52 protein-coding genes and 1 pseudogene (1 of these 53 cut by a window edge) are annotated in these 55,117 nt (G+C 74.1%); 26 read left to right on the top strand and 27 right to left on the bottom strand.

The features are described 5' to 3' along the window. The 3 genes in view from ACWGSR_RS11825 to ACWGSR_RS11815 are tightly spaced (each overlapping or abutting the next) and all read left to right on the top strand, a layout consistent with a single transcriptional unit that may run on beyond the window. On the top strand, positions 1 to 40 hold the final stretch of the coding sequence (locus ACWGSR_RS11825) for a putative cobaltochelatase (protein ID WP_453565699.1). The gene continues 2,060 nt to the left of window position 1, outside the view; 40 of the gene's 2,100 nt are visible here — the last part of the coding sequence; the start codon falls outside the window, past its left edge; it ends in the stop codon at positions 38 to 40. Beyond that, entirely contained in the window at positions 40 to 648 is a 609-nt protein-coding gene (gene cobO / locus ACWGSR_RS11820) for a cob(I)yrinic acid a,c-diamide adenosyltransferase (protein WP_376244515.1), read from the top strand. Before ACWGSR_RS11825 ends, cobO begins: the two co-directional genes overlap by 1 nt. Continuing rightward, positions 642 to 2,144, top strand: a complete 1,503-nt coding sequence (locus ACWGSR_RS11815) for a cobyrinate a,c-diamide synthase (RefSeq protein ID WP_453565695.1) — start codon at positions 642 to 644, stop codon at positions 2,142 to 2,144. Before cobO ends, ACWGSR_RS11815 begins: the two co-directional genes overlap by 7 nt. 2 nt (positions 2,145 to 2,146) lie before the next feature. On the opposite strand, the gene ACWGSR_RS11810 is transcribed toward ACWGSR_RS11815, so the two are convergent. Then, positions 2,147 to 2,875 (bottom strand): ZIP family metal transporter, encoded by a 729-nt coding sequence (locus ACWGSR_RS11810; RefSeq protein WP_376244509.1) that lies wholly within the window; start codon positions 2,873 to 2,875, stop codon positions 2,147 to 2,149. 42 nt (positions 2,876 to 2,917) lie between these two features. Between ACWGSR_RS11810 and cobC the strand changes: the two genes are divergently transcribed. Further along, positions 2,918 to 4,615 carry an Rv2231c family pyridoxal phosphate-dependent protein CobC gene (gene cobC / locus ACWGSR_RS11805; protein ID WP_453565803.1) on the top strand — a complete coding sequence of 566 codons (1,698 nt, stop codon included), beginning with the start codon at positions 2,918 to 2,920 and terminating at the stop codon, positions 4,613 to 4,615. A gap of 137 nt (positions 4,616 to 4,752) precedes the next feature. On the opposite strand, the gene ACWGSR_RS11800 is transcribed toward cobC, so the two are convergent. After that, positions 4,753 to 5,745: an SCO1860 family LAETG-anchored protein gene (locus tag ACWGSR_RS11800; protein WP_453565693.1), complete on the bottom strand. Its 993-nt coding sequence runs from the start codon at positions 5,743 to 5,745 to the stop codon at positions 4,753 to 4,755. A 319-nt stretch (positions 5,746 to 6,064) separates the two neighbouring features. Beyond that, positions 6,065 to 6,784 (bottom strand): siderophore-interacting protein, encoded by a 720-nt coding sequence (locus ACWGSR_RS11795; protein ID WP_453565690.1) that lies wholly within the window; start codon positions 6,782 to 6,784, stop codon positions 6,065 to 6,067. A 60-nt stretch (positions 6,785 to 6,844) separates the two neighbouring features. Here ACWGSR_RS11795 and ACWGSR_RS11790 point away from each other — a divergent pair. Then, positions 6,845 to 7,293: pseudogene (locus ACWGSR_RS11790) on the top strand (penicillin acylase family protein); the annotation flags it as partial. A 17-nt stretch (positions 7,294 to 7,310) separates the two neighbouring features. On the opposite strand, the gene ACWGSR_RS11785 reads toward ACWGSR_RS11790, so the two are convergent. After that, on the bottom strand, positions 7,311 to 8,396 hold the full coding sequence (locus ACWGSR_RS11785) for an amidohydrolase family protein (protein WP_376239579.1): 1,086 nt from the start codon (positions 8,394 to 8,396) through the stop codon (positions 7,311 to 7,313). Positions 8,397 to 8,530: 134 nt separating this feature from the next. Here ACWGSR_RS11785 and ACWGSR_RS11780 point away from each other — a divergent pair, with 134 nt between their 5' ends. Further along, on the top strand, positions 8,531 to 9,631 hold the full coding sequence (locus ACWGSR_RS11780) for a pyridoxal-phosphate-dependent aminotransferase family protein (protein WP_453565800.1): 1,101 nt from the start codon (positions 8,531 to 8,533) through the stop codon (positions 9,629 to 9,631). Positions 9,632 to 9,735: 104 nt separating this feature from the next. On the opposite strand, the gene ACWGSR_RS11775 is transcribed toward ACWGSR_RS11780, so the two are convergent. Continuing rightward, on the bottom strand, positions 9,736 to 10,803 hold the full coding sequence (locus tag ACWGSR_RS11775) for an alkene reductase (RefSeq protein WP_453565687.1): 1,068 nt from the start codon (positions 10,801 to 10,803) through the stop codon (positions 9,736 to 9,738). Positions 10,804 to 10,944: 141 nt separating this feature from the next. Here ACWGSR_RS11775 and ACWGSR_RS11770 point away from each other — a divergent pair, with 141 nt between their 5' ends. Then, a complete protein-coding gene (locus ACWGSR_RS11770; RefSeq protein WP_383329829.1) occupies positions 10,945 to 11,454 on the top strand; it encodes a MarR family winged helix-turn-helix transcriptional regulator in 510 nt (169 codons plus the stop codon). A 47-nt stretch (positions 11,455 to 11,501) separates the two neighbouring features. Here ACWGSR_RS11770 and ACWGSR_RS11765 read toward each other — a convergent pair whose 3' ends face one another. The 3 genes from ACWGSR_RS11765 to ACWGSR_RS11755 form a co-directional block, all read right to left on the bottom strand. Continuing rightward, a complete protein-coding gene (locus tag ACWGSR_RS11765; RefSeq protein ID WP_453565685.1) occupies positions 11,502 to 12,560 on the bottom strand; it encodes an aminotransferase class V-fold PLP-dependent enzyme in 1,059 nt (352 codons plus the stop codon). Between the two features lie 219 nt (positions 12,561 to 12,779). Then, positions 12,780 to 13,484 carry a DsbA family oxidoreductase gene (locus ACWGSR_RS11760; protein ID WP_376239589.1) on the bottom strand — a complete coding sequence of 235 codons (705 nt, stop codon included), beginning with the start codon at positions 13,482 to 13,484 and terminating at the stop codon, positions 12,780 to 12,782. A 74-nt stretch (positions 13,485 to 13,558) separates the two neighbouring features. Further along, positions 13,559 to 14,572 (bottom strand): GlxA family transcriptional regulator, encoded by a 1,014-nt coding sequence (locus ACWGSR_RS11755; protein WP_453565682.1) that lies wholly within the window; start codon positions 14,570 to 14,572, stop codon positions 13,559 to 13,561. Between ACWGSR_RS11755 and ACWGSR_RS11750 the strand changes: the two genes are divergently transcribed. The 5 genes from ACWGSR_RS11750 (at position 14,499) to ACWGSR_RS11730 (ending at position 21,534) form a co-directional block, all read left to right on the top strand. Continuing rightward, the gene (locus ACWGSR_RS11750) at positions 14,499 to 16,124 is read left to right on the top strand and encodes an MFS transporter (RefSeq protein WP_453565679.1); all 1,626 of its coding nucleotides are present in this window, start codon (positions 14,499 to 14,501) and stop codon (positions 16,122 to 16,124) included. The genes ACWGSR_RS11755 and ACWGSR_RS11750 overlap by 74 nt on opposite strands. 153 nt (positions 16,125 to 16,277) lie before the next feature. Next, a complete protein-coding gene (gene helR / locus ACWGSR_RS11745; protein WP_453565677.1) occupies positions 16,278 to 18,464 on the top strand; it encodes an RNA polymerase recycling motor ATPase HelR in 2,187 nt (728 codons plus the stop codon). A 129-nt stretch (positions 18,465 to 18,593) separates the two neighbouring features. After that, the gene (locus tag ACWGSR_RS11740) at positions 18,594 to 19,583 is read left to right on the top strand and encodes a hypothetical protein (protein WP_453565674.1); all 990 of its coding nucleotides are present in this window, start codon (positions 18,594 to 18,596) and stop codon (positions 19,581 to 19,583) included. Continuing rightward, complete coding sequence (locus ACWGSR_RS11735; RefSeq protein ID WP_453565672.1) at positions 19,580 to 20,818, top strand: sensor histidine kinase; 1,239 nt, start codon at positions 19,580 to 19,582, stop codon at positions 20,816 to 20,818. Before ACWGSR_RS11740 ends, ACWGSR_RS11735 begins: the two co-directional genes overlap by 4 nt. Before the next feature lie 68 nt (positions 20,819 to 20,886). Next, positions 20,887 to 21,534, top strand: a complete 648-nt coding sequence (locus tag ACWGSR_RS11730; protein WP_453565798.1) for a response regulator transcription factor — start codon at positions 20,887 to 20,889, stop codon at positions 21,532 to 21,534. Between the two features lie 250 nt (positions 21,535 to 21,784). On the opposite strand, the gene ACWGSR_RS11725 is transcribed toward ACWGSR_RS11730, so the two are convergent. Next, entirely contained in the window at positions 21,785 to 22,105 is a 321-nt protein-coding gene (locus ACWGSR_RS11725) for a hypothetical protein (protein ID WP_376239604.1), read from the bottom strand. Positions 22,106 to 22,312: 207 nt separating this feature from the next. On the opposite strand from ACWGSR_RS11725, the gene ACWGSR_RS11720 reads away from it, so the two are divergent. From ACWGSR_RS11720 to ACWGSR_RS11695, 6 genes are all read left to right on the top strand, one after another. Further along, complete coding sequence (locus ACWGSR_RS11720) at positions 22,313 to 23,761, top strand: peptidoglycan D,D-transpeptidase FtsI family protein (protein ID WP_453565670.1); 1,449 nt, start codon at positions 22,313 to 22,315, stop codon at positions 23,759 to 23,761. Between the two features lie 232 nt (positions 23,762 to 23,993). Continuing rightward, positions 23,994 to 24,380, top strand: a complete 387-nt coding sequence (locus ACWGSR_RS11715; protein ID WP_376239673.1) for a hypothetical protein — start codon at positions 23,994 to 23,996, stop codon at positions 24,378 to 24,380. A 64-nt stretch (positions 24,381 to 24,444) separates the two neighbouring features. Further along, complete coding sequence (locus ACWGSR_RS11710; RefSeq protein WP_376239610.1) at positions 24,445 to 26,511, top strand: SpoIIE family protein phosphatase; 2,067 nt, start codon at positions 24,445 to 24,447, stop codon at positions 26,509 to 26,511. Continuing rightward, the gene (locus ACWGSR_RS11705; RefSeq protein WP_453565668.1) at positions 26,508 to 29,324 is read left to right on the top strand and encodes a SpoIIE family protein phosphatase; all 2,817 of its coding nucleotides are present in this window, start codon (positions 26,508 to 26,510) and stop codon (positions 29,322 to 29,324) included. Before ACWGSR_RS11710 ends, ACWGSR_RS11705 begins: the two co-directional genes overlap by 4 nt. A 33-nt stretch (positions 29,325 to 29,357) precedes the next feature. After that, entirely contained in the window at positions 29,358 to 30,101 is a 744-nt protein-coding gene (locus ACWGSR_RS11700; RefSeq protein ID WP_453565666.1) for a hypothetical protein, read from the top strand. 169 nt (positions 30,102 to 30,270) lie between these two features. Then, positions 30,271 to 31,026, top strand: a complete 756-nt coding sequence (locus tag ACWGSR_RS11695; protein WP_376239617.1) for an SDR family oxidoreductase — start codon at positions 30,271 to 30,273, stop codon at positions 31,024 to 31,026. A 472-nt stretch (positions 31,027 to 31,498) separates the two neighbouring features. Here ACWGSR_RS11695 and ACWGSR_RS11690 read toward each other — a convergent pair whose 3' ends face one another. Then, complete coding sequence (locus tag ACWGSR_RS11690; protein WP_453565663.1) at positions 31,499 to 32,569, bottom strand: AraC family transcriptional regulator; 1,071 nt, start codon at positions 32,567 to 32,569, stop codon at positions 31,499 to 31,501. A gap of 55 nt (positions 32,570 to 32,624) precedes the next feature. Here ACWGSR_RS11690 and ACWGSR_RS11685 point away from each other — a divergent pair, with 55 nt between their 5' ends. Together ACWGSR_RS11685 and ACWGSR_RS11680 are read left to right on the top strand one after the other, a co-directional pair. After that, positions 32,625 to 32,864 carry a hypothetical protein gene (locus ACWGSR_RS11685; protein WP_376239675.1) on the top strand — a complete coding sequence of 80 codons (240 nt, stop codon included), beginning with the start codon at positions 32,625 to 32,627 and terminating at the stop codon, positions 32,862 to 32,864. 45 nt (positions 32,865 to 32,909) lie between these two features. Further along, on the top strand, positions 32,910 to 34,124 hold the full coding sequence (locus ACWGSR_RS11680) for a TerD family protein (RefSeq protein ID WP_376239677.1): 1,215 nt from the start codon (positions 32,910 to 32,912) through the stop codon (positions 34,122 to 34,124). 56 nt (positions 34,125 to 34,180) lie between these two features. On the opposite strand, the gene ACWGSR_RS11675 is transcribed toward ACWGSR_RS11680, so the two are convergent. Beyond that, complete coding sequence (locus ACWGSR_RS11675) at positions 34,181 to 35,635, bottom strand: alkaline phosphatase PhoX (protein WP_453565660.1); 1,455 nt, start codon at positions 35,633 to 35,635, stop codon at positions 34,181 to 34,183. 266 nt (positions 35,636 to 35,901) lie between these two features. Beyond that, complete coding sequence (locus tag ACWGSR_RS11670) at positions 35,902 to 37,365, bottom strand: hypothetical protein (RefSeq protein ID WP_376239624.1); 1,464 nt, start codon at positions 37,363 to 37,365, stop codon at positions 35,902 to 35,904. Between the two features lie 222 nt (positions 37,366 to 37,587). Between ACWGSR_RS11670 and ACWGSR_RS11665 the strand changes: the two genes are divergently transcribed. Then, a complete protein-coding gene (locus ACWGSR_RS11665; RefSeq protein ID WP_376239627.1) occupies positions 37,588 to 39,423 on the top strand; it encodes an endonuclease/exonuclease/phosphatase family protein in 1,836 nt (611 codons plus the stop codon). A gap of 16 nt (positions 39,424 to 39,439) precedes the next feature. Here the strand turns inward: ACWGSR_RS11665 and ACWGSR_RS11660 are convergent, their stop codons facing one another. Beyond that, positions 39,440 to 40,042 (bottom strand): antibiotic biosynthesis monooxygenase, encoded by a 603-nt coding sequence (locus tag ACWGSR_RS11660; RefSeq protein WP_453565656.1) that lies wholly within the window; start codon positions 40,040 to 40,042, stop codon positions 39,440 to 39,442. Positions 40,043 to 40,230: 188 nt separating this feature from the next. On the opposite strand from ACWGSR_RS11660, the gene dapA reads away from it, so the two are divergent. Continuing rightward, on the top strand, positions 40,231 to 41,124 hold the full coding sequence (gene dapA / locus ACWGSR_RS11655; RefSeq protein WP_453565653.1) for a 4-hydroxy-tetrahydrodipicolinate synthase: 894 nt from the start codon (positions 40,231 to 40,233) through the stop codon (positions 41,122 to 41,124). Here dapA and ACWGSR_RS11650 read toward each other — a convergent pair. The 4 genes from ACWGSR_RS11650 to ACWGSR_RS11635 form a co-directional block, all read right to left on the bottom strand. Next, the gene (locus ACWGSR_RS11650; RefSeq protein WP_376239633.1) at positions 41,103 to 41,312 is read right to left on the bottom strand and encodes a hypothetical protein; all 210 of its coding nucleotides are present in this window, start codon (positions 41,310 to 41,312) and stop codon (positions 41,103 to 41,105) included. The genes dapA and ACWGSR_RS11650 overlap by 22 nt on opposite strands. Before the next feature lie 153 nt (positions 41,313 to 41,465). After that, positions 41,466 to 42,449, bottom strand: a complete 984-nt coding sequence (dapD, locus tag ACWGSR_RS11645; protein ID WP_453565651.1) for a 2,3,4,5-tetrahydropyridine-2,6-dicarboxylate N-succinyltransferase — start codon at positions 42,447 to 42,449, stop codon at positions 41,466 to 41,468. A 44-nt stretch (positions 42,450 to 42,493) separates the two neighbouring features. Beyond that, positions 42,494 to 43,111, bottom strand: coding sequence for a TetR/AcrR family transcriptional regulator (locus ACWGSR_RS11640; protein WP_376239637.1), 618 nt, complete (start codon positions 43,109 to 43,111; stop codon positions 42,494 to 42,496). Beyond that, the gene (locus ACWGSR_RS11635; RefSeq protein WP_453565648.1) at positions 43,111 to 43,431 is read right to left on the bottom strand and encodes a DMT family transporter; all 321 of its coding nucleotides are present in this window, start codon (positions 43,429 to 43,431) and stop codon (positions 43,111 to 43,113) included. Before ACWGSR_RS11635 ends, ACWGSR_RS11640 begins: the two co-directional genes overlap by 1 nt. Positions 43,432 to 43,515: 84 nt before the next feature. On the opposite strand from ACWGSR_RS11635, the gene ACWGSR_RS11630 reads away from it, so the two are divergent. Continuing rightward, positions 43,516 to 44,559, top strand: a complete 1,044-nt coding sequence (locus tag ACWGSR_RS11630) for an oxidoreductase (RefSeq protein ID WP_453565645.1) — start codon at positions 43,516 to 43,518, stop codon at positions 44,557 to 44,559. 26 nt (positions 44,560 to 44,585) lie between these two features. On the opposite strand, the gene ACWGSR_RS11625 is transcribed toward ACWGSR_RS11630, so the two are convergent. From ACWGSR_RS11625 to ACWGSR_RS11585, 9 genes are all read right to left on the bottom strand, one after another. Beyond that, entirely contained in the window at positions 44,586 to 44,951 is a 366-nt protein-coding gene (locus ACWGSR_RS11625; RefSeq protein ID WP_376239644.1) for a VOC family protein, read from the bottom strand. 48 nt (positions 44,952 to 44,999) lie between these two features. After that, on the bottom strand, positions 45,000 to 45,338 hold the full coding sequence (locus ACWGSR_RS11620) for a metal-sulfur cluster assembly factor (protein ID WP_055644196.1): 339 nt from the start codon (positions 45,336 to 45,338) through the stop codon (positions 45,000 to 45,002). After that, positions 45,335 to 45,808: a Fe-S cluster assembly sulfur transfer protein SufU gene (sufU, locus tag ACWGSR_RS11615; protein WP_376239648.1), complete on the bottom strand. Its 474-nt coding sequence runs from the start codon at positions 45,806 to 45,808 to the stop codon at positions 45,335 to 45,337. Before sufU ends, ACWGSR_RS11620 begins: the two co-directional genes overlap by 4 nt. A 9-nt stretch (positions 45,809 to 45,817) precedes the next feature. Continuing rightward, complete coding sequence (locus ACWGSR_RS11610; RefSeq protein WP_053642066.1) at positions 45,818 to 47,086, bottom strand: cysteine desulfurase; 1,269 nt, start codon at positions 47,084 to 47,086, stop codon at positions 45,818 to 45,820. Continuing rightward, positions 47,083 to 47,847 (bottom strand): Fe-S cluster assembly ATPase SufC, encoded by a 765-nt coding sequence (sufC, locus tag ACWGSR_RS11605; protein ID WP_030692513.1) that lies wholly within the window; start codon positions 47,845 to 47,847, stop codon positions 47,083 to 47,085. The genes ACWGSR_RS11610 and sufC overlap by 4 nt, the downstream gene beginning before the upstream one ends. A gap of 7 nt (positions 47,848 to 47,854) precedes the next feature. Continuing rightward, a complete protein-coding gene (locus ACWGSR_RS11600; protein ID WP_030205123.1) occupies positions 47,855 to 48,172 on the bottom strand; it encodes a bifunctional 3-phenylpropionate/cinnamic acid dioxygenase ferredoxin subunit in 318 nt (105 codons plus the stop codon). Beyond that, positions 48,172 to 49,353: a Fe-S cluster assembly protein SufD gene (sufD, locus tag ACWGSR_RS11595; RefSeq protein WP_376239652.1), complete on the bottom strand. Its 1,182-nt coding sequence runs from the start codon at positions 49,351 to 49,353 to the stop codon at positions 48,172 to 48,174. Before sufD ends, ACWGSR_RS11600 begins: the two co-directional genes overlap by 1 nt. A gap of 62 nt (positions 49,354 to 49,415) precedes the next feature. Continuing rightward, entirely contained in the window at positions 49,416 to 50,831 is a 1,416-nt protein-coding gene (gene sufB, locus ACWGSR_RS11590; RefSeq protein ID WP_053642064.1) for a Fe-S cluster assembly protein SufB, read from the bottom strand. Then, positions 50,828 to 51,553 carry a helix-turn-helix transcriptional regulator gene (locus ACWGSR_RS11585; RefSeq protein WP_376239656.1) on the bottom strand — a complete coding sequence of 242 codons (726 nt, stop codon included), beginning with the start codon at positions 51,551 to 51,553 and terminating at the stop codon, positions 50,828 to 50,830. Before ACWGSR_RS11585 ends, sufB begins: the two co-directional genes overlap by 4 nt. A 180-nt stretch (positions 51,554 to 51,733) precedes the next feature. On the opposite strand from ACWGSR_RS11585, the gene ACWGSR_RS11580 reads away from it, so the two are divergent. From ACWGSR_RS11580 to ACWGSR_RS11570, 3 genes are all read left to right on the top strand, one after another. Continuing rightward, positions 51,734 to 52,672: an ABC transporter ATP-binding protein gene (locus tag ACWGSR_RS11580; protein WP_453565638.1), complete on the top strand. Its 939-nt coding sequence runs from the start codon at positions 51,734 to 51,736 to the stop codon at positions 52,670 to 52,672. An 88-nt stretch (positions 52,673 to 52,760) separates the two neighbouring features. Continuing rightward, entirely contained in the window at positions 52,761 to 53,555 is a 795-nt protein-coding gene (locus tag ACWGSR_RS11575) for an ABC transporter permease (protein ID WP_453565635.1), read from the top strand. A gap of 73 nt (positions 53,556 to 53,628) precedes the next feature. Further along, positions 53,629 to 54,588 (top strand): COX15/CtaA family protein, encoded by a 960-nt coding sequence (locus ACWGSR_RS11570; RefSeq protein ID WP_376239664.1) that lies wholly within the window; start codon positions 53,629 to 53,631, stop codon positions 54,586 to 54,588. A 107-nt stretch (positions 54,589 to 54,695) separates the two neighbouring features. Here the strand turns inward: ACWGSR_RS11570 and ACWGSR_RS11565 are convergent, their stop codons facing one another. Next, on the bottom strand, positions 54,696 to 55,028 hold the full coding sequence (locus ACWGSR_RS11565) for a hypothetical protein (protein WP_376239666.1): 333 nt from the start codon (positions 55,026 to 55,028) through the stop codon (positions 54,696 to 54,698). Positions 55,029 to 55,117 lie beyond the last annotated feature (89 nt).

Genomic DNA, 55,117 nt, shown 5'->3' with positions numbered 1-55,117 from the left:
GACCGGACACGCAGCACGGACAGCCAGGAGGGCCGCTTAATGCCGCAGGGACAGCCGACCGTCGTTCCCGACGACGGTCTGACCACCCGTCAGCGACGCAACCGCGCGCTGGTGATGGTGCACACGGGCGTCGGCAAGGGGAAGTCGACCGCCGCCTTCGGCATGGCGCTGCGCGCCTGGAACCAGGGCTGGCCGATCGGGGTGTTCCAGTTCGTGAAGTCCGCCAAGTGGAAGGTCGGCGAGGAGAACGCCCTCAAGGCGCTCGGCGAGACCGGCAAGGGCGGCACGGTCACCTGGAACAAGATGGGCGAGGGCTGGTCCTGGATCCAGCGCGAGGTCGCCGAGGGCGAGCAGTCGCACGAGGACAAGGCGCGCGAGGGCTGGGAGCAGGTCAAGCGGGACCTCGCGGAGGAGAGGTACAAGTTCTACGTCCTCGACGAGTTCGCCTACCTCCTCCACTGGGGCTGGATCGACGTGAACGAGGTCGTCGAGGTGCTGCGCGACCGGCCCGGGCAGCAGCACGTCGTCATCACCGGCCGCAACGCGCCCCAGGAACTGGTGGACTTCGCGGACCTCGTCACCGACATGTCCAAGGTCAAGCACCCGATGGACGCCGGTCAGAAGGGCCAGCGGGGCATCGAGTGGTAGCACGTCTCGTCATCGCCGCGCCCTCCTCGGGCGCGGGCAAGACCACGGTCGCGACCGGCCTGATGGCCGCGTTCGCGGGCCGTGGCCTGGCCGTCTCCCCGCACAAGGTCGGCCCGGACTACATCGACCCCGGCTACCACGCGCTCGCGACGGGCCGCCCGGGGCGCAACCTCGACGCGTACATGTGCGGCACGGGCCTGGTGGCGCCGCTCTTCCTGCACGGGTCGCGCGGCTGCGACCTGGCCGTGGTCGAGGGGGTCATGGGCCTGTACGACGGCGCCGCCGACCAGGGCGAGCTGGCGTCCACCGCGCAGGTGGCGAAGCTCCTGAAGGCGCCCGTGGTCCTGGTCGTGGACGCGTCGTCGCAGTCGCGTTCGGTGGCGGCGCTCGTGCACGGGTTCGCGTCCTGGGACCCGGAGGTGCGGATCGGGGGCGTGATCCTCAACAAGGTCGCGACCGACCGGCACGAGCACCTGCTGCGGGAGGCGCTCGGGGAGTCCGGGGTGCCGGTCCTCGGCGTGCTGCGGCGGGCGCCCGCCGTGGCGACGCCGTCGCGGCACCTGGGGCTCGTGCCGGTGGCCGAGCGGCAGGCCGCCGCCGTGGAGGCGGTGGCGGCGCAGGCCGAACAGGTCCTGGCCGGGTGCGACATGGAGGCGCTGCTCGCGCTCGCGCGGTCGGCTCCGGAGCTGTCCGCGGAGGCCTGGTCGCCGGCGGTCGTGGGGCGCGCGGTCGCGGGCCGGCCCCGGATCGCGGTGGCCGGCGGGGCCGCGTTCACCTTCTCGTACGCCGAGCACACCGAACTCCTGACCGCCGCCGGGGCCGAGGTCGTCGCCTTCGACCCGCTGCGGGACGAGGCCCTGCCCGAGGGGACCTCCGGGCTCGTGATCGGCGGCGGCTTCCCCGAGATGTACGGGGGCGAGCTGTCCGCCAACGAGCCGCTGCGGAAGGCCGTGGCGGACCTCGCCGCCTCGGGCGCGCCGGTCGCGGCCGAGTGCGCCGGGCTGCTCTACCTGGCGCGGTCGCTCGACGGCACGCCCATGTGCGGGGTGCTCGACGCCGACGCGCGCATGTCGGAGCGGCTGACGCTGGGGTACCGGGACGCGGTGGCCGTCAGCGACAGCGTCCTCGCGCCGGCCGGGGCGCGGATGCGGGGGCACGAGTTCCACCGCACCGTGATCGAGCCGGGCGCCGGGGAGCGGGCCGCGTGGGGGCTGCGGCAGCCGGAGCGGCGCCTGGAGGGCTTCGTGCGGGGAGGGGTGCACGCCAGTTACGTGCACACGCACTGGGCGGGCGCGCCCGAGGCGGCGGCGCGGTTCGCGGCGGCCGCCGCGGGCTGGAGGGCGGGCGGTTCGGTGGTGGGCGATTCGGTGACGGACGGTTCGGTGGTGGGCGGTTCCGTCGTGGGAGGTTCTGTCGCGGAAGGCCCGGTTTCGGGCGGTGCCGTTTCGGACGGTGCCGTTTCGGGCGGTGCCGTTTCGGGCGGTCCGGTTTCGTGAGATCAGCCGCCGGAGGCCCCCACCACGAGCCAGATGAAGCCGACGCCCGCCGCCGTGCACAGCAGGGTGGAGCGGGCGGGGTGGTCGTGGTGGGCCTCGGGCAGGATCTCGGCGGCGGCGAGGTAGAGCAGGGCGCCCCCGAAGAAGCCGAGATAGCCGCCGAGAAGTTCCTCCGGAAGGGTGAACAGCAGAGTGGAGGCGGCGCCGAGGACCGGGGCGACGGCGTCCGCGACGAGCATCGCGAGGGCCTTGCGGCGCGCGTTCCCGTAGAGGCTCGTGATCGTGTACGTGTTGAAGCCGTCGGCGAAGTCGTGGGTGATGACGGCGAGGGCGACGGTGGCGCCCATGCCGCCGCCGACCTGGAAGGCGGCGCCGAGCGCGATGCCGTCCATGAGGCTGTGGCCGACCATCGCGGCGGCGGCCGTCATGCCGACCTGGGGGACCCTCTCGTCGGCCGCGACGCCGTGCGCGGCCCGGCGCACGGCGAGCAGGCGCTCGACGGCGTGGGCGAAGAGGAAGCCGCCGACGAAGAGCAGCAGGGCCTCCGGGACGCCGAAGACCTCGTGCCCGGCGGCCTCCAGGGCCTCGGGCAGGAGGTCGAGTCCGACGACGCCGAGCATGAGCCCGCCGGCGAGTCCGAGGACGAGGTGACGCCGGTCGGTGACGCGCCCGGCGACCCATCCTCCGAAGAGCGTCATGAGGAACGCGCCGAGCGCGACGACCACAGCCATGGGGCTTTGCTATCGGATGGGGAGGCGTCCGCGCACCTCGGTGTGGGCGCCCGGTCGGGCGTCCCGGTGGACGAGGTGCTGGCCCTCGTGGACGCGGTCCTGCGGGAGGCGGGGCTGCCGCGTGCGGCCGTCCGGTCCCTCGCCACGCTCGACGCGCGGGCGGCGGAGCCGGGGATCGCGGGGGCCGCGGCGCTCCTCGGCGTGCCGGTACGGGGGTTCGCCGCCGAGGAGTTGGCGGCCGTGTCCGTACCGCACCCGTCGGCCCTGCCCCTGGCCGCGACGGGCACGGCCTCGGTGGCGGAGGCGGGGGCCTTGCTGGCGGCGGGCGGGGGCACGGGGGCGAAGGCCGGTACGGGAGCGGACGGAGGCACGGGGGCGAAGGCCGGTACAGGAGCGGAAGGGGGTACGGGGGCGAGGGCCGGTACGGCGGCGGACGTGACCGTGACCGTGACGGTGGCCGTCGGCACGGGCGGGGCGGCGGCGCCCGTGGCGCGGGCGCGGGCCGTGCTGCTCGTGCCGAAGCGCAGAACCCGGCGCGTAACGTGCGCTCTCGCCGCTTCCGTCCCGGTTCGGTCGCACGAAGACGCCCCGGCCGTACGGTTGTTGCCCCCGTCACACGGGTACATCGCTGGCGAGCCTGGCTCACCCCCCACCATCCCCACCCCCCACACGACGGCGGCCATGGACATGCACACGCATACCGACGCCCACGACCTTCGCCACCACGGTGACGCCGAGGTCAGGGACGAGAAACTCATCGATCTCGCGGTCAACGTCCGGACGGACACGCCTCCGGACTGGCTGCGCAGACGCATCGCCGACTCCCTGACCGGTCTCGCCGCCTACCCCGACGGCCGGGTCGCGCGGGCCGCGGTCGCCGAGCGGCACGATCTGCCCGCGAACCGGGTGCTGCTCACGGCCGGCGCGGCGGAGGCCTTCGTGCTGCTCGCGCGGGCGCTGCCGGCGCGGCGGCCGGTGGTGGTGCACCCGCAGTTCACCGAGCCGGAGGCGGCGCTGCGCGACGCCGGGCACGAGGTGGACCGGGTGCTGCTGCGCGAGGAGGACGGCTTCCGGCTGGATCCGGCGGCGGTTCCGGAGGACGCGGACCTGGTGGTGATCGGGAACCCCACCAATCCGACCTCCGTGCTGCACCCGGCCGCCTCGATCGCCGCGCTCGCCCGGCCCGGGCGGACCCTGGTGGTGGACGAGGCCTTCATGGACGCGGTGCCGGGCGAGCGGGAGTCGCTGGCCGGGCGGACGGACGTGCCGGGGCTCGTGGTGCTGCGGAGCCTCACCAAGACCTGGGGCCTGGCGGGGCTGCGGATCGGGTACGTGCTCGCCGCGCCCGGCACGATCGCGGAGCTCGAACGGGCGCAGCCGCTGTGGCCGGTGTCGACGCCCGCCCTGGTGGCGGCGGAGGCCTGCATGTCGCGGGCGGCGCTCGCGGAGGCCGAGCACGCGGCGCACCGGATCGGGATGGAGCGGGCCCATCTGCTGGCCGGTCTCGCGGAGTTCGACGAGGTGCGGACGGTGGCGGGGGCCGAGGGCCCCTTCGTGCTCGTCCGGATCGACGGGGCGGACGCGGTGCGGGAGCGGCTGCGGTCGCTGGGCTTCGCGGCCCGCCGGGGCGACACGTTCCCGGGGCTCGACCGGAACTGGCTGCGGCTCGCGGTCCGGGACCGGGCGACGACGAACCGCTTCCTCCAGGCGCTCGACCAGGCGCTGTTGATGGGCGGCTGAGCGGCGGCCGAGGGGGCCTCCGCCGCCCGTTCCCGAGAACGGGCCGGGGCCCGAGGAGGGCGATGTCGTCACCGCCGCCCTCCCCGGGCCCCGCCGTCCTGCTTCCCCCCGCGCCCCCGGCGCTCCCCCTCGGGCCGTCAGCCGCGCGAGCGGGCGCGCGAACGGATCAGCGCGAGCGCGCCGCCGCCCGCCACGACGAGGGCGAGCGCCCCGGCCGCGATGTACGGGGTGGTGGAGCTGCCGCCGGTCTCGGCGAGGTTCTGGGTGGGGGTGCTGCCGCCGTTGTTGGTGCTGATGCCGCCGTCGTCGCTCGGCTCGGCGGAGGGCCGGGGCTGCTCGGAGGGCCGCTCCGTCGGCTTCCCGGTCGGCTTCTCCGTGGGCTTCGCGGTCGGCTTCTCCGTGGGCTTCGTGCCCTTGGGCGTCTCGCAGGTCGCCTCGGCGAGGGTCACCGTGCCGTCGACCTCGGCGACGCCCAGGTCCAGCGGGTTGACCTTCACCTTGAGTTCGAGGGCGGTCGCCGCGGCGGTGCGGGAGGTCGTGGTGGTGCGGGAGAGGTCCAGGGTGACCTCGCCGACCTTCGGCACGCTGACCCGGGTCCGGCCGCCCGCGGAGAGGGTGGTCTTCTTGCCGAGGACGGTCACGTGGCCGAGGACGTTGGACTCGGCGACCGGCCGCTCGCCGACCTCGCACAGCGCCTTGGAGGTGACCTTCTCGACCTCGACGAGGGAGAGCAGCGGGAGGCCGGGGACGTGCACGCGCGCCTTGACGAGGTTCACGTACCCCTCGGCCCTCTCCTCGTCGACGGTGGCCTCGGAGGTGGCGACGTCGGCCTTGAGGATGTCGACCGGCTCGCCGTTCTCGGCCCCCCGCACCTTCACGGAGAGCGCGGTCTCGTTCTCGCTCTCCGGCGCCTTGACCTCGTTGAGGGAGGCCCGGACCGGCACGTTCACCGTCTTGCCCAGGAGGGAGACGTCGAGGCCGGTCCGCAGGACGGCGGCGGTGGCGCGTCCTTCGCCGCCCGTGGCGTGCGCCGCGGGGGCCGCGAGGAGCACGGGGCCGACGGCCAGGGCGGCGACGGCCGCGGCGGCCGCGGAACGGCGTACGGGCATGCGGAAGGTGTTGCTGTTCAAGGTGGTGGAACCCCCACAGGAGACATGGCGTCGCCGGCCGCTCACCACGGGGACGGTGGCTCGGCGCGGACCCGGCGACTTGGGACACCGGAATCTTTACGCACGGAGAGTGAACCGGCGGTCACCTGACGCCAGTTCACCCCAAAGGGGGGTTTCCGTGTTCATTTTCGATTCTTTTCGCTACAACCGTTCCCGCTCGTCCCGCGTGTTTCGTACGCGAGGACGACCGCGGGCGCGGGCGGGAACGGCGAGCGGGGGACGAGCAGGGATGTGAACGACCGGCTCCGCCTCCGGGTAACGGATCGTCAACCCGGTGCGCTCAGCTGTCGCGCCAGTACCCGAGGGCGTGGACGCGCTCCTTGGGCAGCGCGAGCTCCTTGCGCGCGTACCCGCCGAGGGTGCGGGTGGTGGAGGTGTCGCAGGCGATCCAGACGTACGAGGAGGGGTCGGCGAGCGCGGGCAGCTCGGCCTTCACGCGGGCGACGAGTTCGGCGCCGCCCTTCTCGCGCGGCACCCGGCGCAGGTCGTGCCGCTCGGGGTCGACGCGGAACGGCAGGTCGTCGTCGGAGGCGTGCCGGGTCTCGAACCAGACGGTGGCCGGGAGCTCCGGGAAGGCGTCGAGCAGCGAGTTGATCGCGGGCAGGGAGGCCGTGTCGCCGACCACGAGGAGCCGTCCGGGCAGCGGGTCGGGGGCCTCGAAGCCGGTGCCCTGGAGGGTGGCCTCCACGGTGTCGCCCGGGGCGCAGTCCCGGGCCCAGCGGCTCGCGACGCCCTCGTGGAGGGCGAACTCCAGGCCGAAGGTGCCGGCCTCCGCGTCCGGGTCGACGAGGGTGTAGGCGCGCTGGTGCGGCTTGCCGCCGTCGTCGAACCAGAGGCGGACCCACATCGTCGGGTGGATCCCGGCGGCGGCGAGGAGGCCGCCGTCCGTGAAGCGCACCCGCCGGTAGTCCTCGGTGACCTGCTCGGCACCCGTCACGGTGAACGTGAAGTCCTTGCCGCGCATCAGCTTGAGGACGGCGCCCTGCCAGCCGTGACCCACCGTGATCCCCTCCCCTTTGATTACTGCAGATTAATTTAGGTCAGCCTAACCTAAGTTTTCATGGAAAGGCAGGGACGGGAGACTTTCCCCGTGAGCATCGCGGTCCGCCGGGACGCCCGGGGCGTCCCGCCTCTGCGGACCGGGGACCCGGACGAACTCGCCTTCGCCCAGGGGCGGGTCACCGCCCGTGACCGCGCCTGGCAGCCGGAGGTGGAGCGGCACCGGGCGCAGGGCACCACGGCCGCGTTCCTCGGCGCCGCCGAACTCGGCCGGGACGTCTTCGCCCGACGGGTCCGGCTCTCGCCCCCCTCCTCTTCGCGGGCTTCCCCACCGAGCTGTGGTGCGAGGAGGTCGCGCGGCGGCTCGGCGAGGAGTGGACGGAGCCGTTCGCGACGGACGGGCCCGGCACCGCGGGCTCCGACGGCTGGGTGGTCGCGGGCGGGCGGACCGCGAGCGGGACGGCCCTGGTGGCCGGCGACCCGCACCGGTTCGTCGAGGCGCCGGGCGTCCCCGGGCCGCCGCCCGGTCAGCCCACGATCCGCCCCTCGACGACGATCCGCCGCGGCGCCGCCAGGACGCGGACGTCCGCGCGCGGGTCCTCGCCGTAGACGACGAGGTCGGCGGGGGCGCCCTCCTCCAGGGCGGGGCGGCCCAGCCAGGCCCTGGCTCCCCAGGCGGTGGCCGAGAGGGCCTCGACCGGCGGGATGCCGGCCCGGGTCAGCTCCTCGACCTCCTCCGCGACCAGGCCGTGGGCGAGGGAGCCGCCCGCGTCGGTGCCGACGAAGACCGGGACGCCCGCGTCGTAGGCGGCGCGGACCGTGTCGTACCGCCGCTCGTGCAGCCGTCGCATGTGGGCCGACCAGCGGGGGAACTTCTCCTGGCCGCCGTCCGCGAGGTGCGGGAAGGTCGCGATGTTGACCAGGGTCGGGACGATGGCGACGCCCCGCTCGGCGAAGAGCGGGATGGTGTCCTCGGTGAGCCCGGTGGCGTGCTCGACGCAGTCGATCCCGGCCTCGACGAGGTCGCGGAGCGAGTCCTCGGCGAAGCAGTGGGCGGTGACCCGGGCGCCGAGCCGGTGGGCCTCCGCGATGGCCGCCTCCACCTCGGCGCGCGGCCAGCAGGCGGTGAGGTCGCCGACCTCGCGGTCGATCCAGTCGCCGACGAGCTTGACCCAGCCGTCGCCGCGACGGGCCTCCCGGCCGACGTACGCGACGAGGTCGGCGGGCTCGATCTCGTGGGCGTAGTTGCGGATGTAGCGGCGGGTGCGGGCGATGTGCCGCCCCGCGCGGATGATCTTCGGCAGGTCCTCGCGGTCGTCGATCCAGCGCGTGTCGGAGGGCGAGCCGGCGTCCCGGATCAGCAGGGTCCCGGCGTCCCGGTCGGTGAGGGCCTGCTTCTCGGCGGTCTCCGCGTCGACGGGCCCGTGCCGGTCGAGGCCGACGTGGCAGTGGGCGTCGACGAGTCCGGGCAGGACCCAGCCCTCGACGGTCACCGCCTCGGCGGCGGGCCGGTCGAAGGTGATCCGCCCGCCGACGCACCACAGTTCGTCCCGGACGTCCTCGGGGCCGACGAGCACCCGCCCCTTCACGTGCAGCACCGCGTGATCGCTCATGACCGCACTGTACGAGGACGGGCCCGGCCGCCGTCGGCCCGGGGCGGCCGGGGCCGCTGGGTACCCTGATCCGGAGCTCCCTCCGTACCGCCGGAACCCGGCCGGACCGAACCGAAGAAGGCACCACCGTGACCGTGACGCACCCGCTCCTGGACCTAACCCCGCTGACCGCCGCGCACTTCGCGTCGATCGAGCGGCGGGTGGCCGCGCTGCTCTCCACGGAGCAGGACGTGGTGATCACCCAGGGCGAGGCGCTGCTGCCGCTCGAAGGGTGCATCCGGAGCGGGGCGCGGGCCGGTTCGACCGCGCTGAACGTCGTCACCGGCCCGTACGGGCAGACCTTCGGGAACTGGCTGCGGGACTGCGGCGCGACCGTGGTCGACCTGGAGGTGCCCTTCCACGCGGCGGTGACGGCGGAGCAGGTGGAACGGGCGCTCGCCGAGCACCCGGAGATCGACTTCGTGTCCCTGGTGCACGCGGAGGCGGCGACGGGCAACACCAACCCGGTCGCGGAGATCGGCGAGGTCGTGCGGGCCCACGGCGCGCTGTTCTACCTGGACGCGGTGGCGTCGATCGGCGCGGAGCCGGTGCTGCCGGACGCCTGGGGCGTGGACATGTGCATCATCGGCGCGCAGAAGGCGATGGGCGGCCCCGCGGGCGTGTCCGCGGTGTCGGTGAGCGCGCGGGCCTGGGAGCGGTTCGCCGCCAACCCGGCCGCGCCGCGCCGCTCGTACCTCTCGCTCCTGGACTGGAAGGAGCGCTGGATCGACGGGGGCCGGAAGGCGCTGCTCCACGCGCCGGCGCAGCTGGAGATGCTGGCCCTGGAGGCCTGTGTGGAGCGGATCGAGGCGGAGGGCCTGGACGCGCTGATGGCACGGCACGCCTCGGCGGCGGCCGCGACCCGCGCGGGCGCGCTCGCGCTCGGCGGCGGTCTGGAGCCGTACGTGTACGAGGCGAGGGACGCGGCCCCGGTGGCGACGACGCTGCGCGCGCCGGAGGGCGTGAACGCCGCCGAGCTGGTGGCGAAGGCGCTCGCGGCCGATCCGTCGCTGCCGCTGATCGCGGGCGGCGGGGCGCTGTCCGGGGAGATGATCCGGGTCAACCACTACGGGGTGGACGCGACTCCGGGCGCCGTGCAGTCCTCGCTCGCCGCGCTCGGCGCGGCGCTCGGCGAGACGGGCCGCGCGGTGGACCTGGAGGGCGCGCGCCGGGCGGTGACGGAGGCCTGGAAGTAGGTCGTACGGCCTGTCGTACGGCCTGTCGTACGGCCTGTCGTACGGCGGGAGGGGGCGGGGTCCCGGTGCCGGGATCCCGCCCCCTTCGCCGTACGCCCGGACGGTTACAGCGCCGGGTAGTCCGTGTAGCCGCGGTGGTCGCCGCCGAAGAAGGTGGCGGGGTCCGGGGTGTTGTAGGGGCCGCCGGCCTTCAGGCGGGCGGGCAGGTCGGGGTTGGCGATGAAGAGGGCGCCGTAGGCGACGAGGTCGGCGGTGCCGTCCTCGATCAGGGCGAGGGCGTCGGGGCCGGTCGGGCCCTCGGTGGCCGGGTTGAGGACGAAGGTGCCGGAGAACGCCTTGCGCAGGGCGAGGGTCAGCTCGCGGACCTCGGGCGCGGGCTCCGTGACGTGCAGGTAGGCGATGCCGATCGGGTCGATCGCGGCGACGAGGGCCGGGTAGATCGCGTCGGTGTCGGTCTCGGCTATGTCGTTGTAGGTGTTGGCCGGGGAGATCCGCAGGCCGGTGCGCTCGGGGCCGATCTCGGCGGCGACGGCCCGGACGACCTCGACGGCGAAGCGGACGCGGTTCTCGACCGGGCCGCCCCACTCGTCGGTGCGGTGGTTGGAGCCGGTGGCGAGGAACTGCTGGACCAGGTAGCCGTTGGCGCCGTGGATCTCGACGCCGTCGAAACCGGCCTCGACGGCGTTGCGGGCGGCGGCGGCGAAGCCCGCGATCGTCTCCCGCACCTCGTCGGCGGTCAGCTCGCGCGGAGCGACGAACTCGATGAGGCCGCTGCCGGCGTAGAGCTTTCCGGCCGGGGCGACGGCGGAGGGGCCGACGGGGTGGAGGTCGCCGTCGAGGACCTCGGGGTGGCTGATCCGGCCGGCGTGCATGAGCTGGGCGAAGATCCGGCCGCCCTTCTCGTGGACGGCGTCGGTGACCTCGCGCCAGGCGGCGATCTGCTCGGCGGTGTACAGGCCGGGGGTGTCGGGGTAGCCCTGGCCGATGGCGGTGGGCTGGATGCCTTCGGTGATGATGAGGCCGGTGGAGGCGCGCTGGGCGTAGTACTCCGCGACGAGCGGGGTGGGGGTGCGGCTCAGGCCCTCGGCCCGGCTGCGGGTCATGGGGGCCATGGCGATGCGGTTGGCGAGCCGGGTGCCGGCGAGGTCGATCGGATCGAAGGCGGTGGTCATGGCGATCCCTTCGCGCAAGGTATGTGGTCGACCAATTATCTGGCTTGTGTGGTCGGCCAAATATCTGGTTCGAACGCCACTGTAACCCATTCATTGGCCGACCAAGGTAATCTTTGTGTGACGACGTCCCGAGGAGCCCCCGTGTCAGGAACCGACCCCGTCTGTACCGAGCCGCCGCTCGCCGCCACGCGCTGCGGGCCCGTCGGCCACTCCCTGGCGCGGGTCGCGCGGATGCACCGGATCGCCATGGGACGACGGCTGCGCGAGCTCGGGCTCTACCCGGGCCAGGAGCTGATGATGATGCGCCTGTGGGACTGCGGACCGGTCCGGCAGTCGGAGCTGATCCAGTCCCTGGGCCTGGACCCGTCGACGGTGACGAAGATGCTCCAGCGGCTGGAGCAGTCCGGCCACGTCCGCCGGGGCCCGGACCCGGCGGACCGGCGCGCGGTCCTGGTCGAGGCGACGGGGAAGGGCCAGGCCCTGCGCACCGGCGTCGAGGACGTCTGGCGGGACCTGGAGTCGCTCTCGCTCGGCGGCCTCTCCCCGGCGGACGGGGCGGAGCTGGCCCGGCTGCTCGACCTCGTCGCGGAGAACCTGCGCGAGGAGACGGAGGAGGCGGGCGACTGCCCGCCGGGGGCGACGGTCTGCTGAGGGGTGACGGTCTGCTGAGGGGTGACCCCCTCCCCCCTCCCCCGGTCTCAGCCCGCCAGGACGTCCAGGGCCCGGTCCACGTCCGCCGTCGTGTTGTACAGGTGGAAGGAGGCCCGCAGGTTGCCCGCGCGGGCCGAGAGCAGGACGCCGGCCCTCTCCAGGGCGTCCGCGCGGTCCCCGAGGCCCGGGACGGCGACGACCGTCGAGTCGTCCGCGACCGGCTCGTGCCCGAGGGAGCGGAGCCCGGCCCGGAAGCGGACCGCGAGCCCCTTGTCGTGGGCCTCGATCCGCTCGATGCCGACCTCTTCGAGGAGGGCGAGCGAGCGGGCCGCCCCGTGGTACGAGAGGAAGGCCATCGGCTCGTCGAACCGGCGCGCGGAGCGGGCGAGTTCGCGGACCGGGCCGTAGCTGTTGGCCCAGCGCTCCTCGCCGGTGACCCAGTTGGCGTGGATGGCGACGAGCGAGTCCTGCGCCTCCTCGGTGACGGTGAGGAAGGACGCCCCGCGCGGACAGAGCAGGTACTTGTAGCCGCCCGCGACCGTGTAGTCCCACTCCCCCGCGCGCAGCGGCAGCCAGCCCGCCGCCTGGGTGGCGTCCAGGAGGGTGCGGGCGCCGTGGGCGGCCGCGGCCTCCCGTACCGCCGCGAGGTCGGCCGTCCGGCCGTCCGACGACTGCACGGCGGAGAGGGCGACGAGGTCGGTCTCCGGGCGCACGGACGCGGCGAGCCGGTCGAGGGGCGCGAAGCGGACCTTGAGGTCGCCGCGGACCGTGAAGGGGGTGATGACGGAGGAGAAGTCGCCCTCGGGGAAGAGGACTTCGGATCCGGCGGGCAGCGACTGGGCGATCATCCCGCAGTGCACGGCGACCGAGCTGCCGACGGCGACGCGCTCGGGGGCGACCCCGGCGAGCCGGGCGAAGGTCGCCCGGGCCTCGTCGACGATCTCGAAGCTCCCGGACCCGCCGGGGCGCCCGTCGGCGGTCTCCCGCGCGAGGAGCGTGACGGCCTCGACGGTCCGGCGGGGCATCAGCCCGCAGGTGGAGGTGTTGAGGTAGGTCTTCTTGGGCGCGAACTCGGCGCCGCCGAGGGGCTGGTCGAGGGAATCCATGGCCCCACCCTGGATCCCCGGTGATCGCCCGTCAATCGCGCTCCCACCCGGGGGAACGTCCAAGCGCGGCTTATCGCCGCAGGTCGGAGTGGGCGAGAGGGCCCGGCCCGGAGACGGCGGGAGCGAAAGTCCGGGCCGGGGCGGGACAGGCTCAGGCCCCCGATCAGGGCCGGGGCGGGACCGGCTCAGGCCCCCGATCAGGGCCGGGGCGGGACCGGCTCAGGCTCCCGGGACCTCGCAGCCGTCCGGGCCGCAGGCCTCCGCGTCGGCGCCGAGCGGCTGGAGGGCGCGGCCCTGCCAGGCCTGTTCGAGGGCCTGGGTGAAGACCTCGGCGGGCTGGCCGCCGGAGACGCCGTAGCGGCGGTCGAGGACGAAGAACGGCACGCCGTTCGCGCCGAGTTCGGCGGCCTCGCGCTCGTCCTGCCGTACGTCGTCGGCGTAGGCGGTCCCGTCGGCGAGGACGGCGCGGACCTCGGCCTCGTCGAGACCGGCCTCCACGCCGAGCGCCACCAGGGTCCCGGCGTCGAAGACGGAGCGCTCCTCGGCGAAGTTGGCCCGGTAGGCCAGGTCCAGGAGCTCGCTCTGCCGGCCGCGCGCCTTGGCGAGGTGGAGCAGCCGGTGGATGTCGAAGGTGTTGCCGTGGTCGCGGCCCTCGGTGCGGTAGCCGAGGCCCTCGGAGTGCGCGTTGGAGGCGACGTGCGCCTCCATGGCCCGGGCCTCGTCGAGGGTGCGGCCGTACTTCTTCGCCAGCATCTCCAGGACGGGGGCCGTGTCACCCTTGGGGCGGCCGGGGTCGAGCTCGAAGGAGCGGTGCACCACCTCGACGTCGTCGCGGTGCGCGAAGGCGGCGAGCCCCTTCTCGAAGCGCGCCTTTCCTATGTAGCACCAGGGGCAGGCGATGTCGCTCCAGATCTCGACGCGCATGGGGTTCTCTCCGGGGGGTGACGAGGGGGTCGATGTGGGGTGTTCGGTGCGGGGAACGCTCCCACCGGCCCGTTTCATTCCGCGTGCGGGGGCGGTGTGAGCCGGAGCACCCGGTGGTCGCCGCTCCCCGGCAGGCGGCTGAACGCGGCGCGGTAGGCGCTCGGGGTGAGCCCGGTGCGGCGCAGGAGGTGGCCGCGCAGGGAGTCCGCCGTGCCGAGGCCGCAGGCGCAGGCCAGCGGGTCCATGGGGAGGGTGGTGGTCTCCAGGAGCTCCTTCGCCCGCTCGACGCGCTGGTGGAGCAGCCACTGGAGGGGGCTGACGCCGGTCTCGGCGTGGAAGCGGCGCGAGAGGGTGCGGACGGAGACCCCGGCGCGCCGGGCGAGGTCGGCGAGGCCGAGCGGCTCGTCGAGGTGCTCCATCGCCCACGCGCGCGTGTCGGCGAAGGAGACCCCGCGCTCGGGCGGCAGCGGGGTCTGGGTGAACTGGGCCTGGCCGCCGGGCCGTACGGGTGCGACGAGGGCGAGCCGGGCGACGGTGTTGGCGACGGCGGCGCCGTGGTCGGTGCGGATGACGTGCAGGCAGAGGTCGATGCCCGCCGCGTACCCGGAGGAGGTGAGGACGGGGCCGTCCTGCACGTACAGGACGTCGTCCTGGAGGTCCACGGCCGGGTGGCGGGCGGCGAGCAGCGGCCGGTACGTCCAGTACGTCGTGGCCGCGCGGCCGTCGAGCAGCCCGGCCTCGGCGAGCGCGAAGGCGCCGGTGCAGATGGACGCGATCCGCTTGCCCGCCCCGGCGGCGGCGCGCAGCGCGTCGAGGATGCGCGGGTCGGGGTCGGTGTAGGAGCCGCTGCCCGCGAGGACCACCGTGTCCGCCCCGGCCACGGCGTCGAGCCCGCGCGGGACCGTCAGGTCGAGGCCGCCGGTGGTGGCGACGGGCCCGGGGTCCGGGGTGCAGATGACCGTCTCGTACCCGGGTCCGCCGTCGATCTCGACCTTGCCGAACAGCATCTCCGGGATGGCGAGGTTGAACATCGAGACGGGCGGGGCGGCGATCACGGCGACGCGCCGGACGCGGGACGCGGTCGGCATGGCCAGAACCTCCGGTCGTATGGCATTCGGGCCACTACTGTACGGGTCCGCAGGTCACGAAGCTGGGGTCATGTCCTCAACGGTCCGTGGCGAAGCCCCTGTTGTTCCCGAAACCCCTGTCGTGCCCGAAACCCCTGTCGTGCCCGAAACCTCTGCCGTGCCCGAAATCCCTGGAGTTCCCGAAGCCTCTGGCGTTCCCGGGACCCCGGGGGTCTCCGGAGCCCCCGTCGTCCCCGGGCCCCCGCCCTCCCCCGGTCCGGCCCTCGCCGCCGCGATGCTCGGATTCGCCCTCGTCACCCTCGACACCTCGGTCGTCAACGTCGCCCTGCCCGCCGTCGGCGCCGACCTGCGGACCGGCATGACCGGCCTCCAGTGGGTGGTCGACTCGTACGCGCTGGTCCTCGCCGCGCTGCTGCTGTCCAGCGGGGCGCTCGCGGACCGGATCGGGGCGAGCCGGGCGTACGGCGCCGGGGTCGTCGTCTTCACGCTCGCCTCGGCCGCCTGCGGCCTCGCCCCCGGCCTCCCCGCGCTGCTCGCGGCCCGGGCGGTGCAGGGCGCGGCGGCGGCCGTGATGCTGCCGGCCTCCCTCGCGCTCGTACGGGAGGCGTACGGCGATCCGGGGCGGCGGGCCCGCGCGGTGTCGCTGTGGGCGGCGGGCGGGACGGTCGCGGTGGCGCTCGGCCCGGTCGCGGGCGGGGCGCTGACGACGGCCTGGAGCTGGCGCGGCGTCTTCTTCGTCAACCTGCCGCTCGGCCTCGCCGCGCTGGTCCTGCTCGCCCGGGTGGCGCGTTCGGCCCGCCGGCCCGCGCCGCTGGACCTGCCGGGGCAGCTGACGGCGGCGGCGCTCGGCGCGCTGACCTTCGCCGCCATCGAGGGCAGCACGCGGGGGTGGTGGGCGCTGGGGGCCGCGGTGGTCTCCTTCGCCGCGTTCCTGGTGGTCGAGGCCCGGCGGCGCGACCCGGTGGTGCCGCTCGGGCTCTTCCGGGACACGACGGTGGCGGTGACGGTGGCGGCGGGCGCGGCCAACAGCGTGGCCTTCTACGGCATGGTCTTCGTGTTCGGCCTCTTCTTCCAGCAGGTCCTCGGGCTCTCGGCGCTCGGCGCGGGGCTGATGTTCCTGCCGATGACGGGGCTGCTCGCCGGGGTGAACGTCCTGTCGGCGAAGGCGGCGGCGCGGTACGGGGCGCGGCTGCCGATCGTCGTGGGCCAGGCGGTCGCGGTGGCCGGGCTCCTCGGGCTGCTCGCCGTGGACGCGGGGACCCCGCTGCCGGTGCAGGCCCTGCTCCTGGTGCCGCTGGCCCTCGGGGCGGGGTTCTCGCTGCCGCCGCTGATCGCCGCGATGCTGGAGGCCGTTCCGGCGGAGCGGGCGGGGACGGCGGCGGGGCTCCTGAACGCGGTCCGGCAGACGGCGGGGGCGCTGGCGATAGCGGTCTTCGGTTCGCTGGCGGGCCGGTCCGTGACGTCGGCGCTGGGCACGAGCCTGCTGATCAGCGCCGGGTTCCTGACCCTGACGGGACTGGCCTCGCTGCGGCTTCCGCGCCGCCGGGCCTGAGGAGATGGCGCGTACGGGAGCGGGCCCTCCCCTCGCCACTCTCAACGTATAGCGCACAGGGGGGCTTGCGGCAAGGCCCCCTCCGTGCCGCAGAATCGCCGACCTGCCCGGAAAAGACCCAGGTCAGACACTGCGAAACGGGAGACCCACCACGTGCCCACCTCTTCCTCCGTCCCTCTCCGCCCCGCCGCCGCGACCAGCGCGTTCGACCTTCCCGACCGGCTCTCCGCCAAGGCCGACCCGGCGCTGATCGCCGCCGACGAGCGGCACTTCGCCGCCGTCGCGGAGAGCCTGGAGCGGTCCGTCGCCGAACTGTCCGGGCGGCTCGACGTCCTGCGGAGGGCGCCCGGCGGCATCGGGCGCGAGGCGATGGAGCGGGACGCCGAGATCCACCGGCTGACCGCGCGCCTGCGGACCCTGCGCCGCTTCGGCCTCGACCTGTGCCTCGGCCGGGTCGTCGGCGCGGACGGTTCCGAGCCGGTGTACGTCGGGCGGCTCGGGCTCACCGACGACACCGGCCGCCGCCTGCTGATCGACTGGCGCTCCCCGGCCGCCGAGCCGTTCTTCGGGGCGACCCACGGCAACCCGATGGGGCTCGCCAGCCGCCGCCGGTACCGCTGGACCGGCGGCCGGATCAACGACTACTGGGACGAGGTGTTCACCGCCGAGGGCCTGGAGGGGCACGCGGCGCTCGACGACCAGTCGGCGTTCGTCGCGAGCCTGGGCGGCACCCGGTCGGCCCGGATGCGGGACGTGCTCGGCACCATCCAGGCCGACCAGGACGCCGTCGTCCGGGCCGGCTCCAGGGGCGCGCTCGTCGTGGACGGCGGCCCGGGCACCGGCAAGACCGTCGTCGCCCTGCACCGCGCCGCCTACCTCCTGTACGCGGATCCGCGCCTCGGGCGCCGCGGGGGCGGCGTGCTGTTCGTCGGGCCGCACCAGCCGTATCTGGACTACGTCTCCGACGTCCTGCCCGGTCTCGGCGAGGAGGGGGTGCGGACCTGCACGCCGCGGGACCTCGTCGCGGAGGGGGCGGGGGCGGTGGCCGAGGACGATCCGGAGGCGGCCGCCCTGAAGTCCTCGGCGGACATGGTGGGGGCGATCGAGACGGCCGTCCGGTTCTACGAGACGCCTCCGGCGGAGGCGACGACGGTCACGACCCCGTGGGGCGAGGTCCGGCTGACCGCCCGCGACTGGGCGCGGGCGTTCGAGGCGCCGGAGGCGGGGACCCCGCACAACGAGGCGCGCGAGCAGATCTGGGAGGAGCTGGCCGAGATCCTGCGGGACGGGCTCGGCGCCGAGGTCCCCGAGGACGAGTTCCGGGCGTCGCTGCGCGGGGACCGGGAGCTGACGGCCGCGCTCCACGGCGCGTGGCCGCTGATCGAGGCGGCCGACCTGGTCGGGGACCTGTGGACGGTCCCCGCCTATCTGCGCCTGTGCGCGCCCTGGCTCGGCCCGGACGAGGTGCGGCGGCTGCGGCGCGCGGACGCGGACGCGCACGCGTGGACGGTGTCCGACCTGCCGCTCCTGGACGCGGCCCGCCGGCGGCTCGGCGACCCGGAGGCGACGCGGCTCGGGCGCCGGCGGGAGGCCGCCGTCGCCGCCGAGCGCGCCCGCCGGGCCGAGGTCACCGCGAGCCTGCTGGAGAACGTGGTGATCGACGAGAGCGAGGGCGCGATGGGGATGCTGCGCGGGCGCGACCTCCAGGAGAGCCTGATCGACGAGGGCGCGCTGCCCGCCGCCGCGCCGGACCCGCTGGCCGGTCCCTTCGCGCACATCGTGGTGGACGAGGCGCAGGAGCTGACCGACGCGGAGTGGCGGATGCTGCTCGCGCGCTGCCCGTCGCGGAGCCTCACGATCGTCGGGGACCGCGCCCAGGCCCGGCACGGGTTCACCGAGTCGTGGCGGGAGCGTCTGGAGCGGGTCGGGATCGACCGGATCGAGGTGGCCTCCCTGTCCGTCAACTACCGGACGCCGGAGGAGATCATGGCGGAGGCGGAGCCGGTCGTCAGGGCCGCGCTCCCGGACGCCAACGTGCCGGTGTCCGTCCGCCGCGGCGGCGTCCCCGTCGCGTACGGGCCGGCCGGGGACCGGGACGCGGTCCTGGACGCCTGGCTCGCGGAGCACGCGGAGGGGACCGCCTGCGTCATCGGCGACCCCTCGTTCCGCGAGCGGCCCCGCGTCCGCTCCCTGACCCCGTCCCTCGCGAAGGGCCTGGAGTTCGACCTGGTCGTCCTCGTCGACCCGGAGGCGTTCGGCGGTGGCGTCGCGGGGGCGGTGGACCGGTACGTCGCGATGACCCGGGCGACGCGGAGCCTGGTGGTCCTGAGGAGCGCCTGACGCGGGCGGGGCTCCTCACGTACGAGGGTGCGGTCCCCGTACCGGAGGAGGCCGTCTCCCCCGTGCGGCGGAGGCGGTCCGCCGGGCGGGAGGAGGTGGCGTACGGGGTCCGCGCGGGAGCGTGGGGGCATGACACCGACCGTACGCCTCCCCGCTCCGGCGCCCGCCGCCGCCGACGCCCGTCCGAGCGCCGCCCGCCGGTGGCTGCGCGGCCTCGCGATCGCCGCCTGCCTCCCGTACGTCTCGCTCAAGTGCGTCTGGGTGGCGGGCGGTGAACTCGGCATCCCGGCCGGCAGCGCGCTCCTGGAGCACCCCGGGACGATGGTGGTCGCCAACGCGGTCTCGGTGGTCGCGGACCTGTGCGTCGTCGTCCTCGCCCTGCTGCTCACCCAGGGCTGGGGGCGCCGGGTGCCCGCACGGCTCCTCGTGCCGCCGCTGTGGGCGGCGACCGGGCTGCTCGCCCCGATCATGACCGGCTACCCGGCACAGCTCCTGACCGCCCTCGTCACCGGCGACGAGAAGGCCGCCGCGCCCGCCGAACCCTTCCTGGAACCCTGGGTGTTCGCCGTGGTGTACGGCGGCTTCATCCTCCAGGGCCTGGCCCTCGGCGCCCTGTCCTTCCTGTACGCCCGGGACCGCTGGGGCCGGCTGTGGCGGGGCCGCCTCGGTGAGCTGCCCGCCGGCCCGCGGGTGCGGGCCGCCGCCGTGGCCGGCGCGGTGCTCGCCCTCGTGCCCGCCTCCCTCCACCTGATGTGGGCGGCGGGCGCCACGACGGGCCTGACCGCCCGCCAGGCCGCCGAGCGGGACGCCGACTTCCACGTCCTGGAGGTCCAGCGGTTCGGCTTCACCGCCGTCGCCGCGGTCGCCGTCCTCCTGCTCGTCCTGGGCCGGCCCGCCCGGCTCCGGGTCCGTCCCGTGCTCGCCGCCGCCTGGGTCGCGCCGGCCGCCGCCGGCTGCTGGGGCGCCTACATGGCGCTCGTCTCGCTGCTCCCTGTGGCGGATCCCGCCGAGCGGGTCACCGCCCTCACCCGGCTGTCCTACGCTGGCGACATGATCACCGGTGTCCTCCTGGCCGCGTGCGCGGCCGTCCTCCTGCGGCGGCGGAGCGCCGGGACGTGAGGCGGTGGGCGGGGGCCCTCCTCGGACAGCGGGCCAGGCTGCGCTGGCTGCACCTGATCCTGGGCGGCGCGCTGTTCATGCCGTACTGGATGGTCGGCACCGTGGTCATGGCCCTGTTCCTGGGCGGGGGCGGGATGTTCACCGGCGACCTCCCGGTGACGTTCGGGGCGTACGCGGTGGGGCTGCCGCTCGCGGCCGCGACCGCGCTCTTCCCGCCGGCCCGGCCGATGTCGGTGGCGGCGGCCCGGACGCTGTGCGGGGTGCCGGCCGGTCTGTTCGCGGACGGCCCGGCGCGCGGCTGGGAGGCCAGGGTGCGGACGGCGGGCTGGTTCACCCTGCACCTGGGCACCGGAGCCCTGGTCAGCGGCGCGAGCCTGGCCCTGCCGCCGTTCGCGGCGACGGTGGCGGCGCTGCCGTTCTCGCCGTCGCTCCGGGCGTCCGAACCGGTCCGGTACTGGGGGCTCGACGGGTTCCCGTGGACCTGGGCGGCGGTTCCGGCGGCCCTGCTCATGCTGCTCGCCCTGGCGGGCACCGCCGCCACGACCGGGGCCCTGCTCGCCCGGCGGGCGCCCCGGCTGCTCGGGCCGGGCCCGGCGGACCGGCTCGCGGCGGCCGAGCGGCGCGCGGCGGAGGCGGAGTCCCGCAACCGGCTGGCCCGGGAGCTGCACGACTCGGTCGGCCACGCGCTGAGCGCGGTCACCCTCCAGGCGGGCGCGGCCCGCCGGGTGCTGAACGGCGAGGGGCCCGACCTGGAGTTCGTGCGGGAGGCGCTGACCGCGATCGAGGAGACCACCCGGCGCACGGTCGGCGAGCTGGACCGGGCCCTCGGCCTGCTGCGGCGCGGCGAGGAGGCCGTGGAGGGCGTGGGCCCGGGGCTCGACGCCCTGGAGGCGCTGGTGCGCGGGGCGGGGCCGCGGGTGGCGCTGACCGTGGCCGGGCCCCTGGAACCCGTACCGGAGTCGGTGTCGCGGGAGGCGTACCGGATCGTCCAGGAGGGCCTGACGAACGCGGCCCGGCACGCGGGCGGCGCGCCCGTCACCGTACGGCTCGACGCCCGTGCCGAGGAGTTGGAGATCGTCGTGGAGAACCCCCTGCCCGAGCGGCCCCCGGCCGCACGCCCGCACGGCGGACGCGGGCTGCCCGGCATGGCGGAGCGGGCCCGGCGCCTCGGCGGCACCGCCGACGCGGGCCCGGCGGACGGCGTGTGGCGCCTCGCGGTGAGGATCCCCCGGTGAGCGCGGGGGAGGCGGGGCGGGAGGGCGTGGACGACACGGAGGCCGGACGGGCGGCGGCCCGGCAGACCGTGCGGATCGTTCTCGCCGACGACGAGCGGATGGTGCGGACGGCCCTGCGGGTCATCCTGGAGGCGGAGCCCGGTCTTGAGGTCGTCGGGGAGGCCGCCACCGGCGCCGAGGCCGTGTCCGTGGTGCGGGCGGCGCGCCCCGACGTGGTCCTCATGGACGTGCGGATGCCGGAGGTCGACGGCATCCGGGCCACCGAGCGGATCCTCGCGGGGATGGCGGAGCCGCCCCGGATCGTGGTGGTGACCACCTTCGAGAACGACTCCTACGTGTACGACGCGCTGCGCGTGGGCGCGGCCGGCTTCCTCCTGAAGCGGGCGGGGGCGGAGGAGCTGGTGAGCGCGGTCCGGCTGGTCGCGCGGAGCGACTCGCTGCTCTATCCGGCGGCGGTGCGCGGTCTGGCCGCCGAGCACGCCCGCCGCAGGCCCCCGGCGGCCCCGCCCTGGGCGGCGCGGCTCACCGAGCGGGAGGCGGAGGTGCTGCGCCTGGTGGCGACGGGCCTGACGAACGCGGAGATCGCCGCCCGGATGGGCGTCGGCCCGGCCACGGTCAAGACGCACGTGGCGGCGGTCCTGGCGAAGCTGGGCGCCCGGGACCGCACCCAGGCGGTGATCCTGGCGTACGAGTCGGGGTTCGTGGGGGCGGGGTGAGCCCGGCCCCCGGGGGGATCCGCCAGGGGGTGGCTCGTCGATCGGGCCGGATCGGGGAGCGGTGTCCGGTGCATGGGGTCTCCCCAGGCCCGCAAGGGCCTGGGGGAAGCATCGCAAGGCGGAGGAGGGAGGCGACGCGGTGGGGGTGCCTCCCGTGCCCGAAGGGCTACGGGGGAGTCGGCGACCGACGACAACGCGGCGAGGTGCGGCACCGGACACCGCGAGCCCGGCATGATCGACGAGCCACCCCCTAGGACCGGGTGGCCGTCGCGCAGCCGTCCCCGCTCCCGGCGCCGCCCTCGCCTCCGCCCAGCGGTGCCGTGCGGTCGTAGGGGTCGACCTTCCGGCCGTCCGGGTCGGTGTCCACCGCTCCCCCGCCGAACTCCGGCCGGAAGTGGCCGGTGGGCTCGCCGCAGCCGCCGTTGGTCATGTCGAGCTTGTACGACAGGAGGGTGAGGGTCCCCTCCTTCGTGACCACCTTCGCCGGGTCGTCCCAGCTCACCACGGTCTCGCGCCGCACGATCACGCGCACGACCTCGTCGCCGCCGCCGGCCGGGGCGACCGGGTACACGTACGTGACGTCGGCGGCGACCCGTCCCGTTCCTCGCCCACGTCCGGCCCCTCCCGTTCCCCGTGGTTCTCCACGCGCTCGTGGCCCCTCCCCCGGGGCCTCCGCATGATCGCACAGCAGACCGAACGGATCCGGACATGAAGGTTCACTGAGAAACGGGACGCACCCGGAACGCCCGCCGCCGTTCCGTTCGTCCCGACAAGTGCGATGAACAAGACGATCAGGCACACCTCGGTCTTCGTGCTGCTCCTGGTGCTCGCCCTCCTGGGCCGGGCCACGTGGGTGCAGGCGTACGAGGCCCAGGCGCTCGCGGACGACCAGAAGAACCGGCGGAAGACGATCGCGCAGTACGCGCAGCCGCTCGGGAACATCGTCGTGGCCGGCTCCCCGGTCACCGGCTCGGAGAGGACGGAGGGGACGGACCTGGAGTACCGGCGGACCTACACGGACGGCGAGCTGTACGCGGCCGTCACCGGCTACAGCTCGCAGGCCTACGGCGCCACCCAGCTGGAGGGCATCTACGCCGACGTCCTCGACGGCACCGACGACCGGCTGAAGAACCCGCTGGACGCGGTGACCCGGGAGCAGCAGGAGCCGGGCACGGTCCTCACCACGATCGACCCCGCCGTGCAGAAGGCCGCCTACCGTGCGCTCGGGAACAAGAAGGGCGCGGCCGTCGCCGTCGACCCGGTGAGCGGCCGGATCCTCGCCCTGGCCTCCACGCCGTCCTACGACCCGTCGAGGATCTCCGGGACGGACGACGGCGCGGCCTGGCAGGAGCTGACCGGCGACGCGGACAAGCCGCTGGTCAACCGGGCGCTGCGGCAGCCGCTGCCGCCGGGCTCCACCTTCAAGCTGGTCGTCGCGGCGGCGGCCCTGGAGGACGGCCTCTACCGCTCGGTGGACACGGCGACGGAGAGCCCCGACCCGTACACGCTGCCGCACACCCGGACCGTGCTGAGGAACGAGAACGCCTCGGCGCCCTGCGAGAACGCGACGATCCGCACCGCGCTGCGGTACTCCTGCAACAACGTCTTCGGCAAGATGGCCGCCGACCTGGGGCAGGACAAGGTGCGGGCCATGGCGGAGAGGTTCGGCTTCAACGACGCCGGCCTCGACGTGCCGGTCCGGGCGTACACGAGCGTGTACCCGTCGAAGACGGACCCGGCGCAGACGGCGCTCAGCGGCATCGGCCAGTTCGACGTGACGGCCACCCCGCTCCAGATGGCCATGGTGTCGGCGGCGATCGCCAACGACGGCCTCCTCGCGGCCCCGCACATGGTGTCGGAGGTCGTCGACTCCGACGGCGACGCGCTGACCTCGTTCGAGGACGGCGACACCCGGCGGATCGTCTCCTCCGCGACGGCGGAGCAGCTGCGGAGCGCGATGGTGACCGTGGTGGAGCGGGGCACCGGCACGAACGCGGCGGTCGCCGGGGCGGAGGTCGGCGGCAAGACGGGCACCGCGCAGCACGGCGAGAACAACAGCAAGACGCCGTACGCCTGGTTCACCTCGTACGCTAAGGACCCCTCGACCGGGAAGCAGGTCGCCGTCGCGGTGATGATCGAGGACTCGGGCGCGGCCCGCTCCGAGGTCAGCGGCAACGGCCTGGCGGCGCCGGTGGCGCAGAGGATGATGGCGGCGGCGCTGAAGTGACGGGGGGCGGGGCCGGTGACGTGACGGCGGCGTCGGCGTGACGGCGGGGACGGCGGCGGCGTGACGGTGGCGGCGCCGAAGTGACGCAGGGCGGGGCCCGATTGGCCGTCGGGCCCCGTCACGCGATATGCAGGGGCGCGCTCACATCCGAGCACACATTCGATCCGTACCCCTTGCTCCCCTCTCGCGGAGGACCGCCGTGCGTCTGCCCCGTTCCCTGTCCGGCTGGACCATGGCGGTCTTCGGCGTGCTCGCCGCCGCGCTCGGCGTGGTGGGCCTGGTCGCCCCGGACGCCCTGCTCACGGTCATGGGCTTCGAGCCGGTGCCCGACGGCGGGCGCGCGGACGGCGACCACACCCTGGTCTTCCTGACGGCCTCCTCGATGGCCGCGCTCAACATGGGCGTCTACTACGTCCTGGCCGCGCTCGCCGACTGGAAGGCGTTCTTCCGCTGGACGGTCCCCTTCCGCCTCCTCACCTGCGCGGTCTTCACCCTCGCCGTCGCCACCGGCCGCGCCCCGGCCGGCTTCCTGGGCGTGGGCCTGTGGGAAGGGGTCGGCGCGCTCGTGACCGGGGCGGCGCTGCGGTACGAGAAGCGGAAGGCCGTGGACGTCTCCTAGGTGCGGCGCGGCCTCCGGGCGGGGAGCATGGAGGAAAAGCGCGGGCGCGGCGGGAGGAGGCAGGGTGACGGCCGGTTCCTTCCCTGGGACGGCGGGGCGGGTCGGGGTGCCCCTGGACGGCAAGGGGCTGCTCGACGTGCTCGGGGTCGCGGCCATCGTGGTGGACGCGCGCGGCCGCATCGTGCTGTGGAGCCCGCAGGCGGAGAGCCTCTTCGGCTTCCGCGCCGAGGAGGCCCTCGGCCGGTACGTGGCCCGGCTGATCGTCGGCGAGGACCACCGGGAGGAGGCGATGCGCCTCTTCGGCGAGGTGCTCGCCGCCGGCACGACCTGGTCGGGCACCTTCCCCGTACGGCACAAGGACGGCTCCACCCGGCAGGTGGAGTTCCGCAACATGCGGCTCACCGACGACCTGGGCGGGCTCTACGCCCTGGGCATCGCCGCCGACCGCTCCGTCGTCGAGCGGGTCGAGGCCGAGCTGGCCCTCTCCGACCGGCTGGTCTCCCAGTCCCCGATCGGCCTCGCCGTCTTCGACACCGCGCTGCGCTTCGTCCTGGTGAACCCGGCCCTGGAGCGGATCAACGGCATCCCGGCCGCGCTGCACACCGGGCGGCGGATCTCCGACATGCTGCCGGGGATCGACGCGCCGGGGGTGGAGGAGGTGCTGCGGACGGTCCTGGCGTCGGGCGAGCCGCTGCTCGACCACTCCACGGTGGGCCGGACCCCCGCCGACCCGGACCGCGACCACGTCTGGTCGGTGTCCTTCTACCGCCTGGAGGGGGGCGAGGGGCGGGTCCTGGGCGTGGCGGCGTCGGTGATCGACGTGACCGAGCGGCACCGGGCGGACGCGGAGGCGGACCGGTCCCGGCGGCGGCTCGCGCTCATCGCGGACGCCTCGGCCCGGGTCGGCACCACCCTGGAGGTGGAGCGGACCGCCGACGAGCTGGCCTCGGTCGTGGTGCCGGCGCTCGCGGACATCGCCGCCGTCGACGTCCTGGACTCCGTCCTGGCGCTGCGCAGGCCGGGCGCGCCGGACGAGGGGCCCGCGCTGTTCCGCGCGCTCGCGGTGAAGGCGGCGGGACCCACGGAGGCACTGCCGGCCGCCGACCCGCCGGGTTCGGTCGCGATGTACGGGGCGGACCGGCTGGTCACCCGGTGCGTGCACACGGGTCTGCCGGTCCTGGTGGAGAAGGTCGGCCCCGGCGACCTGTCCCGGATCGCGCGGAGCCCGGAGGCGGCGGAGATGCTGGCCAGGGCCGGGGTCCACTCGTACCTGGCGGTGCCGCTGATCGCGCGCGGCGAGGTGCTCGGCGCGCTCGACATGAAGCGGGACCGCAACGCGCTGCCGTTCGACGGGGACGACGTGCTGCTCGCGACGGAGCTGGCGGCCCGGGCGGCGGTGAGCATCGACAACGCGCGCTGGTACCAGAGCGTGCGGAACTCGGCGGTGACGCTCCAGCGCAGTCTGCTGCCGGGGGCGCCGCCGGCGCGGGCGGGCCTGGAGGTCGCGGCCCGCTACCAGCCGGCGCAGGCGTCGAGCGAGGTCGGCGGGGACTGGTACGACGTGATCCCGCTGCCCGACGACAAGACGGCGCTGGTCGTCGGGGACGTGATGGGCAGCGGGATCGACGCGGCGGCGACGATGGGCCGGCTGCGGACGGCGACCTGCGCGTTCGCGGACCTCGACCTGTCCCCGACGCAGGTCCTGCGGCACCTGGACCGGATCACGGAGGGCCTGGAGCACTACATCGCGACCTGTCTCTTCGCCGTGCACGACCCGGTCAGGCAGCGGTGCCGGATCGCGAACGCGGGCCACCTGCCGCCCGTGCGGGTCCCGGTGGACGGTCCGGCCGAGCTGGTGCGGCTCTCGACCGGGGTGCCGCTGGGGGTGGGCGGCGGCACCTTCCGGACGACCCGGGTGCCGTTCCGGCCCGGTGACCGCCTGGTGCTCTACACGGACGGTCTGATCGAGACCCGCGACGAGGCGATCGACGAGCGGCTCGCGCTGCTCGTGGGCCTGCTGGACGAGGCGCGCGGGCCCCTGGAGGAGACCTGCGACCTGCTGCTGCGGGCGCTGCGCCGGCCGGGCGCGCCGGACGACGTGGCGCTCCTGATCGCCCGGAGCACGGGATGACCGCGCGGAGGCGGCGGGACGGCCCGGGGCCCGCCACCGGCCGGGGGCGGAAGCGGGTCCGGCGGGAGCGGGGGAGGCGGCGCGAGACCGGTCTGCGGAGCGTCGCCGGGCAGGTCTTCGCCCTGGAGGCGCTGATCGCGATCCTGGTGATCGTGGCGGCGGCGTTCGTCACGTTCTACCAGGAACGGCGGGACACCGAGCGGGACGCCCGGGCCCGCTCGCTCGCGGTCGCGGAGGCGCTCGCGAACGCCCCGGGCATCGACGAGGCGCTGGCCTCGCCCGATCCGACGGCGCGGCTCCAGGACGAGGCGGAGGCGATCCGGCGGGCCACGCGGCTCGACTTCATCGCGATCCTGGGCCCCGACGGGATGCGGTACACCGACTCGCAGCCGGACCTGATCGGCCGCCGGGCGGTCGGCGACCTCACGCGGGCGACGGTGGACGGCGAGTCGTACACGGAGATCTTCGAGGGCGCGCCGAACGACGCGGTGCGGGCCGTGGTCCCCGTGGTGAACGACCGGGGCAAGATCGTCGGCCTGGTGACCAGCGGCATCGAGGTGGAGAACATCGCGCACTCCGTCCAGGACCGGCTGCCGCTGCTCGCCGGGGCGGCGGGCGGCGCGCTCCTGGTGGCGGTGGGCGGGGCGGCCCTGGTGAGCCGGCGGCTGCGGCGGCAGACGCACGGCCTGGGGCCGGCCGAGATGACCCGGATGAAGGAGCACCACGAGGCGGTGCTGCACGCCGTCCGGGAGGGCGTCCTGATCATCGACTCCGACCACCGGCTGCTGCTGGCCAACGACGAGGCGCGCCGGCTGCTCGGCCTCGGGCCGGAGGCCGAGCGGCGGCACGTCTCGGAGCTGGGCCTCGACCCGCGCACGGTCGAGCTCCTGGAGTCGGGGGAGGCGGCGACCGACGAGGTGCACCGGGCGGGCGACCGGCTGCTCGCGGTGAGCGTGCGGCCCACGCTGCCGCACGGCTCCGAGTCCGGCTGCGTGATGACGATGCGGGACACCACCGAGCTGGCGGCGCTGTCCGGCCGGGCGGCGCTGGCCCGGGGCCGGCTCCAGCTGCTGTACGAGGCGGGGGTCAGGATCGGGACGACCCTGGAGGTCGTACGGACGGCGGAGGAGCTGGCGGAGGTGGCGGTGCCGCGGTTCGCGGACTTCGCCACGGTGGAGCTCCTGGAGCCGGTGCTGCGCGGGGAGGAGCCGTCCGAGATCGTGGAGACGGCGGCGGCGCCGGCGGAGATGCAGCGGACGGCGCTGAGCGGGCTGCGGACGGACCGGCCGCTCCAGCCGGTCGGGGACACCGTCCGCTTCGACGTGCCCAGCACCCCGATGGCCATGGCGCTGGCCTCGGGGCACGCGGTGGTGCAGCCGGAGCTGGCGGCGGCGGAGGGCTGGCGGGCGCAGGATCCGGAGGGGGCGGCGCAGGCCCTCGCGTACGGGATGCACTCGCTGCTCACGGTGCCGCTGCTGGCCCGCGGGGTGGTCCTCGGGATGGCGAACTTCTGGCGGGCGGACACCCAGGAGCCGTTCGGGGAGGAGGACCTGTCGTTCGCGGAGGAGCTGGCGGCGCGGGCGGCGGTCGCGATCGACAACGCGCGCCGGTTCACCCGGGAGCACGCGATGGCGGTGTCGCTCCAGCGGAGCCTGCTGCCCCGGGTGCTGCCGGAGCAGAGCGCGGTGGAGGTCGCGTACCGCTACCTCCCGGCGAAGGCCGGGGTGGGCGGCGACTGGTTCGACGTGATCCCGCTGCCGGGGGCGCGGGTGGCGCTCGTGGTGGGGGACGTGGTGGGGCACGGGCTGCACGCGGCGGCGGCCATGGGGCGGCTGCGGACGGCGGTGCACAACTTCTCGACCCTGGACGTGCCGCCGGACGAGCTCCTCGGCCACCTCGACGAGCTGACGGGCCGGATCGACTCCCGGGAGTCGGAGGGGGTGGACGGGGAGGGGCGGCGGCGCGACGAGGGGATCACCGGCGCGACCTGTCTGTACGCGATCTACGATCCGGCGTCCGGGCTGTGCACGGTGGCGAGCGCGGGCCACCCGGGGCCCGCCCTGGTGGCCCCCGACGGGCGGGTGGAGTTCCCCGAGCTGTCACCGGGGCTGCCGCTCGGGCTCGGTCTGGGCGAGGCGCCGTTCGCGTCGACGGAGCTGCGGCTGCCGGAGGGGAGCAAGCTGGTGCTCTTCACCGACGGCCTCCTGGAGGACCACGGGCGGGACTTCGACACGGGGCTCGGGCTGCTGCGGTCCACGCTCACCCGCCCGGACCGGACTCCGGAGCAGACCTGCGCGGACGTCCTGACGGCGCTCCTCCCGCCCTCCCCGCGCGACGACATCGCGCTGCTCGTGGCGCGGACCCGGCTGCTCGACCGGGAGCGGATCGCCGAGTGGGAGGTGGCGCGGGACCCGTCGGCGGTGTCGCCGGTGCGGAACGCGGCGGCGGCGAAGCTGTCGGAGTGGGGGCTCGACGGGCTCGCGTTCTCGGCGGAGCTGATCCTCAGCGAGCTGATCACGAACGCGGTGCGGTACGGCGCGGATCCGGTGCGCGTGCGGCTGCTCCACGACCGGACGCTGATCTGCGAGGTCTCGGACGGCAGCAGCACCTCGCCGCACCTGCGGCACGCGGCGGCGACGGACGAGGGCGGGCGCGGGCTCTATCTGGTCGCGCAGTACGCGGAGCGCTGGGGCACGCGGTACGGGCGGCGCGGCAAGACGATCTGGGCCGAGCTGCGGGCGGGCGCGGGCGGCTCCGAGCCGGCGGAGGCGGCGGTGCCGGACCTGGACGCGCTGGAGGACCTGGCCTGGTGAGGCCCGGCGTCCGGAGTTCGCTAGGGTGCGCGGATGCCAGACACGCGTGCGTACGGCGCTTATCGGACGGGCGGCCTGTGGGTCGCGGTGGGGATCTCGCTCGGCGCGGTGCTGGTGGGCTCGGCGCTCGCCCTGTTCGCCATGCTGGAGTACGACGAGCGGTGCGCCCACGGGATGATCCAGGGTCCCGGCCGGCTGCTGCGGACCCGGGACCAGGCGTTCCCCCCGGCCACCGTCTGCGAGTTCGAGCGGGGTGAGGTGTCCTCCCTCGGGGGTTCGTGGGTCCCGGAGGCGCTCCTCTGGGCCGCCCTGACGATCCTGGTCGTCTGCCTGTTCGCGGCGCTGGTGGCGGACTGGTTCGAGCCGCGCCCCGGCGGCCCGCTGGTGGAGCCGAGGACCCGGGCCGAGCGGGTGAGCCGCACGGGGGCCGCCTTCCTCGTGACCGGCTCCCTCTTCCTCCTGCTGTACGCGCTGGCCGGCTGGGAGCTGCTCGCCGGTCCGTCGTCGGCCTGCTCGGCGGGCGGGGGCTGGGGGAGCCCGCCGCCCAGGACGCTGGAGTACTCCTTCTTCCCGCCGCAGGCGACCTGCCAGTACAGGAGCGGCAAGACGGCGTTCCTCACCCCCGGCTGGCTGTCCTCCCTGACGGCGCTCGCCGCCCTCCCCGCCCTCGCCGCCGGCACCGGCTTCGTCCTGGCGTGGCGCCGCCGCCGGGAGGAGCGACGGGAGGCCGGCCGGTCCGCCGCTCCGGCGGAGGAGCGCTCCCACAAACTCCCTTGACGCCCCGTCAGGCGGCTCCCTAGCGTGTCCACGGTCTCGCGGGGCGGCGTGCGCGAACGGACTCCACCGGCGTGCGACGGCGTGCCCCACCGGCGTGCGCGAGCGGCCCTCCCGGCGCGGGAACCGCTCCGCGCCCGCCGCCCGGCACCGACCGAAGGAGAGCCGCCGCATGACCCGTCCCCTCGCCCTCGTGACCGGGGTCGGCCGCACCGTCGGCATCGGCGCGGCCGTCGCCCGGCGCCTCGCGGACTCGGGCTGGGACCTCGTCCTCACCCACTGGACCCCCTACGACCTGCGCATGGAGTGGGGCGTCGAGCGGGGCGCGACCGCGGCGATCCTCCGCGACCTCGCCGACCGGGGCGCGACCGCCGAGGCCGTCGAGGCCGACCTCGCCGATCCCGGGGCCCCCGCGCTCGTCTTCGACGCGGCCGAGCGGCGCCTCGGCCGCCCGGTCACGGCCCTCGTCCTGTGCCACTGCGAGTCGGTCGACTCCGGCCTCCTCGACACCACGGTCGAGAGTTTCGACCGCCACTTCGCGGTCAACGCGCGCGCGTCCTGGCTGCTGGTCCGGGAGTACGGCCGGCGCTTCACCGGGCCCCACGGCACCGGCCGCGTCGTCGCCCTGACCAGCGACCACACCGTGGGGAACCTCCCGTACGGGGCGAGCAAGGGCGCCCTGGACCGCATCACCCTGGCGGCCGCCCACGAGCTCGCGCACCTCGGGGTCACGGCGAACGCCGTCGACCCCGGCCCCGTGGACACCGGCTGGATGTCGGAGGAGCTGCGGGAGGAGGTCCTCCGGAAGACCCCGCTCGGCCGCCTCGGGACCCCGCGGGACGCGGCGCACCTGGTGGACTTCCTCTGCTCGCCCGAGGGCCAGTGGGTCAACGGGCAGCTGCTGAGGGCCGACGGCGGCCTGGTCTGACCCGGAGGCACGGCGGGCGGGGGTACGGAGCCACGGAGCCACGGGGCCACGGGGCCACGGCGGACGGAAGCACCGCACGGGTGCACGCAGGACCCGGCCGGACTGATACGGGGGAGCCGGCCGGGTCCGGGTGACCGTCCGCGTGGGCGGACCGGACCCGCTCACCGTAGGCCCGGCCGAAGATCGTCGCGAGCCGCGGAACGCGGAGCCTGTCCGGAATGCGCGACGGATCGGAGCGGCGGGAGCACGGCCCGGCCGGAGCGCGCGCCCCCGGCGGCCCGCCCCCGTCCGGTGCCTGCGGACGGCGGTCCCGACCGCCGGATCCGGACGACGGCTTTGGCTCGATACCGCCGCCGGGACCGGCGGCTCTCCCCGGCGCGGGCGCCCCGCACCGCTCTCCCCCACCGCGGGCCCCCCGCACCGCTCCCGTCGGCGCTCTCCCCCCACCGCGGGCACCCCCGCACCGCTCCCGTCAGCGCCCCGACCGCAGCGTCCGGGACGGGGACTCGCCGTACTTCTCGCGGTAGCGCGCCGCGAAGCGGCCCTGGTGCCCGAAGCCCCAGCGCCAGGCCACCTCGCTCACGCTCACCTCGTCCGGCGCGGCCGCCCGCAGCTCCTCGCGGACCCGGTCGAGCCGGACCTCCCGCACGTACGCCATCGGGGACATCCCCACGTACTCCCGGAAGGACTCCTGGAGGCGGCGCACGCTCACCCGGGCCAGGGCGGCGAGCTCGGTCGTGGTGAACGGGTGCTCGGGGCGCTCGCGCACCGCGTCCATCGCCCGTTTGACCGGCGCCGGGCGCCGGGCCTCCCCCGGGTGGTCGAGCGCCTCGCGCCAGGGGTGCTCGGCGGCCAGGAGCAGCCCGTTGAGCAGCGCCTCCTGGAGGGGTCCGGCCACCAGTTCGTGCCGGGCGAGGCCCTCCCCGGCCAGCGCCCCGTACGCGACCTGGCGGGCGAAGCGCACCCAGCTCAGGCCGGGGCCGCGCGTGATGTCCAGGTGCGGCGCGAAGACGAGCGGGCCGCGCGGGGGCCGGCCCGTCAGCTTTTCGAGGCGCTCGCGCAGCGCGGCCGCCCCGATCTTCACGGCCAGGGTCCGGCAGTCGCCGCTCCAGCGGTCCAGGAAGGTGTCCCCCGCCGGGTCGAGCAGCAGCGCCTCGGCGGCCGTCGCGACGAGCGGCGGGCCGCCGCCCTGGCGCAGCTCCATCGTGCCGGTCAGCGGGGCGTTCAGGTGGTAGGCGCCCAGCTCCCCGAAGCTCATCCGGACGTCGGCCCCGCAGCTCAGGTCGCCGATGACCAGCGGTCCGAGGACGACGGTGTCGAAGCGCGCGGCGAAGGGCCGCGACCGGCGTTCGACGAGTTCCATGCGGTTCGTGTAGTACCGCGCGTCGAGCTCCTCGCGCGCCTCGTCCACGTCCCCCGTACGGAACGAGCCCCCGCCCGCCGGCCTCTCCCGCCCCGCACCCTCGTCCCGCCCCGCTTCCTCGCCCCGCCCCGCCGACCCGACCGCGTCCACCGTCGTTCCCCCGGCCCCCACAGCACCCATGGGTCGAAAGAATATTCATATGACGGATCTGACCGGGAACGGCAGGATGCCCGTCATGCCACGACCTCATGGATTCACGTACGAGCGGCGGCGCGACGGCTCCGTCGTCCTCACCCACCAGGGGCGCGCCGCGGGCGTGCTGCGCGGCGGGCGCGCCGAGAAGTTCCTGGCGGAGGTGGAGTCGGGCGACGCCCAGCTCGTCATGGCCCGCTGGACGGGCTCGTACCGCTTCGGCAACGAGCGGCAGGCCGCGAACCACCCGCGTAACCAGGGTGGCCGAACCGGGCGAAGGTAAGGGAACGGCAAAGGGGCCCGGATCGTTAGCCCTGGCATGACCGCTATGACCCCCGGCTCGAACATCCCTCTCACCGCCACGCGCGTGGCGGTGGACGTCGCCGCCCCGGTGCGGCTCGACGTCTCGGGCCTGCTGCTCGGCGCCAACGGCAAGGTGCGCTCGGACGACGACTTCATCTTCTACAACCAGCCGGCCGGACCCGGTGTCACCTACCGCTCCGGCGGCGGGACCGCGCCCGACGCGATCCTGGTCGACACCGGCGCCCTGCCGGCCGGCGTCGAGAGGATCGTCGTCACGGCGAGCCCGGACGCCGCGGGCCAGACCTTCCAGGGCATCGAGCCCACGGCGACGATCCGCGACGCGGACGGCGGCGGCGTGCTCGCCACCTTCACGCCGCCGCGGCTCGCCACGGAGACGGCGCTCGTGGTCGTCGAGATCTACCTGCGCAACGGCGCGTGGAAGGCCCGCGCCGTCGGCCAGGGCTACGCGAACGGGCTCGCCGGCATCGCGACGGACTTCGGCGTCTCGGTGGACGAGGAGCCCGCCGCGCCCGCGGCCCCCGCCGCGCAGGCCGCTCCCCCGGCTCCCCCGGCGCCGCCCGTCGCCCCGGTGGACCCCCGGGTCGCAGCCCCGGCCCCGCCCGCTCCTCCGGCCGCCCCCGCCGCCCCCGCTCCCGGTGCCGGCAAGATCAACCTCGACAAGGGCCGGGTCAGCCTCCAGAAGAACCAGACGGTGTCCCTGGTCAAGGGCGGCCGTCCGCTGCTCTCCCAGGTCAAGATGGGCCTCGGCTGGGAGCCCGCCTACCGGGGCAAGGACATCGACCTGGACGCGTCCGTCATCGCGTACGGACCCCAGCGCAACCACCTGGACAGCTGCTACTTCGGCAAGCTGGCCATCCTCAACGGCTCGGTCAAGCACTCCGGCGACAACCTCACCGGCGAGGGCGCGGGCGACGACGAGGTGATCACCGTCGACCTGGGCCGGCTGCCCGCCGAGGTCTCCGGTCTCGTCTTCACGGTCAACTCCTTCTCCGGCCAGAAGTTCACCGAGGTCGCCAAGGCCTACTGCCGGCTGCTCGACGCGGCGACGGGCGAGGAGCTGGTCCGCTTCGACCTGACCACCGCCGAGCCGCAGACCGGCGTGATGATGGCCAAGCTGATCAAGCAGTTCTCCGGCGAGTGGGAGATGACGGCGATGGGCGAGTTCGTGAAGTCGCGGACCGTCCGGGGCATGGTGAAGCCGGCCGCCCAGGCGCTCTGAACGACCGGAGGGGGCTCCCGGGATTCCTCCCGGGAGCCCCCTTCCGCTGTCGGCGCTCAGCGGCGGGGCTGGCGGCGCCAGGGGCCGGTGATCGCGACCATGATCCCGGGGTCCTGGATGTTGGCGAACAGCGTGTCGCCGTCGGGCGAGAAGACGACGCCGGTGAACTCGCTGTCGTTGAGGTCGTTGCGGGCGATCGGGTACGTGCGGCCGGAGTCGGTGGCGCCGAAGAGGTGCTGGACCCCTTCGCCGTCCTCGGCGATGACGAGCCCGCCGTACGGGGAGACGGTGATGTTGTCGGGGCCGTCGTAGGCGCCGTCCTCGTCCGGGTTCGCGTTCACGCCGAGCAGCACCTTGAGGGTGAGGGTGCGGCGCTTCGGGTCGTAGAACCAGACCTGGCCGTCGTGCGCGGCGCCCGGGCTCTCGTCGCGCGCGTAGGAGGAGACGACGTAGGCGCCGCCGTCCGCCCACCACATGCCCTCCAGCTTGCGGGCGCGGGTGACCTGCCCGGCCGCGAACTGCTTGCGGACGGGGGTGGTGCGGGCGTCGCGGTCGGGGACGTCGACCCAGTCCACGCCGTAGACGGTGCCGATCCGGGTGGCGCGGGAGAGGTCGTCGACGAAACGGCCGCCGGAGTCGACGCACTTGAAGGCCTGGAGGACACCGGCGTCGTCGGCGAGGGTGCGGAGCCTGCCGCGCCCGTGCTCGAAGCCCTTCGGCGGCACCCAGCGGAAGAGCAGCCCGTTGGGGCCGGACGCGTCCTCGGTGAGGTAGGCGTGGCCGCGCCTGGGGTCGATGACGACGGCCTCGTGGTCGTACCGGCCGAAGGCCTTGACCGGCTTCGGGTTCCGGTTGGCCCGGCGGTCGCGCGGGTCGACCTCGAAGACGTACCCGTGGTCCCTGGTCATGCCGTTGACCCCGGCGAGGTCGGAGTTCTCCTCGCCGGTGAGCCAGGTGCCCCAGGCGGTGCGGCCGCCCGCGCAGTTGGTGGAGGTGCCCGCGATGCCGACCCACTCGGCCACCGTGCCGTCGCGGTGCACCTCGACGACGGTGCAGCCGCCGGCCGCGGCCGGGTCGTAGACGAGGCCCTCGGCGAGCGGGACGGGGTGGGTCCACTTGGAGCGGGGGCCCTTGAGCTCGTGGTTGTTGACCAGGTACGTGGTGCCGCGCGGGCCCGCGAAGGCGGCGGTGCCGTCGTGGTTGGAGGGCGTGAACTCGCCGGACTCCAGGCGGGTCACGCCGCTGTGGGTGACGACGCGGTAGGAGAACCCGGCGGGCAGGGCGAGCATCCCCTCCGGGTCGGCGACCAGCGGCCCGTACCCGAGCGCGTGGCCGTGGCCGTGCCCGTGGCCGTGGTCATGACCGTGTCCGTGCCCGGTTCCGTACGCCTGCGGCTCGTCGGACGCGAGCGCCTCGGGAGCGGTGGCGAGAGCTCCGACGACACCGGTGAGGGCGAGCCCCGCACCGGCGACGGCGGACTGCTGGGTGAACTCTCTGCGGTTGAGCGGCATGGTGGCGGGGTCTCCCTGTGGTGGCCGGATCTCGCGGGCCACCTTCCCGCGCCTCCGCGAACACCGCCTGAACACCACCGGAACACCGCCGGGCGCCCGGGATCACCGGACGCCCGGCGGCGCCTCCTCCCGCCGTACCGCCAGAAGCCGTACGCGCGGGAGCCGTAGACGTCAGGAGCCGTACGCGTCAGCAGCCGTACGCGTCAGCAGCCGTACGCGCGGGAGCCGTACGCGTCAGCAGCCGTACGCGTCAGCAGCCGCACCCGTCAGGAACCGGCCCGCGACCGCGCCTTGAAGGCGGCCTTGCGGGCCTCCTTCGCCGCCCCCTTGTCCCGGTGCAGCCGGCCCATCGCCTCCAGGACCTCCGCCGTCGCCGGGTGCTCCACCCGCCAGGCCGCCTCGAAGAAGCCGCCGTGGCGCCCGGTGAGGCCCTCGATCAGCTCCTGGAGCTCCTCCAGGTCCCCGTCCGCGTCGAGCTGGGCCGCGATCGTGTCGATCGCCAGCCAGAAGATCATCGACTCCGGCGGCGCGGGCACGTCCGCCGCGCCGCGCTCCGCGAGCCAGACCCGGGCCAGGCCGCCGAGCTCCGCGTCGTCCAGGACCTCCCGCACGGCGGGCTCCGCGTCCGGGCCCACCAGGGAGAGCGTCTGCTGGCAGTGGAGGCGGCGGAGCGGGGAGCCCGCGTCGGAGCCCCGGGCGGCGTGCAGCAGTTCGCGGGCCGCGCCGAGGGCGTCGCGGCCGGCCAGCCAGACGGCGGTCTCCTCGCGGGCCGCGGCCTCCGGGTAGCCGGCGATCCCGTCGAGGAGGGCGTCGGCGCCCTTGTCGGCCAGGTCGCCGACGGCGGGCGCGTCGACGCCGGCCTCCAGCATCCGGGCCCGGACGCCGTAGAGGCCGAGCGGGGTGAGCCGGACCATGCCGTAGCGGGTGACGTCCTCGTCGTCGACGGAGACGGCGGGCTCCTCGCCCTCCTCGACCATCAGGGCCTCGTCGAGGGGCTGGTACTCGACGAGCCCGATCGGCTCGAACAGCCGGAACTGCTCGTCGAGCCGCATCATCGCGTCGGAGACGCGCTCCAGGACGTCGTCGGTGGGCTCGCCCATGTCGTCGGGGACGACCATCGACGCGGCGAGCGCGGGCAGCGGCACCGGGCCCTCGCCGGCCCCGCCCTCGCTGACGGTCAGCAGGTAGAGGTTGCCGAGCACGCCCTCCAGGAACTCGGCCTCGGCCTCGGGGTCCCAGTCGAGGGCGTCGACGTCGATCTCGCCGTCCTCCCCGAGGAGTTCGTCGAGGTCGTCGAGGACGGGGGCGACGGCGTCCGCGAAGACGGTGTCGAAGGCGTCCAGCCAGAGCGCGAGGACGTCCCGGGGCGAACCGCCGGTGAGGAGCGCCAGGTTCTCGCCGGGCGCGGCCCGCCCGGGGACGTCCTCCTCCCCGGCCGCTCCGGCCGCCTCGCCGTCCTCGACCTCCACGAGGCCGGTGTCGACCGCGAGCCGCCAGGCGTCGCCCGCCCGGAACTCGCCCTCCTCGCCGGCGGGGAGGTCCAGGACCCCGGCCGCCGCCGGGAGCTGCTCGTCGACGAGTTCGCCGCCCGCGTCGACCCGGGTGTCGGGCCCGGCCCAGCGGGCGAGCCGTGCCGCGTCGGCGAGGAGGGGGGCGGCCAGGGCGTCCCGCGCCAGCTCCGCGTCCGCACGCAGCCGAACGGGGGGAAGGGTGGGGTGGTCCGCTGACATCTGGGGGGCTCCTCGGCGCGTGCGGGGTGAGCGGGTGGAAGGGGCTCGGAGAGTGGTCTCGGAGAACCGTCCCAGCGTAGACGCATCCGGGAGGGTGTCCGCCGGTTCACGTATCCGTCAGTCTTCGTACACCCGTCGACCCTTGACAAGTGGGGTGCCCTGCCAAGAGATTGACGCGCGTAGATCCATCTGCCGTTCCTCCAAGCACCCTCGGAGTCCCTGATGTCTTCCTCCATACCGAGAAGCGCGGCCGTCGCCGCCGTCGTGTCCGCCGCCCTGGCCGCCGGTCTGCTCGCCGGTTCGGCGAGCGCGTCCGCCGAGGACGGCGCCGGCGTCCGCATCCACGACATCCAGGGCACGACCCGCGTCTCGCCCCTGGTCGGGCAGCAGGTCACCGGTGTCACGGGCATCGTGACCGGCGTCCGCACCTACGGCTCGCGCGGCTTCTGGATCCAGGACCCCACCCCCGACGCGAACCCCGCCACCAGCGAGGGCCTCTTCGTCTTCACCAGCTCCGTCCCGACCGTCGCGGTCGGCGACGCGGTGAGCGTGAACGGCACGGTCACCGAGTACGTCCCCGGCGGCCTGGCCTCCGGCAACCAGTCGCTGACGCAGCTCTCCAAGCCCGTCGTCACCGTCGTCTCGCAGGGCAACCCGGTGCCGGCCCCGGTGACGATCTCGTCCTGGTCCGTCCCCAACGCGTACGCCCCGGAGGGCGACCCGGCCGCGGGCGGCTCGATCAACGGCCTGACCCTGAAGCCCCGGAAGTACGCCCTGGACCACTACGAGTCCCTGGAGGGCACCAACGTCCGGATCGGCACCTCGCGGGTGGTCGGCGCCACCGACCCGTACTCCGAGCTGTGGGTCACGGTGAAGCCGTGGGAGAACGCCAACCGGCGCGGCGGCACGGTCTACGGCTCGTACGAGGACCAGAACACCGGCCGTCTCCAGGTCCAGTCGCTGGTGCCGACCGCCCAGCAGCCGTTCCCGAAGGCGAACGTGGGCGACGTGCTCGCCGGCGCCACCGAGGGCCCGCTCGACTTCAACCAGTACGGCGGCTACACCCTGACCGCCCGTACCCTCGGCACGGTCGTGGACCGGGGCCTGGAGCGCGAGACCACGGACCGGCAGCGCGGGAACGAGCTGGCCGTGGCGACGTACAACGTCGAGAACCTCGACCCGACCGACCCGCAGGAGAAGTTCGACGCGCTCGCCAAGGCGGTCGTGGAGAACCTCGCCTCGCCCGACGTCATCGCCCTGGAGGAGATCCAGGACGACAACGGCGCGAAGAACGACGGCACGGTGAGCGCCGCCCAGACGGTGAAGAAGTTCACCGATGCGATCGTGGCCGCCGGCGGCCCGGCGTACGACTGGCGCTCGGTCGACCCGGAGAACAACAAGGACGGCGGCGAGCCCGGCGGCAACATCCGTCAGGTCTTCCTCTTCAACCCGGCGCGGGTCTCCTTCACCGACCGCCCGGGCGGCGACGCCACCGCCGCGACCGGCGTCACCGGCCGCAAGGGGCACGCGGAGCTGACCGTCTCCCCCGGCCGGATCGACCCGGCGAACGCGGCCTGGGCGGACAGCCGCAAGCCGCTCGCGGGCGAGTTCGTCTTCCGGGGCCGTACGGTCTTCGTCATCGCCAACCACTTCGGCTCGAAGGGCGGGGACGAGTCGATCGTCTCCCACCACCAGCCGCCGAACCGTTCCTCCGAGGCCAAGCGCCTGCTCCAGGCCCAGGCCGTCAACGGCTTCGTGAAGCAGCTCCTCGCGGTCGAGAAGCAGGCCGACGTGCTGGTGGTCGGCGACATCAACGACTTCGAGTTCTCCGGCACCACGAAGGCGCTGACGGACGGCGGCGCGCTGTACCCGGCGGTGAAGTCGCTGCCGCGCGGCGAGCGCTACTCGTACGTGTACCAGGGCAACAGCCAGGTCCTCGACCAGATCCTGACCAGCCCGGGGATCCGCCACTTCGCGTACGACAGCGTCCACATCAACGCGGAGTTCGCCGACCAGGACAGCGACCACGACCCGCAGGTCCTGCGCTTCCGCCCGTAAGCGCCCCCGCAGGTCCCTACACGCCCGCGTCGAGACTCAGCGCGGGCGTGTACCACCGGGCGCCGGCGGGCCCGGCGGGCGGGACGTCCTCCCACTCGGTGAGCACGAGCACGCGGGCGCCGTCGGCGGACCGGTGCACATGGGTGCCGATCCCGCCGACGGCGACCGCGCCCCCGCCCCCGGCCCCCGACTCGGACTCGCCCCCGGACTCTCCCTCGGACTCGACGACCGAGACGGCTCCGGGCAGCGCGTCCGGGCCGGTCGCGCCGGCCGGGCGGGGCGGGGCATAGCGGTGCAGGACGACCCGCTCGATGCCGGGCACGGCCGCGTCGATCTCGGCGTTCCGGCCGTCGCGGTGGGTGCGGACGAAGTCCTCGTAGACCTCCTCCCCCGTCCACTGCGAGTAGTGCAGCAGCGTGTCCCCGTCGGTACCGGCGTAGATGCTGTACGAGAGCAGCCCCGGGTCGGGCCACTCCCGGCCCTCCCAGGCCTTGCGTACGGCCTCGACGGCGGCCCGCTGCCGCTCGGGCGTGCCGACCCGCCAGGTGCTGACGAGGACGGCGCCGACTCCGGGGCGGTAGAGGTCGGGGCGGGCGTGGGGGTGCGCGACGGCGTGCATGGGGCGGTCTCCCGTTCGTAGGGCTTTCCCGGATCTCCGTGTCGTCCGGACGGCTCCACCGTCCTCCCTCAACCATGGTTGAGGTCAAGGGCGTCCGGGCGCGCGTGCGCACCCTTCAGCAGTCCTTACCTTTCCGGCCAAGAAGATCTAAGTGGACCTTCAGCGTCCGCCCCGCCCAGACTTCCGGCATGACCACCGCACCGCCCTTCGGCCGCGCGCTCTGCGCGATGATCACCCCGTTCGCCCCCGACGGCGCGCTCGACCTCGACGCGGCGGGCGCCCTCGCCGTCCGGCTCGTGGCGGAGGGCTGCGACGGCCTCGTCCTCAACGGGACCACCGGCGAGTCCCCGACCACCACCGACGCCGAGAAGACCGCGCTGGTCCGCGCCGTCCGGGAGGCCGTCGGCCCCGGCCCCTCGGTCCTCGCGGGCGTCGGCAGCGCCGACACCTCGCACACCGCCGGACTGGCCCGCGCGGCCGAGGAGGCGGGGGCGGACGGGCTGCTCGTCGTCACCCCGTACTACAGCCGCCCTCCGCAGGCGGCCGTCGAGGCGCACTTCCTGAAGGTGGCGGACGCGACCGGCCTGCCGGTGATGGTCTACGACATCCCCGGCCGCACCGGCACCCGCGTCGAGCCCGCCACGATGCGGCGGCTCGCCCAGCACCCGGGGATCGTGGCGGTGAAGGACTGCGCGTACGACCTGCTCGGCTCGGCCCGGCTGATCGCGGAGACCGGGCTCGCGTACTACTCGGGCTGCGAGGAGCTGAACCTGCCGCTGTACGCGGTGGGCGGCGCCGGCTACGTCAGCACGGTGGCGAACGTGGCGCCCCGTCAGCTGCGCGCGGTCCTCGACGCCTTCGACGCGGGCGACACCGCCGGAGCGGCCCGGCTCAACGCCCGGCTGCTGCCGCTCGCCGAGCGGATGATGGCCTCGGGCCTGCCGGGCACGGTGACCGCGAAGGCCCTCCTCGGCGGCCCGCTGCGGGAGCCCCTGCTGCCCGCCGACCGGGAGACGGCCGACGGGCTGCGCGCGCTCCACGCGGCGCTGCTGGAGGCGGATCAGGCGGAGTCGGCGCTGTAGGTGCCGCCGAGGATCGCGGCGTGCTCCAGGACGTCCTCCAGGGGGTCGTCGATCTGCCCGGTGGAGATCAGGGAGACGTGCGGGCCGTTGTGCGAGTGGAGGTGCGTCTCGTCCGCCGCCGCCGTTCCGGCGGACAGCAGGACCGCCACCGCCGCGAACGCCCCGGTGGCCGTGTGCCTCGTCCTCATGTCGACTCCTCGCCTCGTCTGCGTACGGGGCGCTCCGCCCCGCCCTGATAACGCAGCGTCACCGGATCGGTTGCCGTGCGCGCCGCGGAAACGGCCGACCGCCCTGCCGGCCGTCCGACGACGGGGCGAGGGCGGCCGGTCGCTCACGGGGCCTCAGTTGTGGCTGTGCAGGATCTCGTTGAGGCCGCCCCAGACCGCGTTGTTCGGGCGGGCCTCGACGGCGCCGGTGACCGAGTTGCGGCGGAAGAGGATGTTCGAGGCGCCGGAGAGGTCGCGGGCCTTCACGATCTCGCCGTCGGGCATCGTCACCCGGGTGCCGGCCGTGACGTACAGGCCGGCCTCGACGACGCACTCGTCGCCGAGCGCGATGCCGACGCCCGCCTCGGCGCCGATCAGGCAGCGCTCGCCGATGGAGATGACGACGTTGCCGCCGCCGGAGAGGGTGCCCATGGTGGAGGCGCCGCCGCCGATGTCGGAGCCGTCGCCGACGACGACGCCGGCGGAGATGCGGCCCTCGACCATCGAGGTGCCGAGGGTGCCGGCGTTGAAGTTGACGAAGCCCTCGTGCATGACGGTGGTGCCGGCGGCGAGGTGGGCGCCGAGGCGGACGCGGTCGGCGTCGGCGATCCGGACGCCGGCGGGCGCGACGTAGTCGGTCATGCGGGGGAACTTGTCGATCGAGGTCACCTGGAGGTGCAGGCCCTCGGCGCGCGCGTTGAGCCGGACCTTCTCGACGTCGTCGACGGCGACCGGGCCGAGCGAGGTCCAGGCGACGTTGGCGAGGAGGCCGAAGACGCCGTCCAGGCTCTGGCCGTGCGGCTTGACCAGGCGGTGGCTGAGCAGGTGCAGGCGCAGGTACGCGTCGTGGGCGTCGAGCGGCTTCTCGTCGAGCGAGGCGATGACGGTGCGGACGGCGACCACCTCGACGCCCCGGCGGGCGTCCACGCCGAGGGCCTTGGCGGCGCCCTCGCCGAGGGCGTTGACGGCCGCGTCGGGGTCGAGCCGCTCGGTGCCGGCGGGGCCGGGCGCGTCGGTCAGCTCGGGGGCGGGGAACCAGGTGTCGAGGACGGTGCCGTCGCCGGCGATGGTGGCGAGGCCGGCGGCGACGGCGCCGGTGGAGCGAGGAGCAGTGGTCATGACGGAAAACCTAACCGGCGGGTGCCCGCCCGGGCCAACCGGTCTCAGGTGTCGGTCCGGCGCGCCGTCGGTTCGGACGAGCCGTGACGAGGGGGGTCCGGCGCTTCGTCCGGGTCGCGGGGGTGCAGGATCCGGCCCAGCATCGCGCGCGCGTACTCCTCGTCGTACGCCCCGCCGGTGAGCAGGACCTGGAGGCAGACGCCGTCCACGAGGGCGACCAGGGCGCGGGCGGTGGCGGGGTCGGTGCGGGGGGCCAGGACGGCGGTGACGGCCTCGGTCCACTCGGCGGCGACCGGACGCAGGGCGGGGCGGCGCAGGGCGGCGAGGTAGAGCTCGTACTCCAGCTCCACACCGGTGCGTTCGCCGCCCAGCCACTCCCCCAGGAAGCGGGCGAGGACGGCGGCGAGGTCGGCGTCCGGGCCCACGCGCGCGGACCGCTCGCGCAGCCGGTGCCCGAAGTTCTCGTTGGCCCTGCGGAGGGCCGCGACGAGGAGTTCGTCGAGGGAGGCGAAGTGGTACGTGGTGGAGCCCAGCGGCACGTCCGCCTCGGCGGCCACCGTGCGGTGGCTCAGTCCGGCGATGCCGGACCGTCCGACGACCCGGAGGGCGGCGTCCACGATCCGCTCGCGGCGGTCGGGGTCGTGGCGGCGGGGCCGGGCCATCAGTGGGCGCCGCCGAGGTTGAGGACGGCGACCCCGGCGACGATGAGGAGGATCCCGGCGATCTTGGCGAGGCTGAGGCTCTCGCCGAGGAAGAGGACGCCGATGGCGGCGACGGCGGCGGTGCCGACGCCGGACCAGATGGCGTACGCGGTGCCGACCTGGAGCGTCTTGAGCGCCTGCGCCAGGAGCGCGAAGGCGATCAGGTAGCCGACGCCGGTGACGAGCGAGGGCCAGAGCTTGCTGAAGCCGTCGCTGTACTTCATCGAGGTGGTGGCGAGGATCTCCGCCGCTATGGCGCCCGCCAGCAGTCCGTAACCCATGCGTACGAGCGTACACATCGTTGCGTACGGGCGTACGCACAATTCCGTACGGACGTGCGAGGTCCGACCGATACCGTGTCGCCCATGACCTATCCCACGGGGCCCTACGGCTACGGCCACACTCCTCCGCCTCAGGCGCCGAAGCCCGGCGTGATACCCCTGCGGCCGCTCTCCCTCAGCGAGATCCTGACGGGCGCCTTCAACACCTTCGGACGCCACTGGAAGCAGCTCGTCGGCGTCACCGCCGTCGCCTACGGGTTCGCCCTCCTGCTGACCGCCGCGGCGATCGGCGTCGGCTACCTGGCCGTCGCGGACCACGTGTCCGCCGTGCTCGACCTGCCGAGGGGCGAGGAACCGTCGCCGGACGACCTCCTGCCGACGCTGATCGCGTTCGGCTGCGTCTGGCTGGTCCTGATGATCGGCGCCCTGGTCGCGAGCGCCGTGGTGTCGGCGGCGGTGCCCGTGGTCCTCCAGGAGGCGGTCCTGGGCGGCCGCGTCGCGTTCGGGACCGTGTGGGGGCGCGCGTGGGCGCGGATGCCCGCGGTCCTCGGCACGGTCCTCCTGACCGCGCTGTCCATGCTGGCGCCCCTCCTGCTCTTCGCCGTCCTGGCCGCCGGCCTGATGGCCCTGGTGATCGCCAACGACGCCGGCCCGGCCGCGTCGCTGCTGTTCGTCCCCCTCTTCCTGCTGGTCCTCCCGCTCGCCGCCTGGCTCTGGGTGAAGTTCGCCCTCGCCCCGGCGGCGGCGGTGATCGAGCGCCAGGGCGCCACGGCGTCCCTGCGGCGGTCCTGGCGCCTGGTCACCGGCTCGTGGTGGCGGACCTTCGGCGGCCTGCTGGTGGCCGGCCTGATCACGGGCTTCGTCAGCGCGATCTTCCAGCAGCTGCTCGGCACCCTGGTGAGCATGCCCCTCGCCAGTGGCCCGACGCCGGAGACGGCCGAGGAGCTCGTCGCCCTGGTCGTGCCGATGGTGATCGTCATGGGCGTCGGATCCCTCATCGCCCAGGTGTTCTCCGCGATCTTCCCGCCGCTGGTGTCCGGGCTGCTCTACATCGACCGGCGCATCCGCACGGAGGACCTGGCGACGGTGCTCGCCCGGACGGCGGAGGCGCGGGCGTACGACTTCTGACGGTCCGGCGGGCCCGGGCCCGCCGCTCAGTCCGTGAGCGACCGCTTCGGCCGCAGCACGCAGAACTCGTTGCCCTCGGGGTCCGCGAGGGTCACCCAGGTCGCGTCCTCGCCCTGCCCGACGTCGATCCGGGTGGCCCCGAGGGCGAGGATCCGCTCCACCTCGGCGTCCCGGTCGTCGGGCGTGAGGTCGATGTGCAGCCGGTTCTTGACGCTCTTGGACTCGGGCACGGGCAGGAAGCACATCCCGGGCAGGCTGTACTCGTCGGCCCCGATGACGACCTCGTGCCCGTCCTCGTAGAGGACCTTCCAGTCGAGGACCGCGGCCCAGAAGCGGGCCTGGGCGGAGAGGTCGTGGGCGTCGACGGCGAGGTGGTACATGCGAACGGCCATGCTCCCCAGTCTGTCAGGGGAGCACGGCCGTTCGTGCGAGGGGCTCGCTCAGACGTTGAAGCCGAGCGCGCGGAGCTGCTCGCGCCCGTCGTCCGTGATCTTGTCCGGGCCCCACGGCGGCATCCAGACCCAGTTGATCTTCAGCTCGCTGACGATGCCGTCCGTGGCGGACTTCGCCTGGTCCTCGATCACGTCGGTCAGCGGGCAGGCCGCCGACGTCAGGGTCATGTCCAGCGTCGCGACGTTGGAGTCGTCGATGTGGATGCCGTAGATCAGGCCCAGGTTGACGACGTCGATGCCCAGCTCGGGGTCGACGACGTCGTACAGCGCCTCACGGACTTCTTCCTCGGAGGCCGGCTTCATGGTGGCCCCGGCGTTCTCGGTCATGCCGACTTCCTCTCGGACTTCTCGTCGTCGTCCCCCAGCGCCTGGGCGGTCGCGTCCTTCCACGCCATCCAGCTCAGCAGGGCGCACTTCACCCGGGCGGGGTACTTGGAGACCCCGGCGAACGCGACCGCGTCCTCCAGGACCTCCTCCATCGCCTCGTCCGGCTCGATCCGGCCCTTGGACTGCATCAGCTCCAGGAAGGTGCCCTGGATCTTCCGCGCCTCGGCCAGCTCCTTGCCGACGAGCAGCTCGTTGAGGACGGAGGCCGAGGCCTGGCTGATGGAACAGCCCTGGCCCTCGTACGACACGTCCTCGATGCGCGAGCCGTCGTACTTCACGCGGAGCGTGATCTCGTCGCCGCACGTCGGGTTGACGTGGTGCACCTCGGCGTCGCCGTCCCGGAGACCGCGCCCGTGCGGGTGCTTGTAGTGGTCCAGGATGACGTCCTGGTACATCGAATCCAGCTTCACGAGCGTCTCCTAGCCGAAGAAGTTCCGTACGTGCTCCAGTCCCTCGACCAGGGCGTCGACCTCGGCCGGGGTGGAGTACAGATAGAACGACGCCCGCGTGGTCGCGGGAATTCCGTAGCGGAGGCAGACCGGCCGCGCGCAGTGGTGGCCGACCCGGACCGCGATGCCCTGCTCGTCGAGGACCTGGCCCACGTCGTGCGGGTGGATGTCGCCGAGCGTGAAGGAGATCGCCGCGCCGCGGTCCTCGGCCGTGGTGGGGCCGATGATCCGCAGGTCCGGGACCTCCTGGAGGCGCCGGACGGCGTACTCGGTGATCGCGTGCTCGTGGCGCGCGATGTTCTCCATGCCGATCGCGGACAGGTAGTCCACGGCCGCGCCGAGGCCGACCGCCTGAGCGATCGGGGGCGTGCCCGCCTCGAACTTGTGCGGGGCCGGCGCGTAGGTGGAGGAGTGCATCGAGACGGTCTCGATCATCTCGCCGCCGCCGAGGAAGGGCGGCAGGTCCTCCAGGAGTTCCTGCCGTCCCCACAGCACGCCGATGCCGGTCGGGCCGCACATCTTGTGGCCGGTGAAGGCCACGAAGTCGGCCTGGAGCGCCTGCACGTCCAGGACCATGTGCGGGGCCGCCTGGGAGGCGTCGATGCAGACGAGCGCACCGACCTCCTGGGCGCGGCGGATGATCGTCTCGACCGGGTTGACCGTGCCGAGCAGGTTCGAGACCAGGGTGAAGGAGACGATCTTGGTCTTCTCGGTGATGACCTCTTCGATGTTCGAGAGGTCGAGACGCCCGTCGTCGGTGAGGCCGAACCACTTCAGCTTCGCGCCCGTGCGCTGCGAGAGCAGCTGCCACGGCACGATGTTGGAGTGGTGCTCCATCTCCGTGATGGCGATCTCGGTCTCGTGGTCCACGCGGTAGGGCTCGTCGGCCCAGCCCAGCATGTTGGCCACGAGGTTGAGCGACTCGGAGGCGTTCTTGGTGAAGATCACCTCGTCGCGGCTCGGCGCGTTGATGAAGGCCGCGACCTTGTCACGGGCGCCCTCGTAGAGCGCCGTCGCCTCCTCGGCGACCGTGTAGACGCCGCGGTGGACATTGGCGTTGTGGCGCTCGTAGTACGTGTTGAGCGCGTCGAGGACCTGACGCGGCTTCTGCGAGGTCGCCGCGGAGTCGAGGTACACGATCTTCTTGCCGTCGTGGACCGTGCGATCCAGGAGCGGGAAGTCCTTGCGGATCGCCTCGGTGTCGAGGAGGCCGGAGAGCCCCTGATGGGCAGAAGTCACGCGGACGCGCCACCCTTCACGTACTTGTCGTAGCCCTCGTTCTCCAGGACGTCGGCGAGCTCGGCGCCGCCGGACTCGGCGATGCGGCCGTTCGCGAAGACGTGCACGAAGTCGGGCTTGATGTAGCGCAGGATGCGCGTGTAGTGGGTGATCAGCAGGGTGCCGACCTCGCCGGTCTCGCGGACGCGGTTGACGCCCTCGGAGACGATCCGCAGGGCGTCGACGTCGAGGCCGGAGTCGGTCTCGTCGAGGATCGCGATCTTCGGCTTGAGGAGCTCCAGCTGGAGGATCTCGTGGCGCTTCTTCTCACCGCCGGAGAAGCCCTCGTTGACGTTGCGCTCGGCGAAGGCCGGGTCCATCTGGAGCTGCTCCATCGCGGACTTGACCTCCTTCACCCAGGTGCGCAGCTTGGGCGCCTCGCCGCGGACGGCGGTGGCGGAGGTGCGCAGGAAGTTGGAGACCGAGACGCCGGGGACCTCGACCGGGTACTGCATGGCCAGGAAGACGCCGGCGCGGGCGCGCTCGTCGACCGACATCTCCAGGACGTCCTCGCCGTCGAGGGTGACGGTGCCGCCGGTGACCGTGTACTTCGGGTGGCCGGCCAGCGAGTACGCCAGGGTCGACTTGCCGGAGCCGTTGGGGCCCATGACGGCGTGGGTCTCGCCCTGCTTGATGGTCAGGTCGACGCCCTTGAGGATCTCGCGGGGGCCGTTCTCCGCCTCGACGGAGACGTGCAGGTCGTGGATTTCAAGCGTAGCCATGGGTGACTCAGGACTCCTGGGTGACGGAGACGAGCACATCGTCCCCTTCGATCTTTACGGGGTATACGGGGACGGGGCGCGTCGCGGGAAGGCCGGAGGGCTTGCCGGTGCGCAGGTCGAAGCTGGACCCGTGCAGCCAGCACTCGATGGCGCAGTCCTCGACCTCGCCCTCCGAGAGGGAGACGTTCGCGTGCGAGCAGATGTCGTTGATCGCGAACACCTCGCCCTCGGTGTGCACGACCGACACCGGCGTGCCGTCGACCTCGACCCGCTTCGGGGTGTCGGTCTCCAGCTCGCTCAGCGCGCAGACTCGGACGAAGGCCATCAGACGGAGGCCTCCAGCTCCGCCTCGATCTTGGCGAGCAGGCGCTCCTGGACGTCGGGCAGGCCGATCTGCTGGACCAGCTCGGCGAAGAAGCCGCGCACGACGAGGCGGCGGGCCTCGATCTCCGGGATGCCGCGGGACATCAGGTAGAAGAGCTGCTCGTCGTCGAACCGGCCGGTGGCCGAGGCGTGACCGGCGCCGGCGATCTCGCCGGTCTCGATCTCCAGGTTCGGCACGGAGTCGACCCGGGCGCCGTCCGTGAGGACCAGGTTCCGGTTCAGCTCGTACGTGTCGGTGCCCTCGGCGGCGGCCCGGATGAGCACGTCGCCGATCCAGACGGCGTGCGCGTCCTGGCCCTGCAGCGCGCCCTTGTAGGCCACGTTGGACTTGCAGTGCGGGGTGTTGTGGTCGACCAGGAGGCGGTGCTCCTGGTGCTGGCCCGCGTCGGTGAAGTACAGGCCGAAGAGCTCGGCCTCGCCGCCGGGGGCCGCGTACGCCACGCGCGGGTGGATGCGGACGACGTCGCCGCCGAAGGTGACGACGACCGACTTGAAGGAGGCGTCGCGGCCGACGAGCGCGTTGTGCTGGGCGACGTGGACGGCCTTCTCGTCCCAGTCCTGGACGGAGACGACGGTGAGCTTCGCGCCGTCGCCGAGGACGTAGTCCACGTTGGCGGCGAGGACGGCGTCACCGGTGTGGTCGATGACCACGACGGCCTCGGCGAAGGCGCCGAGCTCGATCACCTGGTGGCCGAAGGCGGTCCCGCCCCGGCCGTGCACGGCGATGCGGATCGGCTCGGTGAGGACGGCGTCCTTGGCGACGGTGACGACCGAGGCCTTCTCGAACGAGGAGTACGCCTGGGCGGCGACCCGGTCGACGGGCTTGCCGGCCCGGCCGAGGCGCTCGTCGTCACGGCCGACGGTCTCCACGGTGACGCCCTCGGGGGCCTCGATGTCGACCTTGACGCCCTCGCCGGTGGCGACGGCGGTGCCGTCGTGCAGGCCGCGGAGGCGCTCCAGCGGGGTGAACCGCCACTCCTCCTCGCGGCCGTGCGGGACGGGGAAGTCCGCGACGTCGAAGGACGGGGGGGCGCTCATGCGCGTGGCGACGGTGGACTCGGCGGCCACCGCGATCGAGCCGGCGGTGGTGGATCCCGCCGGGATGTTCTGGGCCTCAGCCATGGCTGTCGTGTTGCTCTCTTCCTGCGTACGTGGAAACGGTCGCTGCGTGCGGGCGGAGGGCCTTAGCCGACCGACCCCTCCATCTGCAGCTCGATCAGCCGGTTGAGCTCCAGGGCGTACTCCATCGGGAGCTCCTTGGCGATGGGCTCGACGAAGCCGCGGACGATCATCGCCATGGCCTCGAACTCGGTGAGGCCGCGGCTCATCAGGTAGAAGAGCTGGTCCTCGGAGACCTTGGAGACGGTGGCCTCGTGGCCCATGGAGACGTCGTCCTCGCGCACGTCCACGTAGGGGTACGTGTCGGAGCGGGAGATGGTGTCGACGAGCAGCGCGTCGCAGAGCACGTTGGACTTGGCGCCCGGGGCACCCTCGCCGATCTCGATGAGACCGCGGTAGGAGGTGCGGCCGCCGCCCCGCGCCACCGACTTGGAGACGATGTTCGAGGAGGTGTTCGGGGCCATGTGGACCATCTTGGCGCCGGCGTCCTGGTGCTGGCCCTCGCCCGCGAAGGCGATGGACAGGGTCTCGCCCTTGGCGTGCTCGCCCATGAGGTAGACGGCCGGGTACTTCATGGTGACCTTGGAGCCGATGTTGCCGTCGACCCACTCCATGGTGGCGCCCTCGTAGGCGACGGCGCGCTTGGTCACCAGGTTGTAGACGTTGTTCGACCAGTTCTGGATGGTCGTGTAGCGGCAGCGGCCGCCCTTCTTCACGATGATCTCCACGACGGCGCTGTGCAGCGAGTCGGAGGAGTAGATCGGGGCGGTGCAGCCCTCGACGTAGTGGACGTAGGCGTCCTCGTCGACGATGATCAGCGTCCGCTCGAACTGGCCCATGTTCTCCGTGTTGATGCGGAAGTAGGCCTGGAGCGGGATCTCGACGTGCACGCCCTTCGGCACGTAGATGAACGAGCCGCCGGACCACACGGCCGTGTTCAGGGAGGCGAACTTGTTGTCGCCGACCGGGATGACGGTGCCGAAGTACTCCTTGAAGAGCTCCTCGTGCTCCTTCAGCGCGGTGTCGGTGTCGACGAAGATGACGCCCTGCTCCTCCAGGTCCTCGCGGATCTGGTGGTAGACGACCTCGGACTCGTACTGGGCGGCGACGCCGGCGACGAGGCGCTGCTTCTCCGCCTCCGGGATGCCGAGCTTGTCGTACGTGTTCTTGATGTCCTCGGGCAGTTCCTCCCAGGAAGCGGCCTGCTTCTCGGTGGAGCGCACGAAGTACTTGATGTTGTCGAAGTCGATGCCGGAGAGGTCGGAGCCCCAGGTCGGCATGGGCTTCTTGCCGAAGAGCCGCAGACCCTTGAGACGCAGCTTCAGCATCCACTCGGGCTCGTTCTTCTTCGAGGAGATGTCGCGGACGACGTCCTCGTTCAGTCCGCGCTTGGCGGTGGAGCCGGCGGCGTCGGAGTCGGCCCAGCCGTACTCGTACCGACCCAGGCCCTCGAGCTCGGGGTGGCTGATCTCGGTGGTCATGCGGGGTTCCTCCCGGCCGTGCTTGCGGATGCTGATTCGGTGGTCTGTGGAGCGCCGTGCGGGATGAACGTGGTGCAGACGCCGTCACCATGGGCGATGGTGGCCAGACGCTGGACGTGCGTTCCCAGGAGGCGGGAGAAGAATTCCGTCTCCGCCTCGCACAGCTGGGGGTACTGCTCGGCGACGTGGGCGACCGGGCAGTGGTGCTGGCAGAGCTGCTCGCCGACCGGCGCGTTCCGCGCAGTGGCAGCGTACCCGTCCGCCGTGAGGGCCTTGGCGAGCGCCTCGGCCCGCCGCGCGGGCTCGGCCGCCTCGACGGCCTCGCGGTACGCGCTTCCCTGGCTCTCGATCCGGTCCCGGGCGAAGGCGGCGACGGCCTCCTCGCCCCCGGCGTTGCGCTCGATCCAGCGGAGCGCCTCGACGGCGAGCGAGTCGTACGACTGGTCGAAGGCGTCCCGGCCGCAGTCGGTCAGCGCGAAGACCTTCGCGGGGCGGCCGCGGCCGCGGTTGCCGTAGACGCGCTTCTCGCGCGCCTCGACGACGTTCTCCGCGACCAGCGAGTCGAGGTGGCGGCGGACGGCCGCCTGGGTGAGGCGGAGCCGTTCGGCCAGGTCGGCGACGGTCGACGGCCCGTGGTCCAGGATCGACCGCGCGACCCGGTTGCGTGTGGAACGCTCCCGGGTCGCGAGTTCCTCCACCGGAGCCGCGCCAACGTTTTTCACAACACCATTGTTGCGTAATTAATCGGGGAGTGACAAGCCGGGTCCGACGCGCGGACGGTGCCGTGCATCACTCAGGTAAGGCTTACCTGACCTGGGAAAACGATCATTCGTGGGATGAATTCGACCACTCTTCCGGACCCGCGCCCGAAGGACCCCCGGGCGCTCTCTAGACTTCCCGGCATGCACGGGAAGCCCACGACCGAGTCCGTCGTCCAGATCCGCGGCCTGGTCAAGCGGTACGGAGACAAGACCGCCGTCGACGGCCTGGACCTCGACGTACGGGCCGGGACCGTCACCGCCGTCCTCGGTCCCAACGGCGCCGGCAAGACCACCACGATCGAGACCTGCGAGGGCTACCGCAGGCCCGACGGCGGCACCGTCCGGGTCCTCGGCCTCGACCCGGTCGCCGACGCGGCCGCCCTGCGCCCCCGGATCGGCGTCATGCTCCAGTCCGGCGGCGTCTACTCCGGCGCCCGCGCCGACGAGATGCTCCGGCACATGGCGAAGCTGCACGCCCACCCGCTGGACGTGGACGCCCTGATCGAGCGCCTCGGCCTCGACTCCTGCGGCCGCACGACCTACCGGCGCCTCTCCGGCGGCCAGCAGCAGCGCCTCGCGCTCGCCATGGCCGTCGTCGGCCGCCCCGAGCTCGTCTTCCTCGACGAGCCCACCGCCGGTCTCGACCCGCAGGCCCGCCGCGCCACCTGGGACCTGGTCCGCGAGCTGCGCGCCGACGGGGTGACCACCGTCCTCACCACCCACTTCATGCAGGAGGCGGAGGAGCTGGCCGACGACGTCGCGATCGTCGACGCCGGCCGGATCGCCGCCCAGGGCAGCCCCGAGGAGCTGTGCCGCGGCGGCGCCGAGAACACCCTGCGCTTCACCGGCCGCTCCGGGCTCGACCTGGGCTCCCTGCTCAAGGCCCTCCCGGACGGCACGGCCGCGGCGGAGACGCTCCCGGGCACGTACCGGATCACCGGCGACGTCGACCCGCAGCTCCTCGCCACGGTCACCAGCTGGTGCGCCCAGCACGGCGTGATGCCGGACGGCATCGCGGTCGAGCGCCACACCCTCGAAGACGTCTTTCTGGAGCTCACGGGCAAGGAGCTGAGGTCATGAAGCCGGCCACCGACGAGATCTGCCGGGGGTCCGGGGGTCGTCCCCCGGGTCGGCACGGCCTGGAGCTCACGGGCAAGGAGCTGAGGTCATGAGCACGGGAACCCACCCCCCGAAGTCCACCGGCACGGGAACCCACTCCCCCCGGCCCGGTGCCGCCCCCGTCGGGCGGATGATCGCCGCGCAGACCGCCCTGGAGACCAGGATGCTGCTGCGCAACGGCGAGCAGCTGCTCCTGACGGTGATCATCCCCTCGCTGCTCCTGGTGCTGTTCTCCACCGTCGACGTCGTCGACACCGGGGCCGGGAAGCCCGTCGACTTCCTCGCGCCCGGCGTCCTCGCGCTCGCCGTGATGTCCACCGCCTTCACCGGCCAGGCCATCGCGACCGGTTTCGAGCGCCGGTACGGGGTGCTCAAGCGCCTGGGGGCCTCACCGCTCCCCCGCTGGGCCCTGATGACCGCCAAGACGCTCTCCGTCCTGGTCACCGAGGTCCTCCAGATCGCCCTCCTGACGGCGATCGCGCTCGCGCTCGGCTGGTCCCCGCGGGGGAACCCGCTCTCGGTGCTGCTGCTCCTGGTCCTCGGCACGGCCGCCTTCTCCGGCCTCGGCCTGCTGATGGCCGGCACGCTCAGGGCCGAGGCGACCCTGGCCGCCGCCAACCTGGTCTTCCTGCTGCTCCTGGTGGGCGGCGGGGTGATCGTGCCCCTGGAGAAGTTCGGCGCCGCGGGCGACGTGCTCGCCCTGCTGCCGATCTCGGCCCTCTCGGACGGCCTGCGGGACGTCCTCCAGGGCGGGGCGCCGATGCCGTGGGGCGACGCGCTGGTCCTCGCGGTCTGGGCGGTCCTGGGGCTCGGGGCGGCGGCGAGGTTCTTCCGCTGGGAGTAACCGTAAGGTTCCGTTCGGCCACATACGCCCCCCTCGTGAAAGCACGCACAAGCGCCGTCCTACGATAGGGCCCGTGCTGAACCCCCTCGCCCTCATCGCCCGGCGCTGGACCCCGTCCCCCCGGACGCTCCGGCGCGCCGCGCTCTCCGCCGTCGTGATGAGCGTGCTCATCATCGTCACCGGCGGCGCGGTCCGGCTGACCGGTTCCGGCCTCGGCTGCGACACCTGGCCCAAGTGCACGGACGACAGCCTCTTCGCCACGCCCGAGCAGGGCCTCCACGGCGCCATCGAGTTCGGCAACCGGATGCTGACGTACGTCCTGTCGGCCGCCGTCGGCTGGGCCATCATCGCCGTGCGCTCGGTCAAGCCGCGCCGGCGCGGCCTCACCCGGCTCGCCTGGGTCCAGTTCTGGATCGTGATGAGCAACGCCGTCCTCGGCGGCATCACGGTGTGGATGGGCCTCAACCCGTGGACGGTCGCCGGCCACTTCCTCGCCGCGAACGCGCTGCTCACGGTCGCCGTCGTCACCTGGCACCGGACCGGCGAGGGCGACACCGCTCCCCGCCCGCGCGCGCCGCGCCCGGTCCGCAGGCTGGCCTGGGCGATCACGATCACCTCGGGCCTGCTGATCGCGCTCGGCACCACCGTGACCGGCTCCGGCAAGCACGCCGGCGACAGCAGCGACGTGCCGCGCATGCCGTGGGACTGGACGAACGCCGCGCACCTGCACGCGATCGCCGCCTGGGTCGTCTGCGCGCTCGCGGTCGCGATGTGGCTGGTCCTGCGCGCGGTGGACGCCCCGGACGACACCCGGGCCCGCGCCCGCGACCTGCTGATCGTGCTGCTCGCCCAGGGCGGCATCGGCTACGTCCAGTACTTCACCGGGGTCCCCGAGATCCTGGTCGCCGCCCACATGCTCGGCTCCTCGCTGATGTGGATCGCGGTCCTGCGGCTCGCCCTGAGCATGCGCGAGCGCCCGCTGAGCGCCCCGGAGATCCCGGCCCAGGCCGACCCGGAGCTCGCGAAGGCCTGAGGTCCCGCCCGCTCCCGTACGCACGCACGCACGTACACGCACACAGACAGAAGGGCCCACCGGTTCCCGCGAGCCGGTGGGCCCTTCGCGTGTGCGCCCGCGCCGCTTCAGCGGTCGGAGGGGCCGCCGATCTGGATGCCCGCCATCCGGGTCCACTCGTACGGACCGGTGACGACCTTCGCGGCGAACTCGCCGTCGAACTCCTCGTGGAGCGTCAGCCCGGCCTTCTCGGCGGCCCGCTCCGCGAGCGCGTACGTCGGGGCGACCAGGTCGCCCCAGAGGCCGTCCGCGCCGACGAGGACGATCCGGGTGCCCGCCTGGCCGATGTGCTCCAGGTGTCCCTCGGAGCCGCCGTGCTCCTCGGAGAAGGCCTGGATCTGCTTGGTGAGCCGGGCGACCCTGCGCTCGTCCTTCTTCGTGTCTGCCTTCGTGTCTGCCATGGCAAGGATGCTACCGACGGGTAGATCGAACGGCGACGGCCGGGCGGCGCGGGTTTGTCCCACGACCCCCCCGCGGCCGCGAGGACATG

This window comes from Streptomyces sp. NPDC055632 (assembly GCF_053618675.1).
Note: the sequence above shows the minus strand (reverse complement) of the source record. Positions and strands in the feature narration are given on the sequence as shown.

What these genes read in the sequence shown, in the direction of transcription:
- cobO (WP_376244515.1), top strand. Translation starts at nt 40, where the DNA reads ATGCCGCAGGGACAGCCGACCGTCGTTCCCGACGACGGTCTGACCACC.
- ACWGSR_RS11810 (WP_376244509.1), bottom strand. Translation starts at nt 2,875, where the DNA reads ATGGCTGTGGTCGTCGCGCTCGGCGCGTTCCTCATGACGCTCTTCGGA.
- ACWGSR_RS11785 (WP_376239579.1), bottom strand. Translation starts at nt 8,396, where the DNA reads ATGAGCGATCACGCGGTGCTGCACGTGAAGGGGCGGGTGCTCGTCGGC.
- ACWGSR_RS11775 (WP_453565687.1), bottom strand. Translation starts at nt 10,803, where the DNA reads ATGACCACCGCCTTCGATCCGATCGACCTCGCCGGCACCCGGCTCGCC.
- ACWGSR_RS11765 (WP_453565685.1), bottom strand. Translation starts at nt 12,560, where the DNA reads ATGGATTCCCTCGACCAGCCCCTCGGCGGCGCCGAGTTCGCGCCCAAG.
- ACWGSR_RS11760 (WP_376239589.1), bottom strand. Translation starts at nt 13,484, where the DNA reads ATGCGCGTCGAGATCTGGAGCGACATCGCCTGCCCCTGGTGCTACATA.
- ACWGSR_RS11750 (WP_453565679.1), top strand. Translation starts at nt 14,499, where the DNA reads ATGGCGAGGTTGAACATCGAGACGGGCGGGGCGGCGATCACGGCGACG.
- ACWGSR_RS11755 (WP_453565682.1), bottom strand. Translation starts at nt 14,572, where the DNA reads ATGCCGACCGCGTCCCGCGTCCGGCGCGTCGCCGTGATCGCCGCCCCG.
- ACWGSR_RS11740 (WP_453565674.1), top strand. Translation starts at nt 18,594, where the DNA reads ATGACACCGACCGTACGCCTCCCCGCTCCGGCGCCCGCCGCCGCCGAC.
- ACWGSR_RS11720 (WP_453565670.1), top strand. Translation starts at nt 22,313, where the DNA reads ATGAACAAGACGATCAGGCACACCTCGGTCTTCGTGCTGCTCCTGGTG.
- ACWGSR_RS11715 (WP_376239673.1), top strand. Translation starts at nt 23,994, where the DNA reads ATGGCGGTCTTCGGCGTGCTCGCCGCCGCGCTCGGCGTGGTGGGCCTG.
- ACWGSR_RS11705 (WP_453565668.1), top strand. Translation starts at nt 26,508, where the DNA reads ATGACCGCGCGGAGGCGGCGGGACGGCCCGGGGCCCGCCACCGGCCGG.
- ACWGSR_RS11700 (WP_453565666.1), top strand. Translation starts at nt 29,358, where the DNA reads ATGCCAGACACGCGTGCGTACGGCGCTTATCGGACGGGCGGCCTGTGG.
- ACWGSR_RS11695 (WP_376239617.1), top strand. Translation starts at nt 30,271, where the DNA reads ATGACCCGTCCCCTCGCCCTCGTGACCGGGGTCGGCCGCACCGTCGGC.
- ACWGSR_RS11690 (WP_453565663.1), bottom strand. Translation starts at nt 32,569, where the DNA reads ATGGGTGCTGTGGGGGCCGGGGGAACGACGGTGGACGCGGTCGGGTCG.
- ACWGSR_RS11685 (WP_376239675.1), top strand. Translation starts at nt 32,625, where the DNA reads ATGCCACGACCTCATGGATTCACGTACGAGCGGCGGCGCGACGGCTCC.
- ACWGSR_RS11680 (WP_376239677.1), top strand. Translation starts at nt 32,910, where the DNA reads ATGACCCCCGGCTCGAACATCCCTCTCACCGCCACGCGCGTGGCGGTG.
- ACWGSR_RS11675 (WP_453565660.1), bottom strand. Translation starts at nt 35,635, where the DNA reads ATGCCGCTCAACCGCAGAGAGTTCACCCAGCAGTCCGCCGTCGCCGGT.
- ACWGSR_RS11670 (WP_376239624.1), bottom strand. Translation starts at nt 37,365, where the DNA reads ATGTCAGCGGACCACCCCACCCTTCCCCCCGTTCGGCTGCGTGCGGAC.
- ACWGSR_RS11665 (WP_376239627.1), top strand. Translation starts at nt 37,588, where the DNA reads ATGTCTTCCTCCATACCGAGAAGCGCGGCCGTCGCCGCCGTCGTGTCC.
- ACWGSR_RS11660 (WP_453565656.1), bottom strand. Translation starts at nt 40,042, where the DNA reads ATGCACGCCGTCGCGCACCCCCACGCCCGCCCCGACCTCTACCGCCCC.
- dapA (WP_453565653.1), top strand. Translation starts at nt 40,231, where the DNA reads ATGACCACCGCACCGCCCTTCGGCCGCGCGCTCTGCGCGATGATCACC.
- ACWGSR_RS11650 (WP_376239633.1), bottom strand. Translation starts at nt 41,312, where the DNA reads ATGAGGACGAGGCACACGGCCACCGGGGCGTTCGCGGCGGTGGCGGTC.
- dapD (WP_453565651.1), bottom strand. Translation starts at nt 42,449, where the DNA reads ATGACCACTGCTCCTCGCTCCACCGGCGCCGTCGCCGCCGGCCTCGCC.
- ACWGSR_RS11640 (WP_376239637.1), bottom strand. Translation starts at nt 43,111, where the DNA reads ATGGCCCGGCCCCGCCGCCACGACCCCGACCGCCGCGAGCGGATCGTG.
- ACWGSR_RS11635 (WP_453565648.1), bottom strand. Translation starts at nt 43,431, where the DNA reads ATGGGTTACGGACTGCTGGCGGGCGCCATAGCGGCGGAGATCCTCGCC.
- ACWGSR_RS11630 (WP_453565645.1), top strand. Translation starts at nt 43,516, where the DNA reads ATGACCTATCCCACGGGGCCCTACGGCTACGGCCACACTCCTCCGCCT.
- ACWGSR_RS11625 (WP_376239644.1), bottom strand. Translation starts at nt 44,951, where the DNA reads ATGGCCGTTCGCATGTACCACCTCGCCGTCGACGCCCACGACCTCTCC.
- ACWGSR_RS11620 (WP_055644196.1), bottom strand. Translation starts at nt 45,338, where the DNA reads ATGACCGAGAACGCCGGGGCCACCATGAAGCCGGCCTCCGAGGAAGAA.
- sufC (WP_030692513.1), bottom strand. Translation starts at nt 47,847, where the DNA reads ATGGCTACGCTTGAAATCCACGACCTGCACGTCTCCGTCGAGGCGGAG.
- ACWGSR_RS11600 (WP_030205123.1), bottom strand. Translation starts at nt 48,172, where the DNA reads ATGGCCTTCGTCCGAGTCTGCGCGCTGAGCGAGCTGGAGACCGACACC.
- sufD (WP_376239652.1), bottom strand. Translation starts at nt 49,353, where the DNA reads ATGGCTGAGGCCCAGAACATCCCGGCGGGATCCACCACCGCCGGCTCG.
- sufB (WP_053642064.1), bottom strand. Translation starts at nt 50,831, where the DNA reads ATGACCACCGAGATCAGCCACCCCGAGCTCGAGGGCCTGGGTCGGTAC.
- ACWGSR_RS11580 (WP_453565638.1), top strand. Translation starts at nt 51,734, where the DNA reads ATGCACGGGAAGCCCACGACCGAGTCCGTCGTCCAGATCCGCGGCCTG.
- ACWGSR_RS11575 (WP_453565635.1), top strand. Translation starts at nt 52,761, where the DNA reads ATGAGCACGGGAACCCACCCCCCGAAGTCCACCGGCACGGGAACCCAC.
- ACWGSR_RS11565 (WP_376239666.1), bottom strand. Translation starts at nt 55,028, where the DNA reads ATGGCAGACACGAAGGCAGACACGAAGAAGGACGAGCGCAGGGTCGCC.